This window comes from Cellvibrio sp. QJXJ (assembly GCF_024452345.1).
Taxonomy (GTDB): domain Bacteria; phylum Pseudomonadota; class Gammaproteobacteria; order Pseudomonadales; family Cellvibrionaceae; genus Cellvibrio.
The window spans coordinates 3,977,023-4,034,693 of sequence record NZ_CP101662.1 but is presented as its reverse complement, the minus strand read 5'-3'; the positions used below and the strand labels follow the sequence as shown (position 1 = coordinate 4,034,693).

Annotated in this window: 51 protein-coding genes and 1 tRNA gene (2 of these 52 only partly in view); 14 read left to right on the top strand and 38 right to left on the bottom strand. The window is 50.6% G+C overall.

Annotated elements, in window-relative coordinates; all coding sequences use genetic code 11:
* Positions 1-263, bottom strand: partial view of a DUF2807 domain-containing protein gene (locus tag NNX04_RS17455; RefSeq protein ID WP_261946617.1) — the 5' end (the start) only. It extends 529 nt beyond the left edge of the window; the window shows 263 of its 792 coding nt (coding positions 1-263); its start codon is at positions 261-263; its stop codon lies off the left edge, out of view.
* Positions 264-482: 219 nt separating this feature from the next.
* On the opposite strand from NNX04_RS17455, the gene NNX04_RS17450 reads away from it, so the two are divergent.
* Both NNX04_RS17450 and NNX04_RS17445 read left to right on the top strand, forming a co-directional pair.
* A complete protein-coding gene (locus tag NNX04_RS17450; RefSeq protein WP_261946616.1) occupies positions 483-2,828 on the top strand; it encodes a Tex family protein in 2,346 nt (781 codons plus the stop codon).
* A 113-nt stretch (positions 2,829-2,941) separates the two neighbouring features.
* Complete coding sequence (locus tag NNX04_RS17445) at positions 2,942-3,442, top strand: hypothetical protein (RefSeq protein ID WP_261946615.1); 501 nt, start codon at positions 2,942-2,944, stop codon at positions 3,440-3,442.
* Positions 3,443-3,564: 122 nt separating this feature from the next.
* On the opposite strand, the gene NNX04_RS17440 is transcribed toward NNX04_RS17445, so the two are convergent.
* The 4 genes from NNX04_RS17440 to NNX04_RS17425 form a co-directional block, all read right to left on the bottom strand.
* Positions 3,565-4,653, bottom strand: coding sequence for a porin family protein (locus tag NNX04_RS17440; RefSeq protein WP_261946614.1), 1,089 nt, complete (start codon positions 4,651-4,653; stop codon positions 3,565-3,567).
* Positions 4,654-4,755: 102 nt separating this feature from the next.
* Positions 4,756-5,520: a sulfite exporter TauE/SafE family protein gene (locus tag NNX04_RS17435; RefSeq protein ID WP_261946613.1), complete on the bottom strand. Its 765-nt coding sequence runs from the start codon at positions 5,518-5,520 to the stop codon at positions 4,756-4,758.
* A gap of 79 nt (positions 5,521-5,599) precedes the next feature.
* Positions 5,600-6,121 (bottom strand): hypothetical protein, encoded by a 522-nt coding sequence (locus tag NNX04_RS17430; protein WP_081489735.1) that lies wholly within the window; start codon positions 6,119-6,121, stop codon positions 5,600-5,602.
* Between the two features lie 73 nt (positions 6,122-6,194).
* Positions 6,195-6,500: a hypothetical protein gene (locus tag NNX04_RS17425; RefSeq protein WP_040393329.1), complete on the bottom strand. Its 306-nt coding sequence runs from the start codon at positions 6,498-6,500 to the stop codon at positions 6,195-6,197.
* Between the two features lie 258 nt (positions 6,501-6,758).
* On the opposite strand from NNX04_RS17425, the gene NNX04_RS17420 reads away from it, so the two are divergent.
* Positions 6,759-7,193, top strand: a complete 435-nt coding sequence (locus tag NNX04_RS17420; protein WP_007645166.1) for a nuclear transport factor 2 family protein — start codon at positions 6,759-6,761, stop codon at positions 7,191-7,193.
* 12 nt (positions 7,194-7,205) lie between these two features.
* The gene (locus NNX04_RS17415; protein ID WP_261946612.1) at positions 7,206-7,766 is read left to right on the top strand and encodes a glutathione S-transferase family protein; all 561 of its coding nucleotides are present in this window, start codon (positions 7,206-7,208) and stop codon (positions 7,764-7,766) included.
* Positions 7,767-7,931: 165 nt separating this feature from the next.
* Here the strand turns inward: NNX04_RS17415 and NNX04_RS17410 are convergent, their stop codons facing one another.
* The 9 genes from NNX04_RS17410 to NNX04_RS17370 all read right to left on the bottom strand — a co-directional run bounded on the left by NNX04_RS17410 (position 7,932) and on the right by NNX04_RS17370 (position 21,805).
* Positions 7,932-11,513, bottom strand: coding sequence for a hypothetical protein (locus tag NNX04_RS17410; RefSeq protein ID WP_261946611.1), 3,582 nt, complete (start codon positions 11,511-11,513; stop codon positions 7,932-7,934).
* Between the two features lie 131 nt (positions 11,514-11,644).
* Complete coding sequence (locus NNX04_RS17405) at positions 11,645-12,838, bottom strand: ABC transporter permease (RefSeq protein WP_261946610.1); 1,194 nt, start codon at positions 12,836-12,838, stop codon at positions 11,645-11,647.
* Positions 12,831-13,628, bottom strand: a complete 798-nt coding sequence (locus tag NNX04_RS17400) for an ABC transporter ATP-binding protein (protein ID WP_261946609.1) — start codon at positions 13,626-13,628, stop codon at positions 12,831-12,833. Before NNX04_RS17400 ends, NNX04_RS17405 begins: the two co-directional genes overlap by 8 nt.
* Complete coding sequence (locus NNX04_RS17395; RefSeq protein ID WP_261946608.1) at positions 13,625-15,217, bottom strand: alpha/beta hydrolase; 1,593 nt, start codon at positions 15,215-15,217, stop codon at positions 13,625-13,627. The genes NNX04_RS17400 and NNX04_RS17395 overlap by 4 nt, the downstream gene beginning before the upstream one ends.
* A gap of 31 nt (positions 15,218-15,248) precedes the next feature.
* Positions 15,249-15,623 (bottom strand): GntR family transcriptional regulator, encoded by a 375-nt coding sequence (locus NNX04_RS17390; RefSeq protein ID WP_007645177.1) that lies wholly within the window; start codon positions 15,621-15,623, stop codon positions 15,249-15,251.
* Positions 15,623-16,996 carry a hypothetical protein gene (locus NNX04_RS17385; RefSeq protein WP_261946607.1) on the bottom strand — a complete coding sequence of 458 codons (1,374 nt, stop codon included), beginning with the start codon at positions 16,994-16,996 and terminating at the stop codon, positions 15,623-15,625. Before NNX04_RS17385 ends, NNX04_RS17390 begins: the two co-directional genes overlap by 1 nt.
* Positions 16,993-17,868 carry an ABC transporter ATP-binding protein gene (locus tag NNX04_RS17380; protein WP_261946606.1) on the bottom strand — a complete coding sequence of 292 codons (876 nt, stop codon included), beginning with the start codon at positions 17,866-17,868 and terminating at the stop codon, positions 16,993-16,995. The genes NNX04_RS17385 and NNX04_RS17380 overlap by 4 nt, the downstream gene beginning before the upstream one ends.
* 19 nt (positions 17,869-17,887) lie before the next feature.
* A complete protein-coding gene (locus NNX04_RS17375; protein WP_261946605.1) occupies positions 17,888-18,784 on the bottom strand; it encodes a TraB/GumN family protein in 897 nt (298 codons plus the stop codon).
* A 183-nt stretch (positions 18,785-18,967) separates the two neighbouring features.
* On the bottom strand, positions 18,968-21,805 hold the full coding sequence (locus tag NNX04_RS17370; RefSeq protein WP_261946604.1) for a DUF4397 domain-containing protein: 2,838 nt from the start codon (positions 21,803-21,805) through the stop codon (positions 18,968-18,970).
* Between the two features lie 316 nt (positions 21,806-22,121).
* Between NNX04_RS17370 and NNX04_RS17365 the strand changes: the two genes are divergently transcribed.
* From NNX04_RS17365 to NNX04_RS17355, 3 genes are all read left to right on the top strand, one after another.
* Positions 22,122-22,700 (top strand): sigma-70 family RNA polymerase sigma factor, encoded by a 579-nt coding sequence (locus NNX04_RS17365; protein WP_007645193.1) that lies wholly within the window; start codon positions 22,122-22,124, stop codon positions 22,698-22,700.
* Positions 22,697-23,368, top strand: coding sequence for a ChrR family anti-sigma-E factor (locus NNX04_RS17360; RefSeq protein ID WP_261946603.1), 672 nt, complete (start codon positions 22,697-22,699; stop codon positions 23,366-23,368). The genes NNX04_RS17365 and NNX04_RS17360 overlap by 4 nt, the downstream gene beginning before the upstream one ends.
* 258 nt (positions 23,369-23,626) lie before the next feature.
* On the top strand, positions 23,627-24,334 hold the full coding sequence (locus NNX04_RS17355; protein WP_261946602.1) for a Crp/Fnr family transcriptional regulator: 708 nt from the start codon (positions 23,627-23,629) through the stop codon (positions 24,332-24,334).
* A gap of 309 nt (positions 24,335-24,643) precedes the next feature.
* Here NNX04_RS17355 and NNX04_RS17350 read toward each other — a convergent pair whose 3' ends face one another.
* The 16 genes from NNX04_RS17350 to bioB all read right to left on the bottom strand — a co-directional run bounded on the left by NNX04_RS17350 (position 24,644) and on the right by bioB (position 41,804).
* Positions 24,644-25,096 carry a hypothetical protein gene (locus tag NNX04_RS17350; protein ID WP_040393331.1) on the bottom strand — a complete coding sequence of 151 codons (453 nt, stop codon included), beginning with the start codon at positions 25,094-25,096 and terminating at the stop codon, positions 24,644-24,646.
* A 301-nt stretch (positions 25,097-25,397) separates the two neighbouring features.
* Positions 25,398-27,524, bottom strand: coding sequence for a polyribonucleotide nucleotidyltransferase (pnp, locus tag NNX04_RS17345; RefSeq protein ID WP_007645204.1), 2,127 nt, complete (start codon positions 27,522-27,524; stop codon positions 25,398-25,400).
* A 216-nt stretch (positions 27,525-27,740) separates the two neighbouring features.
* Positions 27,741-28,010 (bottom strand): 30S ribosomal protein S15, encoded by a 270-nt coding sequence (rpsO, locus tag NNX04_RS17340; RefSeq protein ID WP_007645205.1) that lies wholly within the window; start codon positions 28,008-28,010, stop codon positions 27,741-27,743.
* A gap of 177 nt (positions 28,011-28,187) precedes the next feature.
* Positions 28,188-29,177: a tRNA pseudouridine(55) synthase TruB gene (truB, locus tag NNX04_RS17335; protein WP_261946601.1), complete on the bottom strand. Its 990-nt coding sequence runs from the start codon at positions 29,175-29,177 to the stop codon at positions 28,188-28,190.
* Positions 29,178-29,183: 6 nt separating this feature from the next.
* Positions 29,184-29,606, bottom strand: a complete 423-nt coding sequence (gene rbfA / locus NNX04_RS17330) for a 30S ribosome-binding factor RbfA (protein ID WP_261946600.1) — start codon at positions 29,604-29,606, stop codon at positions 29,184-29,186.
* A gap of 73 nt (positions 29,607-29,679) precedes the next feature.
* A complete protein-coding gene (gene infB / locus NNX04_RS17325; RefSeq protein WP_007645218.1) occupies positions 29,680-32,457 on the bottom strand; it encodes a translation initiation factor IF-2 in 2,778 nt (925 codons plus the stop codon).
* 60 nt (positions 32,458-32,517) lie between these two features.
* The gene (gene nusA / locus NNX04_RS17320; RefSeq protein ID WP_007645220.1) at positions 32,518-33,999 is read right to left on the bottom strand and encodes a transcription termination factor NusA; all 1,482 of its coding nucleotides are present in this window, start codon (positions 33,997-33,999) and stop codon (positions 32,518-32,520) included.
* A 111-nt stretch (positions 34,000-34,110) separates the two neighbouring features.
* Positions 34,111-34,608: a ribosome maturation factor RimP gene (gene rimP / locus NNX04_RS17315; RefSeq protein ID WP_007645222.1), complete on the bottom strand. Its 498-nt coding sequence runs from the start codon at positions 34,606-34,608 to the stop codon at positions 34,111-34,113.
* 294 nt (positions 34,609-34,902) lie between these two features.
* A tRNA-Met gene (locus NNX04_RS17310) sits at positions 34,903-34,979 on the bottom strand.
* A 151-nt stretch (positions 34,980-35,130) separates the two neighbouring features.
* A complete protein-coding gene (locus NNX04_RS17305; RefSeq protein WP_261946599.1) occupies positions 35,131-36,063 on the bottom strand; it encodes a putative metalloprotease CJM1_0395 family protein in 933 nt (310 codons plus the stop codon).
* A gap of 44 nt (positions 36,064-36,107) precedes the next feature.
* Positions 36,108-36,365 carry a hypothetical protein gene (locus NNX04_RS17300; protein ID WP_151055988.1) on the bottom strand — a complete coding sequence of 86 codons (258 nt, stop codon included), beginning with the start codon at positions 36,363-36,365 and terminating at the stop codon, positions 36,108-36,110.
* Positions 36,366-36,535: 170 nt separating this feature from the next.
* On the bottom strand, positions 36,536-37,210 hold the full coding sequence (locus tag NNX04_RS17295) for a DUF2459 domain-containing protein (RefSeq protein ID WP_261948416.1): 675 nt from the start codon (positions 37,208-37,210) through the stop codon (positions 36,536-36,538).
* 46 nt (positions 37,211-37,256) lie between these two features.
* On the bottom strand, positions 37,257-37,952 hold the full coding sequence (bioD, locus tag NNX04_RS17290; protein ID WP_261946598.1) for a dethiobiotin synthase: 696 nt from the start codon (positions 37,950-37,952) through the stop codon (positions 37,257-37,259).
* The gene (bioC, locus tag NNX04_RS17285) at positions 37,945-39,495 is read right to left on the bottom strand and encodes a malonyl-ACP O-methyltransferase BioC (protein ID WP_261946597.1); all 1,551 of its coding nucleotides are present in this window, start codon (positions 39,493-39,495) and stop codon (positions 37,945-37,947) included. The genes bioD and bioC overlap by 8 nt, the downstream gene beginning before the upstream one ends.
* Complete coding sequence (gene bioF / locus NNX04_RS17280) at positions 39,488-40,681, bottom strand: 8-amino-7-oxononanoate synthase (RefSeq protein ID WP_261946596.1); 1,194 nt, start codon at positions 40,679-40,681, stop codon at positions 39,488-39,490. Before bioF ends, bioC begins: the two co-directional genes overlap by 8 nt.
* Positions 40,682-40,745: 64 nt before the next feature.
* Positions 40,746-41,804 (bottom strand): biotin synthase BioB, encoded by a 1,059-nt coding sequence (gene bioB / locus NNX04_RS17275; protein ID WP_261946595.1) that lies wholly within the window; start codon positions 41,802-41,804, stop codon positions 40,746-40,748.
* Positions 41,805-41,974: 170 nt separating this feature from the next.
* On the opposite strand from bioB, the gene NNX04_RS17270 reads away from it, so the two are divergent.
* The 6 genes from NNX04_RS17270 (at position 41,975) to gcvH (ending at position 47,608) form a co-directional block, all read left to right on the top strand.
* The gene (locus NNX04_RS17270) at positions 41,975-42,682 is read left to right on the top strand and encodes a ComF family protein (protein WP_261946594.1); all 708 of its coding nucleotides are present in this window, start codon (positions 41,975-41,977) and stop codon (positions 42,680-42,682) included.
* Positions 42,683-42,861: 179 nt separating this feature from the next.
* Positions 42,862-44,283, top strand: a complete 1,422-nt coding sequence (locus NNX04_RS17265; RefSeq protein ID WP_261946593.1) for a S1C family serine protease — start codon at positions 42,862-42,864, stop codon at positions 44,281-44,283.
* Entirely contained in the window at positions 44,280-45,329 is a 1,050-nt protein-coding gene (locus NNX04_RS17260) for an FHA domain-containing protein (protein ID WP_261946592.1), read from the top strand. Before NNX04_RS17265 ends, NNX04_RS17260 begins: the two co-directional genes overlap by 4 nt.
* Before the next feature lie 20 nt (positions 45,330-45,349).
* Complete coding sequence (locus NNX04_RS17255; RefSeq protein ID WP_315973056.1) at positions 45,350-45,913, top strand: YbhB/YbcL family Raf kinase inhibitor-like protein; 564 nt, start codon at positions 45,350-45,352, stop codon at positions 45,911-45,913.
* Positions 45,914-46,040: 127 nt separating this feature from the next.
* Positions 46,041-47,129 (top strand): glycine cleavage system aminomethyltransferase GcvT, encoded by a 1,089-nt coding sequence (gene gcvT, locus NNX04_RS17250; RefSeq protein ID WP_261946591.1) that lies wholly within the window; start codon positions 46,041-46,043, stop codon positions 47,127-47,129.
* Between the two features lie 86 nt (positions 47,130-47,215).
* Positions 47,216-47,608: a glycine cleavage system protein GcvH gene (gene gcvH / locus NNX04_RS17245; RefSeq protein ID WP_007645254.1), complete on the top strand. Its 393-nt coding sequence runs from the start codon at positions 47,216-47,218 to the stop codon at positions 47,606-47,608.
* 73 nt (positions 47,609-47,681) lie between these two features.
* On the opposite strand, the gene NNX04_RS17240 is transcribed toward gcvH, so the two are convergent.
* The 8 genes from NNX04_RS17240 to NNX04_RS17205 form a co-directional block, all read right to left on the bottom strand.
* Positions 47,682-49,394 carry an AAA family ATPase gene (locus NNX04_RS17240; RefSeq protein WP_261946590.1) on the bottom strand — a complete coding sequence of 571 codons (1,713 nt, stop codon included), beginning with the start codon at positions 49,392-49,394 and terminating at the stop codon, positions 47,682-47,684.
* Between the two features lie 21 nt (positions 49,395-49,415).
* The gene (aroB, locus tag NNX04_RS17235; protein WP_261946589.1) at positions 49,416-50,501 is read right to left on the bottom strand and encodes a 3-dehydroquinate synthase; all 1,086 of its coding nucleotides are present in this window, start codon (positions 50,499-50,501) and stop codon (positions 49,416-49,418) included.
* A 124-nt stretch (positions 50,502-50,625) separates the two neighbouring features.
* Positions 50,626-51,141: a shikimate kinase AroK gene (aroK, locus tag NNX04_RS17230; RefSeq protein ID WP_007645259.1), complete on the bottom strand. Its 516-nt coding sequence runs from the start codon at positions 51,139-51,141 to the stop codon at positions 50,626-50,628.
* Positions 51,141-53,285, bottom strand: coding sequence for a type IV pilus secretin PilQ family protein (pilQ, locus tag NNX04_RS17225; protein WP_261946588.1), 2,145 nt, complete (start codon positions 53,283-53,285; stop codon positions 51,141-51,143). The genes aroK and pilQ overlap by 1 nt, the downstream gene beginning before the upstream one ends.
* Positions 53,286-53,321: 36 nt before the next feature.
* Positions 53,322-53,846, bottom strand: coding sequence for a pilus assembly protein PilP (locus NNX04_RS17220; RefSeq protein ID WP_007645261.1), 525 nt, complete (start codon positions 53,844-53,846; stop codon positions 53,322-53,324).
* The gene (locus NNX04_RS17215) at positions 53,843-54,460 is read right to left on the bottom strand and encodes a type 4a pilus biogenesis protein PilO (protein ID WP_007645262.1); all 618 of its coding nucleotides are present in this window, start codon (positions 54,458-54,460) and stop codon (positions 53,843-53,845) included. Before NNX04_RS17215 ends, NNX04_RS17220 begins: the two co-directional genes overlap by 4 nt.
* Positions 54,460-55,047 (bottom strand): PilN domain-containing protein, encoded by a 588-nt coding sequence (locus NNX04_RS17210; RefSeq protein ID WP_007645263.1) that lies wholly within the window; start codon positions 55,045-55,047, stop codon positions 54,460-54,462. Before NNX04_RS17210 ends, NNX04_RS17215 begins: the two co-directional genes overlap by 1 nt.
* Positions 55,047-56,114, bottom strand: coding sequence for a pilus assembly protein PilM (locus NNX04_RS17205; protein ID WP_315973055.1), 1,068 nt, complete (start codon positions 56,112-56,114; stop codon positions 55,047-55,049). Before NNX04_RS17205 ends, NNX04_RS17210 begins: the two co-directional genes overlap by 1 nt.
* 103 nt (positions 56,115-56,217) lie before the next feature.
* On the opposite strand from NNX04_RS17205, the gene NNX04_RS17200 reads away from it, so the two are divergent.
* A protein-coding gene (locus NNX04_RS17200; protein ID WP_261946587.1) for a penicillin-binding protein 1A crosses the window boundary here: on the top strand, positions 56,218-57,671 show its 5' portion. Its footprint extends 1,012 nt past the window's final position; the window shows 1,454 of its 2,466 coding nt (coding positions 1-1,454); it begins with the start codon at positions 56,218-56,220; its stop codon lies beyond the right edge, outside the window.

Genomic DNA, 57,671 nt, shown 5'->3' with positions numbered 1-57,671 from the left:
TTGCCACTTTTTAACCATACACTCACGCGTTTGCCGGTCTGATCCACTTTTACCCGCTGCATCACTTCGGTATCCGCCTCTACCCGCAAGTACTCTTTGTCACTTTGGGTGATTTCAATATGAGTATTGCCACCGCTTACAAACTCACTGAAGTCTTTCACGGGGTAAACCTTGGCGACCATTTCTGCCAAGGCCAAGGGCGCGGCCAAACACAGTGCGCCGCCCAAGAACCATGCCCCCAGTAAACCGTTGCGAACTAACATAATTTTTCTCCAATAATCTGACAGTGAAACCCGTTTAATCAACATGCGCATAACCACTAAGACGCAACACCAACGCCGCTGGATTCACTGCAGGAAAAAAATATTGGCAGCCCATTTCCCGTTCACAAAGCCTTACCAAAAACAAGTCTGGCACACAGGGGGATTTTGGCGATAATGGTGCCCTTTCCGATTCAAGCCCGCTACACGAGCCTTTATGTTATGACCAGCTTACCGAGTATTGCCAAACGTATTGCCGACGAATTAAACGTTCAGGAACAACAAGTTAGCGCCGCCGTAGGGCTGCTGGATGAAGGTGCGACCGTACCCTTTATCTCCCGCTACCGTAAAGAAGTGACTGGCGGGCTGGACGATACGCAAATGCGTACCCTGGAAGAACGCCTGCGCTACCTACGCGAACTGGAAGAGCGCCGCGCGGCGATCCTCAAATCTATCGCCGAACAAGAGAAGCTCACGCCGGAATTGGAGCGCGAGATCCAGATCGCCGACACCAAAAACCGCCTGGAAGACTTGTACTTGCCCTACAAACCCAAGCGCCGCACCAAAGGTCAAATCGCCAAAGAGGCTGGATTGGAGCCTTTGGCAGACGCCTTGTTGGCCGACCCAACACTCGCGCCCGAAGTGGAAGCCGCTAAATATTTTAATGCCGAGCACAGCATTAATGATGTGAAATCCGCGCTCGACGGTGCCAAATACATCCTGATGGAAAAATTCAGTGAAGATGCCGAATTGCTCGGTCGCCTGCGCCATTTCCTGCAACAGGAAGCCACCTTTTCGGCGCGCGTCGCCACCGGCAAAGAAACAGATACTTCACAGGAAGTGCAAAAATTCCGCGATTATTTTGAGCACGACGAACCACTTAAATCGGTACCATCGCACCGCGCATTGGCGATGTTCCGCGGTCGCAACGAAGGCGTGCTCACCATCTCCATTAAAGTGGGCGATGAAGAAGCGCGCATCGGTCATCCCTGCGAGTCCATGATCGCCGAACACTGGCAGGTGCAAGATAAAGGCCGCTCGGCCGATGGTTGGTTAGCGGAAGTCGTGCGCTGGACCTGGCGAGTAAAATTGCTCACGCATTTGGAAACGGATTTGCTCGGCGAATTGCGCGAAAAAGCAGAAGAAGAAGCAATTAAAGTTTTCGCATCCAATTTAAAAGATTTATTGCTCGCTGCACCGGCCGGGCAAAAAGCCACTATTGGTCTCGACCCTGGCATGCGCACCGGCGTAAAAGTCGCGGTGGTTGATGCGACCGGTAAAGTGCTCGACCACTGTGTGATGTACCCGACTCCGCCGCTGAATAAAATCGCCGAATCCGAAGCGATTTTGGTTCACCTGTGCAACAAACATAATGTCGGTTTGATTGCGATTGGTAACGGTACTGCATCGCGCGAGACCGAAAAATTTGCTAAAGATGTATTGAAAAAGCACACCGATATTAAAGCCAGCACGGTGATTGTGAGTGAAGCCGGGGCATCGGTTTACTCTGCCTCTGAATTTGCAGCGAAAGAATTTCCGGATTTGGATGTAACGATTCGCGGTGCAATTTCTATCGCACGCCGTTTGCAAGATCCACTCGCTGAATTGGTAAAAATCGATCCAAAATCCATCGGCGTTGGCCAGTACCAACACGACGTTTCGCAATCGCAACTGGCGCGCTCGCTCGATGCGGTAGTTGAGGACTGTGTGAACGCAGTGGGTGTAGAAGTGAATACCGCATCGGCTGCGCTGCTGGCGCGAGTGTCAGGATTGAACACCACACTGGCGAATAATATCGTTGAATTCCGCAACCAGAACGGCGCGTTTAATTCGCGTGCAGCATTGAAAAAAGTACCGCGCTTTGGTGAAAAAACCTTTGAACAAGCCGCAGGATTTTTGCGTGTTGCCGGTGGTGACAACCCACTCGACGCCTCTGCGGTTCACCCTGAATCCTATTCGATTGTTGAAAAAATCGCGCAGAAAAACGCGCGCGAAATTAAAGGGCTGATTGGTGATTCATCCTTCCTGCGCGGCTTAAAAGCGGTGGACTACACCGATGAAAAATTCGGTGTTCCCACCGTAACCGACATCATCAAAGAATTGGATAAACCCGGCCGCGACCCGCGCCCTGAATTTAAAACCGCGCAATTCCAGGAAGGTGTAGAAGAAATTACCGACTTGGTTCCAGGAATGATTCTGGAAGGCACAGTTACTAACGTGACCAACTTCGGTGCCTTTGTGGATATTGGTGTGCATCAGGATGGTTTGGTACATATCTCCGCGCTCTCGCACAACTTTATTAAAGATCCACGCGAAGCGGTGAAAGCCGGTGATATCGTGAAAGCCAAAGTAATGGAAGTGGATGTACCGCGCAAACGTATCGCCCTGTCATTGCGTTTGGATGATACGCCTGGTGAAAAGATGGAAGGCAACTCTTCATCAAACAACCGGGGGGGCGGACGACCACAATCCCAAAACCAACAGCGCGCAGCGCAGAAAAACAACCCTGCCCCTGCGGCAATGGGCAGTATGGGTGCGTTGTTACAACAGGCGCTGAAAAAGAAATAGTTTTTTAGCCTGTGCCAATGCCTCCTGTCATTTCATCGCAAATGCAGGAGGCAACAAATTCAGTTACCAAGAATTTTGATCACCCCTCCCTCGATGCACACAAGGAGCATGCAATGGAAATCGGGACAAAAACAATTGCTATAGGCGCGGGCTTATTTTTACTCGGTGTCGGCTCCACCTATTGGTTAATGGCCGACAGCGGAAGCAATTCAATCGCTAAAAAAAGCGCAGCAGCACAACACCAGCCAGCGATGCAAGCAGCACTGACACAGCTCGGCACAGACACCAGTGAAGCTGCTAACAACACGTCAGAAACCGCGGAAAGCGAAACGCAAAACACAACAACCGAAACCGGCGATACACTCACCCACGAAAGTTTTCTAGCCGCCGCCGAAGCGCGCCGCGAACAGCAGCTTGCCGATAAAGCCGAAGCTGAGCGCCTGACTAAATTGCGTCAACTCAAAGCCGATAGTGTTGACTGCAAGTTCTGGCGGCAACAACAGCAAACCTCGAGCACAGCGGCAAAAATTGAAGAGAAAATTAAAACCCACTGTATGCTTGCACGTGACTTGGAAAGCAGTGCCAGTAGTAGCGCAGAGGCGGTTATACCCTAAGTGAAAGTTATCGTTACAAAATGCGAGGAAGAGTAAAAGAAGGGAGTCTTAATTTCAGGTTTTACGTGGAAATGGGATAAAAATAAACGAGAGATTCCTTTCTCTCGATCTGAACTTAAAAATCAGAAGCGATAATTTACATTCGCCGCCAACGCATTCAAATCACTCGAATAGCCATCGTCTTCATCACTTGCCAACAAACGATACTCAAGACCAACACTAAACTGCTCACCAATCAGCAGATTAACACCCGCGCCATAAGAAAAGCTTGAGATTGTATCGCTCTCTTTATCTACCTCACCCGTTTCTTCATCGGGTTCATCTTCAAACTTCGTATTGACCGATGTATAACCAAGCAAACCATAAAGCTGCACTTTGGATAGTTCAATACTGGGGCGATAATATAACGATGCGTAAGTGAAGCTCAGCAGTTCATCCTTATCACTCACCCCAAAGCGCGCTTCAACGGTCGCCAGCGAGTTATAACGATAACCGCCAATCAACTCTACCGCATTCCACTTCAGATCCGGCGCGCCGTCTTCGGCATCTTCATCGTCAAATTCTTCGTCCAGTTCATCATCAAACTCATCTTCTTCATAGACCTCATCTTCACTCAGCTCGATTTGAGCCACACCGAGACCCGCATAAAAACCAGCATCCACCGCAGGAGCAAAAGAAGCCTGACCTGCACTAGCGCCGCTACCAAAACCAGAGAAGCGATAATCCATATTGACTGCAAATGCACCCATATTCACGTCGGCATCGCTATCATCCACCAACATGCGGTATTCAAGGTTGAGGTTCAAATTGTGCCCGACGGGAAAACCAACACCCGCCCCATAGGAAATACCAGAGAGCGACAAATCATCACCGGCATTCCCCTCAATGCTTGCACCCGCAAATCCCAGCAGCAAATACGTTTTTGCGGTGTCATTTGCACTTTCCGTGCGATAGTAAACCCCACCGTAAAGCAGTTCCGGTGAACCGCCAAAACCGATACGCGATTCAACACCCACAAACGGGCTGTGTTTGTAGCCACCTGCCAATTCAAACGCTGTCCAATCCGGCTTTTTATCCAGCGCTGCTGGCAGCTTGCCCGAGTACTCAATCTGGCTAACACCAACGCCTGCATAAAACCCCGCAGGTTCAGTGTTCACTGCCCAACTGGTCATAGGTAAGGTTAATAATCCGGCCGTTAAAATTACGCGCATACTCCATCTTCCTTTTTAATTCAGTTTTCGTTTTTTATTTACCGTCCAAACACTCGCGCGCGAATCATATAGAATCCATCGATAAATACCAGCCCGCCCGCTTTAACCAAAGATTCCCCAAGCCCCTTCATAAGTTAATTTCACCCCCGCCAATAACAGGAAGCTGTAGCTCATCCAATAAAAGAAGCGATCAGATACGCGGCGGTGCAAATAAACGCCCAGCAGTACTCCCAAAGGGGCCAGTGGCAATAACAGGAGTGAGGTGTAAAAGGAGCCGCCCGATATTTGCCCAAGCAGCGCGTAGGGAATCAGTTTTACAAAATTAATAATCGCAAAAAATAAAATAGTGGTACCCGCGAGTACCGACTTGGATAAATGTTGTGGCAATAAATAAATGGCGATGGGTGGGCCACCGGCGTGGGCGATGTAGCTGACATAACCGGCAACAGCGCCCCAAAAACTACCGCTGATTTTATTCGGCGCGCGCTGCGCCATGCGCTCCAGAAAATGTTTGCCCCATAAATAATGCGCAACAAAATAAATCGATAACAAACCAATTAATAAGCGCACCCAATCCGCATTGGCCATTTCAAAGGTGAGTGCACCGGCAAGCGTCCCCAGCAGTGCACCGGGCAGCAGGATTTTTAAATTGAGTTTGTCCCAGGTGCCACGAAAGCTCCACAGCCCCACCGCATCCATAATGCATAAAATGGGCAACAAAATTGCAGCCGCCAAGCGCGGGTCAATTAACAGCGACAAAAGGGGAACTGCGAGCATGCCAAAGCTGCCACCAAAGCCACCTTTGGACATGCCAACTAAAATAACAACGGGAATAGCAAGACAATAAAACAGAGGGTCGGTGATCATGACAGCTGCCGCAAAAAAAGCGGCAGCATGAACCTATTGGATAAATTTATCCAGAGCCCCACCGGGGCTGGATAAAAGGTTACTCAAGCGTTACAGGATAATAATCGTATTCGCAGTAACCTGAGTTTCTGTCGCACACTTCTAACAATAAAAACACTCGTTGTGGCAGCTGGCTAATCAGCGGATAAATATCCACCTCGCGCGGTGAATTGTCACAAGACATAAAAAAGTCATTGGTATATTCACAGATCCAGTTGCCACCTTGATCGCACACACGACCGGCGCCGCATACCTGGGAGTTAATCAAGATACTTCCGGCGATAGAAGCGCGGTCATTAATACGCAGACTCACGGTGTAATCTTCCAGGCTGTCCACCGCCCAGAACACTTCGTACAAACCATCGTAAAAATAAGGGCTGAGCGCCAAGGGCGGGTGATTGGGAATTGCGGTGTCGGTGTCGTAACTGTCGATGATATCGAAGGCGCGCAGTTCTGGCCGATAGTCTTCACCTGGATCGGAGGCAGCACTGCCACTGCCGCCACAGGCGACCAGCACAGAAGACAAGATGACAAGTGCAAAGGAAGCGAGAATCTTGGACATAGCAGCAACTCCGGTGGTTTATGGAATTGATGCTAGGCGCGATGCACTGAATCGCGCCTGAATAATTTCACTGCTAATGACGCAAATGGATCTGCGGTTTTAAATTCACCGAACCATCCTCTTCCAACACCGCATGTTGGGTGGATTCACCATTAGCGACCACGACCAATGGCGGCATAAACATAGGGCGGCGCACAAACCAGAGGTTCCAGCCAAAACTTTCCAGACTGTGTAGCGCCAGCATCTGCGATTCATTGAGAAAACTACTCAAATTAATCGGCACCGCCTTGTTCACACCGCGCCGGTCATCCACCAGATGCTGCAAACGCTCGGCAAGGCTGGGTTTATTAGGGTTTTTAGCTGTTCTGAGCTCCGACATAAAAAACTCCCTTCTGCGATGATGAAAACCGGTTGCCACTCGCATCAATACGCGATGCATGTCTCAACAGTGTCGTGATAAACATCATGCTTGTCAAAAACCCGATTGGAATATCAACACATCTTGAAAGGCTGGATTCACATAACCTTTGCCCTTCTTTAACGCACAAATCCGCGCCCAGCCGCTACAATCCGGTAATCGGCAGCCACCCCACGGGCAATAACACTATTAACCGCCCACCATGACCGGAGAACGACCATGAAATCTTTAGTATTAGGCCTTCTGTGCGCGAGCCTTGCCTGCACCAGTTTTGCAAACAACGACCAACAGCAGTTGGAAGAAAAAGTCTCCGCCCTGCGCAGTGCCATGATTGAAGGCGACAGAAAAGCGTTGCTCGCACTCTCCGCACCGCAATTAAGTTACGGCCACTCCAGTGGCACCATGGAAGACCAGGCCGCGTTTGTGGAAAAAATTGCCAGTGGCAAATCCGATTTTGTGACGATGGATTTGCGCGAACAGACCATCACCATTAGCGGCGACACGGCACTGGTGCGGCACAATTTGAAAGCCGACATAAAAGATGGCGGTGTACCCAATACGATTGAACTGGGCATTTTGTTGGTGTGGCAAAAACAAGCGGGCGACTGGAAGTTACTCGCACGTCAGGCATTTAAATTTCCGCCCAAAAACTAAGCAGAGGTATTCATGAAACTTTACGGTAGCTACACCTCCCCCTTTGTGCGCCACGTGCGCATAGTGTTATTGGAAACGCAGCAGGCGTTTGAATTTATTGAGACCGATCAGGCAGGCAGCACCGCCAAGTCGCCCACCCAGCGGGTGCCGTTTCTGGAAGATGGCGATATTTTTTTAACCGACTCCGCTTCCATCACCAAATACCTGCGCGAAAAAGCCGGGCAGGAATTTTGCAAAACCGCGCAGGAGTTGGATGTGCTGTGTCTGGTAAGCACACTGATGGATGCAACAGTGAATTTGTTTTTCATCAAACGCGATGGTGTGGACATCAGCGCCGTGCCCTACTTGCAACGCCAGGCCGCGCGCATCCGGTCAACACTCGCGGAATTAAACCAGATGTCCTGGCCGACAAGCACACCTTATAACGATGCCCAAATCCGCCTTGCCTGTTTTATCGGCTGGGCAAAATTCCGCAACCAAATTGATTTTTCTATTTATGAAAATTTGGAAAAATTTTACGCGGGCGCGCTGAACTATGGGCATTTTATTGCGACACAACCACCGCAAGGTTAACCAGCGAGATCAATAGACTCACTGCCGCAGCCACCTGGATACGATTGCTATCGGTAGTACCGCACGCTAGCAATGATGCCAGGAAAGAGCGGCTAACGAAAAAAGGCGCCGGGGCGCCTTTTTTCGTATTGGACACAACAAACCATGCTGACTGGATCATCGCCGCTAGGCCGAGTAGCCCCGGATCAGCAGTCGGCGAACCTCCCGGCTTTGCGCGGAAACTGAAATCACGGTCACTACATAACGCTCCCGCCACGCACTCTGCGCCAAACCGTGAATCGCCATTTCGCGACTGAAAAAACGCAGATGTACGCCGCCATAAGTCTCCAAGGTAAAGCCCTCAAAGTCACCGAAGTGATCGAACAGCAGACCACTGACCTTACCTGACCAAATGCCGGGTTTGGCATCTGCCGGTGCAGGGAGCCCTTGAGTACCTGCCAGCCAATCGTCCACCGCAGGTTCAAAGTAGCCATCCGCTGTGTCGCCTGCCGCACCGCCTTGACCAGGGTTTGCGCCCCCGCCTGCAGGGTCATCATCCTTCACACCCAACTGCGGGATAATGCCATCCGGTGTTGCCGGTAGCGCAAAAGGGTCGCCGCCCAAGGCGCGCACTTTGTCAGTGAGTAACTCGACATAGCGCATAAAGGTTGCATACCAACGGCTTTTGCGGCTCAGCTTCGCGGCGCGCCAGGTCATAACCGACAATAGGCGCAGATGATGCAACAGCATGTCATCTTTCACCGATACCGGAATCCCCAGCTGGAAAGCACCGAGGGTTTCGCGCCACATACGCGCTTCGCGCCGCGCTGCTTCCATCGCCTTGGGATCGGGGTGCTCAATCAGTACGGCGTGGTCGCCTTGCGCATCCAATACTGACAGGTCAGTCACCAAACTAAGGTTGTTACCCAAGTCGAATACCCCACCCTTTTGTGCCAGTAGATCGCGGGTTTTGGTGCGGGTATCGCCGCTGCTTTTAAGCAATCCGGCAATCAGCTTTTCTGCCTCCTTCCGCGAAATCTCCCGCATTTTAGGTGACGGGAATTTTACGTTGCGCCCGCGATTGGTAATTTGCCGCACCGCCACATCAAAGCGCTGACCCTTTTTGATTCCCAAGGGCAGCTCCACACTGATCACTCCGGTTTGGCGTTTAAGGCTGCGCGGCAATGGAATATAACAGCTGCCGCCCGCCGGTAACTGGATAGTACGATCGTCCAGCGCACGAATGTTATGCAGCGGATAGTAGCGATCTGCCAGCATCACCACCTCCTGTGCGCGCCATCCGGGAATTTCGATATTCACGTAGGTGCCGTCCGGCAGGTTGCGCGACCACTCCAGCAACAGCTCATCTGGCAACAGCGAATCGCTAATGGGCTGTGGCCTTGCCTCTATCTCAAAGGTGTGAACAGCGAGGCGCGAAGCAGCCAAGCCGGGGTTCGCGACTTCACTTAACGCTATATTGCGCTGCGACAACTTGTCGGAGGTGCTGGGGTTGGCACCATTGGGGATGGGTGTTCCGGCAAATTCGATTTGCGCCACCAGACATTGGTGCTCACCCATCAACAGATCAGGCAGTGGCTCCGCAATGCCACCGGCAGGTGTAGGCGGCAGGTAATTCCCGCTGAGGTTGGTATCCAGCAGCACACCAAAAAATTTATTGCTTTCGCTGGTGCTGATGGTCTTCACATTGTTGCCATCCACTTGACTGGCTGGCGTTGCGGCACGCCCTTCAGCAAAACAGGGGAATGACAACCATTCACCGCCGGCCTGGCCCGGCAAAGCAATCGGGTTAGCACCTGCGGTTCTCAGGTATCCTTCCAAAGGGGCGCCCATCGCCTCGCGGTAGGTGAGTGCGGCGGTGGTTTGCGACGTGAAGATACGGAAAAACAAGCGCACATCATTCGCCGCCAACATAGTGCCATTCCGTCTCACCCGCGCGATGGCAAAGTTGTACACATTGCGGCCGCTGGTAGTGGTAGGAAAAGGGCTCAGTGCAGACGCCGACTGGTTGCCAGTAAGTGCCTCAAACTGGGCAGGTGTGATGCTGCCGCTAAGGGTATTAATGAACTGCAGCGCCTGGGCACGGGTGGCGCCATTCGGCAGGCTGATGCCATGCACTGACTCACCGGCAACCACGCGAAATACCTTCAAGTCGGAACTTAGCCATGAAGTAGTATTGCCACCCTCTAGATCGAGCATAAAGGGGTTGGCCGATTTCACCAGCTGAATCCAGGCGGTATCGGACAATGCTCCCTCAGTGCTGTTCAGGGCGGCATTCACTTCCACGGTTCGATTGGGTTCCGCAAAACCAAAGGCATTGCCGACAAAGCGCACCCGATAAGTGAAGGTAAACCGCTGCAAACGCGCCGCGAGGGTCGGATCATCACTGGCTACCCCGGTGGGGATAACTTCAATCGCCGGCGCTCCCGACAAACTGATGGCGGGCGCCCAACTAGCCAACTGCGCCGCCGATGGCATGAGGGTAGTGATGCCGCTGCCAGGGAATTGCCCCGGTTTCAATCCATCCACCGTCACCAAAAAGGCACCGGCAAATTCCGGATTGACTGTCACTTCGTCCTGCCCGAAGGTACTTCGCTCCAGCACCAAACGGATGGCTGGCCTTGGTCGCGCCAGCCAGCGGGTGATATTAATAAAGACTGTCTTAATATCATCAAAGGTCGATTCAGCTCCCGGATGGGCGAAGCCGTGACCCTTGGCCGCATCGGCACCCGCACGCGTTTGCGGTAAGCCGGGGGTGATGCCGGAATCACCGGTCAGGTTGATGTCCACGTAATGGTGAAACGTCGCCCCGGTTACTACCCGACCAACACCTGCGCGACGGCCGTCATAGACACTGATTGTGTTCACTGTTTTGCTGGAGGCAATTGCCAAATCAGCATTGCCACCCGTAGCAAAGCGCGAGGCATTTTCCAGCACCTGCCCGGTAGCGATGACCTCGGGCTTGGGGTGTTCGCCAGCCAGTGCGGGAAACTCCACAAAGTTCTGGCCATCGAGCATCAGGGTTTGGTTGTAGTTATAACCGGGCACCTCTCCCAGAGTATTGCCCTCGTGCATATGATCCGGGTAAAGCACTATATCCCTGTCCCCTTTGCGCAGAATGGGGTGCGCGGGCGAGGTGATGGGCGCGATTACCTGAGGCACAGAGTCCGACTGGTTTTCAAACCACACAAAGGGGGCAGAAAATTCGCTGTAGTCACCCGCTGGATTAGGCCGCGTGGTGTCGGCGCGCGCCGCACTAAAAGGTGGGAAATTTTTGGGAAAGTCGTCTGGCATGGGGGAGTGATCGTCGGCGAGGGTCGTGCCATCACCTGCGCCATACCAACAGCGCGCGGCACGCACACGCGGAATGCGGCCACACATATCCGCACCAAGGCTGTCGTGGTCACCCGTGGCAAATACACCACCACCGGCATCCATAAAGCGAGTAATTGCCGCCAGCTCTGCCTCACTCAAATCAAAACTACCGCTGGCACCAAAGGAGAGGTTGCGCCCGCGCAAACCAATCAGCCAGATAACATCATATTGCAACAGGTTGGCGCCCGGCGCCGCAAAATCGAAGGACTGCAGTACACCGGGTGTCGCATCCGATTCCCGATGCGCGCGGGTAACCTGGAATCCGGCGCTGGACAGCGTATTCACCAGTGTGGTGTAGGTGAAATCCGGTGCGCCCGTAGGGTCAAAGTCAAAGCGATATCCACTTTCGAGAACAATCAAAACCTTGCTAGTCATGATGAACCTCCTTGATAGGTAGAAAAATATCTACACTATTCAGCATCCTCCCTGTGACTGGATTGCTCTATGACTTTTCACACAAGACCCCGGTGATTTTTTTCCATTTACCCCGTGATACCGCAGGGCATTTACACCCCATACACAATTTTCGGTTTACGCAATTGCTGCGCAGTAAAACGCAAAAATATTGCCGCTAATACCACCGCCACTAACCATGCCTGGGCAAATGCGAGCAGTGGTACATCGCCACCCAGCAATAAATCTTTCACCACTAATTGCTGCGCTAATACCGGCACCCAGCGAAACCAATCGGCATAGGCGCTGGGGTTAAGGAGCGTGTAAAACAATGGCACCATGGGGATAAAAATCATTAGCCCCATGTAGGTTTGTGCATCTTTAAAACTGCGCGCAAACATGGAAATTAAAAACTGCAGCGCCGTCGCGACTATCGCCAACGACATTAACGCCACCAACACCACCAATAAATCCAGCGGCGTAACATGCACTCGTAAACCCAACTCTTTAAATGGCACATACGCAAAAGCGATAGCGAGCAGCGTTAATTCAACCACCAGCACCAAAAAGGTTAATGACAAACTGTTAAGCCATTTCCCCAACAGCAAAGCGCCAGAAGGCGCGGGTGTAATGAGCAGCGATTCCAATGAACGTCGCTCGCGCTCGCCCGCTGTCATATCCGCACTGAAACCCACGGTTGCCATAAATACCGTAAGAATTAATAACATGGGCAAGCTGGCCATCACAAAAAATCCCATTTTTTGATCGCTTGCCACATTTAAATCGCGCACCATTACCGGGTTGACGATGGCAGGCGATATGCCGCGCGACAGCAAACGTAAACTGCCAACACGCGCGTTCCAACTCCAAATTTGTTGCCGCACAAAATGAATCGCGCCCTGCAATTTATTATTGGTGGCATCAAACACCAGCGCTAACTCAATGGATTCTCCGGTGGCGAATTTTTCGCGCGCATCCTCCGGCACAATTAAGGCGTAACCCAACTGCCCGCTTTGCACTTGTTGATAAGCTTGTTCATCTGCCGCCTGCACCTGAATACCGCGCTCCTGTAACCAATCCACCAAAGCAGGCAATTGCTCGGCGCCAACAACCGATAATTTAATCGGCTCACTGGTAGTCGCGCGCGATTGCTGGCTCATATGAATAATAAATAAGGACGAAGCAACAAATACGGCAACAAAATAAACCGGCATTAAAAATGCCATGCGTAAACTTTTTTTATCGCGCAGGGCATCGCGCCATTCTTTGCGCCACACAATTAACAAGGTTTGCAAAAATTTATTCATAAATAGATTCCTTGTTGGCCGCCTGCACCAAATTGACAAAGGCGTCCTCCAAATTGGTGGCCTGCCCTATTTCCATAATTGCCTCAAGATTGCCATCGGCCAGAATGCGACCGTGATGAATCACCAAAATGCGATCACACAGGCCACTGACTTCGTGCATCAAATGGCTGGAAAAAATCACGCAGCGGTTTTGCGCTTTTAATTCGTGCAATAAACGGCGCACCGAGCGCGTGGTAATTACATCCAGCCCGTTGGTGGGTTCGTCTAATAAAATATGTTGCGGTTGATGTACTATGGCGCGCGCCAGTGCCGTTTTCATGCGTTCGCCGAGCGAGAAGCCTTCCGCGCGACGATCGGCAATTGCCTCCATGCCCAACCAGTTAATTAATTGATTAATGGATTCTTCCAGCTGCATGCCGGTTAAACCTTGCAGCTCGCCAAAGTAGCGAATATTTTCACGCGCACTTAACCGCTTGTACAAACCTGTGTCATCCGGCAGCACACCCAATTGTTGCCGCGCGGCATTGGCTGCGACACTGAGCTGATGTTCGTTCACCCACACATCGCCCGCCGTCGGCTGCAACAAGCCATAAATTAAACGCATCAGGGTAGATTTACCCGCACCGTTTAACCCTAACAAACCGGTGATTTCGCCATCTTTCAGCGTAAAACTCACATCATTCAAGGCCGTAATAACATTTGCCTCCGGCACCTTTTTACCGTCAGGCAAAGCGCTATTTTTTTGTTTTTTTGGATAAAACACTTTACTTAAATGTTCAACGCGAATCATGGTTGCGCTCCTTCCATTACTGTTGCGCTGGATGATGCCTGTGCTGAACTCGATGAAACATTTTCCGCATCAGATGAAACATTGGCCGCTTGATTGGCACCCAGCACCAGCGGCAAGGTTTTAATTTGCGCAACACAATCTCTATTCACGCCCTCCATACTCGCCCGCTCAATAAATTGCGCAATAATTTGTGGCATACAACCTTCGGTGGATACACCGTGATTACCACCCTCCGCCACCAAGGCGGTCGCATTTGGCAAAGTATTCGCAACAGAGTTAGCCCAGACTTGTGGCGTGACCGGATCATATTTTCCTGACAGTAATAACGCTGGGACTGTGCTGCGAATGGGTTCCCAATAGTCCGCCGGTAATTCGGCAGCAGGCCACATAGCACAAATAGCGGCTTTATCCTCAATGGGATTAAAACCAAAAAAAGGCGGCGTGGTGGCTCTATCACTCGCCGAAATAAGCGGCCAGTCTTCATTGCAAATCACACTGAAATGCATCGCCTCGGCGATATTCATTTTGTAAGCCTGATCACTGGCGAGAGAAAGTAATGCAGCCAATAGCTGATAATTTTCTTGCTCGGCATGGCTAATCATTTCCGGCAACAGCACGGTCATGTCGCGGGTGTAAAGCGCCATAAACATCAACAGCGAAAATGCGCGCGGCGTTAACCGCTGGGTCGCCTCTTGTTGATGACGCGGATGTCGGTAAGTCACCTGTATTGGTTCACCTGCTTCTTCCGCCGCACGCAAACGCGAATACACAATTTCTGCTTTTTCCAGCGGGTTGCCATACTGCGCGGCGCACTCCGTTTGTGCCATACATTCATTGCTAACGGCGGTCAGCGCCGCGAGCATATCCCGTGCAGAATATTTTCCGAGTGCAATTTCAGTAGGAGCAACACCATCTAAAATAATACTGCGCGTGTTATCGCCAAATTGCCGCGAATATTCGAGCGCAACACGGGTGCCATAAGAGACACCCCACAGATTAATTTTCTGGTAGCCCAAAGCAGTGCGCACCGCATCTATATCTTGTACGGCGTGCCAGGTGGTATAAAACGGCAGGGAATTTTTATATTTTTCTACACAGGCGCGCATAATGTCCAACTGTTTTTCCAGCTGGGCAGCATCAGGCAGGTTAGCATCCAGCGGCGACATTTTTTCGCAATGCAGAGGGTTGGATTTTCCCGTGCCGCGCTGGTCAATAAAAATTAAATCGCGGTTTTTACGTATATCCGCAAAAAAACCATGCAACTGATTCGCCATTTCAATAGATGAACCACCCGGTCCACCCTGAATTAAAAACAGGGGATCAGCTTGCGCCACGGGGCTAATTGCTGGCAACCGCAAAATCGCAATTTTAATTTCTGCACTTTGTGCATCCTGCGGATTTTCTTTAACCCCCAGCTCGCCACACTGAGCACCATAGACCACCGGTGGTTTTCCCGTTTCTTCAAAGCCGGGACAAGGTTTAAGCAGCGACGCTGCGGTTGATAGTTCATTGGTTTTTTCATCGCATCCCGACACGATGCCGAGCGATAAAAAACACAACACTGTATAAACAGACCAGGTTATTTTCATCCGTTGGTTCCTTATGGATACCCAATTAATATTATTTTTCCGCAAGTAATTCACGCAAACTGCTAAGCAGCAACTTATCGGGGATTTCCAATTGCCGCGCCGCCAGCACCAATTGTTCAAGCTGTGGATGCAAATGTGCCAAGCGCTGCTGCTCGTTATGCACCGATTTTTTTTGCGCCGCCACCTGCATGGGTTTACCGCGCTGCCGCGCCAGCACACCCTCCAGTTCTAACAAACTATAAGCTTTGGAAATGGTCATGGGGTTTACCGCATGCTCCAACGCCACTTCGCGCACCGAGGGCAATTCATCACCCTCTTTTAATTGACCACCCGCCACCATACGCCGAATTTGTTCGGCGAGTTGACGATAAATAGGAATGCCGGATTGGGGATTGAGAGTGAACATTAGTTTTTCACCCTGAAAAAGTTAATCTTGTGCCAATGGGATTTAACCCATGTGCGCCCCGCTAAAACCAGTATTAATAACCCGGTAGAAAATGTCAGATAATCCCTGTGTTCAACACTCGAGTCAGGTCCAAACAGGATATTAAAGTAAACCATCACGCCAATCAGACAGAGGTTTACTATTGGGCTAACCCAATTCAACCAGAGGAAACTGGCAGCGCTTTTCAGGTAGATAAACAAACCCAGGTAAAACGACAAGCCGCACATCAACAAACCAATCAGCAATAAATAAACGACGTTAAACAGGCTTAATAATTCATCCAATAGATAATGGTTAATCACGCCAAGCACAAAGATGACGGGTATCAAGGAAGCAGCCAATAACAGGAAATAACGTGTTTCAATGTAAGTGAGAATTTCTGTTCTGGAAAAGGAGCTATTCATCCACAAGCGATGCAGATTGCGGAAAATGTGCTGGAAGATAACGCTGCCGCGAATGCAGATGAAAATAAACAGGTAAATGCCAACCATAACCCCCGCCGCATTTTGCGGGATTTGTTTTATCCAATAAAACATCAACCCAAGCATAAGCAGAAAAAACACCAACTGCCCCAGCTCACGTTTGCACCAAGCTTGAATACCATCTGAGGCGTTCACTAACAAACTTCCCGCCAGGGTTTTAGGCACAGAGGAAAATGCAGCAGCCATCGTCTGGGTATTAGTCATTTGCAGCCGCTGCATTTCTGCTGCGGGCAGGGTCATAAAATTCACCAGATATTTTTGTGGCTGCCAACGAAACCACCAGATAAACATTACCGACCATAAACCTATAGTGATGAACCAATAAGTAGTTATGTGTGCGGAAGAAAATAAATTGGTACTTTTTGCGGAGAAGAAGAGCACCCACACAAATAATGGAACGAAACCCTGTGCGGTTTGCATATAAGAGCCAACCACCGCAAAGAGCACAGCAACACCACTCAACCCCATAGTTGCTACAGCTAAGGTAATAGGAAAACTGAACCCTTTTGGATCTAATGTAGTCAGGGCGGCAGATAAGGCCAAGGATGCCAAGCACCAAAATGCCAGCGCCAGGAAAAATAATTTATACCGCAGATCGGCCATATACTGGAATTGTTTGCTGCTTCTAAGTGCGAGCATTTGCCCCGGCACCAACATGCCTATCATCATCAGTAGCAGGAGGCTAAATGCTGTGCCTATATACAAGACTAGCGAGTGACCAAAAAAACGTAGTAGCGCACCGGACATTAACACCGTGAATGTAAATACAGCTAACCATTTTACATAGCGCGCCGGCAACAGCATCACCAGAATCAAGCGCCAATATTGATTGAGTGTTGCCTGGATATTCATGGATTCATCTCCAGAAAAATATCTTCCAGTCCTAAAAACTCTACCCTCACCTGCGCTGAAAATTCCTGTGCAAGTTGCTGCTCCATATGGGGTTGCCAGCGTTCAATCGTGAGCTGGGTTTGATTGCCGCTATTTTTTTGTTTGATTACATCCGGCCAGCTAATTTTTTGGGTAAATGGATGATCAAAGGTTAAAGTGACGCGCACAAAACTTTCTTTAAGTTCATCCAAGCCACCCTGATAAACCAAATCGCCATCGCGCAGCATCCACACCTGATTGGCAACTCGTTCCACGTCGCTCACGATATGGGTAGAAAAAATTACTGCGCGATTTTCATCGGCGGCAATATCCACCAGCTGTTGCAAAAACTGGCGGCGGGCGATGGGATCAAGACTGGCAACAGGCTCGTCCAGAATCAATAATTCCGGCTCATGGGCCAGCGCCAGCAGAATGGATAATTTTTGTCGCTGCCCCACCGACATTTTTCCCGTGTGCATATCCATGGGAATTAACCATTCCGCAATTAATTTATCAACCAGCGGTTGGTTCCAGTGGGTGCGGAAACTTTTAAATAATTTCAGGTGATCCCCACCGGTTAAACTGGGCAGCAACTCATCCTGTTGCGGTACAAAACCAATACGCTGTTTAGTTTCACCGCCGATTTGTGTGGCATCAAGCTGCCAAAGCTTCGCCTCGCCTGCCGAGGGAAAACCAAAACCCAAAATCGTTTCTAATAACGTGGTTTTACCCGCGCCGTTTTTGCCCAAGAGGGCAATGACTTGCCCCGGCAATACCTCGGCATTGATTCCCTTTAGAACGGTGACGCGTGAATATTGGCGTTGCAGATTTTTTAGCGATACACAGGCAGACATAAAAACTCCTTTTATCCCATTAGGGTTGTTTGGCGAGATAAGGTTTTACCTGATAACCGCGCTGTTTAAGTTGCGCGAGCAGGCCATCTTTACTGGAGAGATGCAAACTACCCACCAACACCAGTTCCACATCGGTCGTTGCAAACAGTTTTTCTATTTTGGGTAGCCACGCCTGATTGCGTGCGATTAATAAATGCTGATAGACCTCGGGCGCTTCGCGGCGCATATCGGCCGACATTTCGCGATCCAATTTTTCCAATTCACCACGACGCCAATAACCCAATGCTTTTTCCAACACCGCATCCATTTTGTGTAAATCGCGCAGGGTCGCTTTGATCACCATATTGGCATCCATATCAGCCAGCAATGCGAGCTGTGTTAATACTTCATCGCCGGATTCCAATTCCAATACGGGCTTGCTATCGGTTTTGGCTTTTTGGAAAAAAACCATATCCACTCCCTCGGCCACACCAAACCCTAAACGCTGCATTTCAACTACCGAGAGCGACAGACTGACAAACATCGCTTTAAAGGCACTCATTTGGGCGATGGGATATTGGCGTGCGGCTGAAAAAGTCTGCAGCTCTTGCCAGAGTGCGGGTTGCAAATCCTCGGCCAGTGTTTTTCCGCCGCTGTACATAAACGCTTTCGCCATTTTTTGACCAAACTCAGGCGATGCCGCATTGTCCAGATTGGTTTCCAGTACCAGCACATCGGCCTGTTGATAGGCGTGATCATATTCGGCGGGCAAGGGGTAGTCGCTGCTGCGCAGCAAATGAATAGTGCCGCCCAAATAAATTTTCTGATTGCCCTTGCTGATCTCGTACAGGCTGGTTTGTGCATGAGCGGATGCACCTGCCAACAGGCAGAGCAGGATTAAAAAACGGCTTATTGATAAATGGCGATGAATACTCATCGAACTCTCCTTGCGGCTTTATTGTTGTGTGGTGGTGTACGACCCAAAACACCATGTGTATCACTACACTAATACACAATAAGTAATCCCACAAGTCGCCGATGGAAAAATAGTGTTGTTCTGGGCAAAAAAAACGCCCGGACGAATCCGGGCGCTTTTAGGATAAATAACCTGAAAAAGCAGTTATTGCGGCGCTAATGCATCCAAACCAATCACACCCAGCGGTGTGGTCAACCCAACACCATCGCGTGCTACGGCGGTGTAAACCATGCCAGTGGCAAAGGTCAGGGTGGCTTTGATGGCTTCGGTTTTGGTGCCGGTTGGAGTGATAATTACATCGTAGTCACCTGCAGCCAGCGATACATAACCGGTATCCGCCTTGAAGGGCACCGCCGTAAACGCGGGCATAGCTTCTGCGATGGATGCACCGGCAGCAACTACGTAGATATCCACCTCACCCGCCAACGAAGAACCGTGCACCAACCGCACTTTGGCTTCGGTCGCCACTTTGCGGTTGTTGTCAGTTAATAACAGCGGCTCGATGTTCGCCAACGCGCCCACTGCCAGCAGCGTGTACTCGGTGCTGTTGGCCAGTGGCACGTCGGCGTTGATAACAACGGGGGTAGTTACACCGGTAGGCACAACTTTGAAGTTGTAAGTCGCGGCAGGTAGGTTCAGGTAGTTGGTGAATGCAGGGAATGCCAGGTTGCTGACGGCTGGAGCCACGCCGTCATTCGCGATTACATCCACTGCGGGCGCATCGGCCGAGGCGTGCACCACACGGATATTGGCCCCCGCCATAGCATCACCCAGTACTGCTACGTCGGCACCATCCACCACAATCAGCTGGATAGGCGATGTACCGGTACCCACGTTTGGCACAGCGCCGATTAGCAGGTCTTTACCACTAGTGAGAGCAACTGAGCCTGAGTCAAATACCACGGTGTTATCGGGTAGGGTGACGCGAATGCGATAAGTACCAGCGGGAACTTCGACGGGGCCTAAGGTTTCTTTAAATTCGAAACTGCCGAGTGAAGTCGCGTCAGAAATGGCATCGCCGGGTGCAGTCACATGCACTTTCACTTCCGGTGCAGCGGCTGCCAAGTGCGCCACACGCACACGCACGTTGTTGCCATTGGCCAGCTTGCCCATATCGGTCAGTAACAAGGGTTCGATGTTAGCCACCGAATTCACGGCCAGTACGTCGTAACGCATGTTGGCATCAAAGGTTAAGTCGACGGGGCCTATCACGGTCGCGTTGCCGCCGGGAATTACACCTTCAACCGCGATATTGTAGGTGCCGCCATCCAGCTCAAGGAAACCAGTCGTTTTCTGATAATCCAAGCCTGATGCAGCTACAGCGCCATCTACCCACAGATTCACTTTAGGTGCATCCGCAGACGCATGGATAACACGCACTTGGGTTTTGTTAGGTGCCAAACCATCCAAACCAATCACCCCCAAGGCTGCGGTCAAACCAGCGCCGTCGCGTGCGATCGCGGTATAAACACCACCATTTTCAAGGGCAACAGAGGCTTTGATGGCTTCTGTTTTGGTGCCGGTTGGCGCAATGATTACGTCGTATTCACCGGCAGCTAGGCTGACATAACCGGTTTCGGCTTTAAAAGGGATATTGGCGAATGCGGGGGATGCAGTCGCGATATCCGCACCCGCAGCAACGACATAGATATCGACATTACCAGCCAGGGTTGAACCGTGCACCAAACGCACTTTGGCTTCGGTTGCCACCGAACGGTTGTTGTCGGTCAGCACCAAAGCCTCAATATTGGCCAGCGCACCTACCGCCAAAACGCTGTAGGCACTGCCGTTCGCCAGAGCTAAGGCGGCATCGATCACAACAGGAGTAGTCGCTGCGTTGGGAGTCACTTTGAAGTTGTAGGTCGCCGCAGGCAGGTTCAGGTAGCCAGTCGCTTCGGGGAATGCGAGGTTGGCGATGGCAGGCGTATCAGCGTCATTCGCGGTGACATCGACAGCCGGTGCATCTGCCGAGGCGTGTACCACACGGATGTCAGCACCGGCATTTTTGTCGTTCAGGATTGCGACCGCGTCACCATCCAATACCGCAAGGCTGATGGGCGATGAACCAGTGCCAACATTGGCTACCGCGCCCACCAACAGATCCTTGCCGGCCATCAGTGCTACGGCGCCTGAATCATAAACGACGGTATTGTCAGCCAGGGTTACGCGGATCTGGTAGGTGCCAGCATCCACTTCAACGGGGCCGAGAGTGTCTTTAAATTCGAAAGTGCCGAGCGGAGTGGCGCTGGCGAGGTCAGTGTCGGGCGCGGTGACAAACACTTTTACTTCGGGCGCGGCAGCGGCAAGGTGGGCTACACGCACCCGCACTTTGGTGGCATCGCTCAGGCTGCCAGTGTCCGCAATCACTAAAGGCTCTATATCGGCCACTGGACCGACGGCAATTACGTCATAGGCGGTGTTGCCCGCCAATTGCAAATCAACCGGGCCAATCACTACCGCATTGCCGCTGGGGATAACACCCTCTACAGCGATGTTGTAAGTGCCTTCATCCAGCTCCAATACGCCGGTCGATTGCAAATAATCCAGATCAGAAACTGCCTCCGCATTGTTTACCCACAGGTTCACTTTGGGCGCGTCGGCTGAACCATGGAATACACGCACGGTGGTTTTATCCAGTGGTACAACCGTTACGGTCGCCGAGGACTTTTTGGTGTTATCCGCAACACTGGTGGCTGTCACATGGTAAGTGCCTGGGGTGGCTGGTGCCGTATACACACCAGCGCCAGTGATAGTGCCGCCATTGGCTTCATCGACTGCCCAGCTAACACTCGCATTTTTAGTACCGAAAACACTCGCCGTGAAATTTTGAGTCATGCCCACCTTTACCGTTACAGCAGCGGGACTGACAGCTACACGCACATCTTGCTTTTTGCTATCGCTACCGCAGGCAACAAGAACGACGCTAAGTAATGCAAGCACCGCTCCTTTCGCGAGGGTAGTAAAACCTCTGAATGATTTCATTTTTCCTTACCTCTGGTATTGATCGTATTAGCTGTTATTGGTGATTAGATTGGATCGGTAACACAGGGCGAAACCCATTACATCGGTGGGTATCAGCGGGGATGGTTTACGCCCTGTTTTTTGGGAGGGATCAAACCGGCGTAAAAAAAATGAAAAATAATTTGCAAAAATTGCCCCATTACACAAATGCACGAAAACACGGGTGTATGGGTGATCGCTAGCAATAAAGGTGGCGTATTAGGTGTGTTACGGACTATCTAAAACTACCCGGTGAGCGATAATGAGACATCAAATGACGACGACAAAGGCCCGGTCGATGAATGACTCAAGTGCAGCAAACGATACCCCGGACTGGGGCGCCCTGCTTGCCCGCGTGGCCGAACACGATGACAAAGCAGCGTTCAGAGAGATCTACAAACACTTTGCACCACGTATAAAAGCCTATGCGATCAACCAAGGCTTTAGTCAGCATGCCGAAGTGTTGGTACAAGAGGTGATGACCAGTGTGTGGCGCAACGCCGGTAAATATTCCGAGGCGCTGGCCTCGGTGTCCACCTGGATTTTCACCATCACGCGCAACCAGCGCATCGATATGCTGCGCAAACTGAATCGCACCCGCGCGGAAGTGGTGATAGAAACTGAAGACTTGTGGCAGATCCCGACTGAGGACACCACCATTTGTTCGATTCAAAATTTATCGACGGAAAAGTTTGTAAAAAACGCCATCGATAAATTACCGGAAGAACAAATGATTGCACTGCGCAAAGTCTACTATGAAGGCAAAACCCACGAGGAAGTGGCAGAGGAATTGAAAATTCCTTTGGGGACAGTGAAAGGCCGCTTGCGCCTGTCGCTGCAGAAATTACGAGTAATGTTTGAGGCAAAAGAACTATGAGTGCTTATCATCCCGATGATATGACGTTAATGAATTACGCAGCGGGCAGCTTGAGTATTCCGCAAGCGCTGGCGGTGTCTATGCACCTCTGCTTTTGCCACGAATGTCGCGACTTGGTGAAAAATTTTAATCACTTGGGTGGCGCCCTGCTGGAAACCATCAAGCCCGCCAGCACCGAGGACGAGGCGTTTGACTCATTGATGGCATCGCTGGAACCGCACGATCACAGCGACACACCAAAAGTGAAAGTGGACATGGGCAATGCCGAAAAAATTACCCAGCATTTCAACAACCCTTTGCTGCGTTACCTGCCGACATCCTTCGCGGATTTACCCTGGCAACGCCAAACCAAGGAAATTAGCAAGTTTGATTTAACCTCGCTGCTGAATGTAAAAGGTTTCCAAGTCGCCCTGCAAAAAATTAATGCAGGCGCCAAGGTTCCCACCCATACCCACAAGGGTTTTGAATACACAGTGATATTAAGTGGCGGCTTCTCCGATGAACTTGGTGTTTATCACGAAGGGGATTTTATTGCGCGCGACACCAGCCATAAACACAGCCCTACAGCGCTACAAAATGAAGATTGCATCTGCTTGACCGTATTAAATGCACCGCTGAAATTTACGGGTTGGCAACGCATATTTAATCCGTTTATGGCGTGGCATTAATCAACTTGCGCCACGTTTATGCCTGAGAAAAACTGACCGAGTTATCCCCGCTGCTGCGGGGATTTTTTTACCAGCAATTCGAGACAACGGCCGCAACGCGCAGTGCCATCTATCAACAAAATCGCAACTACCCCCGGCGCAACAAATATTTCCCTATGCCCTGTAGCGGACAGACAGCAAAAAAACCATCCAGTAGACTCCAAAGCAAGACTTGTGGCATATCACTGGCCACGAGCCGCTTTCGCTACAGGACGCTCGATGCTAGCCCCCAATACTATCCCTCCGGTCAATCGCCTGATTGCAGGCTTATTGCCCGCCGCGCGTGAACAAATATTACAAAGCTGCGAACTGGTGGAATTAACCGCTGGCACCATATTGTGCGAGCCAGATCAACCCTTTCGCTATGTGTATTTTCCGCTTACCAGTTTTATTAATCTGGTAACCACACTGCGCGATCACCAGCCACTGGAAATGGGATTAATTGGCTACGAAGGAATGCTCGGCGCCACCGTCGCACTCGGCATTAACAGCGCCCCCATGCGCGCCATGGTGCAAGGTTCAGGCACTGCACTGCGCATGACGGCAGAAAAATTACAGCAACATTTGCAAGGCAACGCCGCTCTCGCCAGCACCTTTAATCGTTATTTATACGTGCTTATGGCACAGCTCGCACAAACCGCCGCCTGCGCCCACTTTCACGCCATCGAACCCCGCTTAGCCCGCTGGCTACTCATGACCCACGACCGCGCCCACGCCGATTATTTTCACCTTACCCAGGAATTTCTCGCCAACATGCTCGGCGTGCGCCGCAGCGGAATTACTGTCGCCGCCGGTGCATTACAAGAGCGAAAATTAATTCAATACACGCGCGGAAAAATCAGTATTTTGGATAGAGCAGGATTAGAAGCCGTTGCGTGTGAATGTTATGAAGCGGTAACTAAAGATTACGCGCGATTGTTTGAGTGATTTTTTAGCATTGGTTTTTAAACAAATTTCTTCTGTGAGTTTGATAACAAACTTAGCGATCACTTCTGCATCGCTCTCGGTTGCGAGAATAAATTGAATGCTCATCAATTATTCCTTTTTAGTATTCATCGTTGCGCTGGGTATCGTTGCACTCCACCCACTCTACGATTCTAATACCCACTCAATAAAAACGCCCGCCTCTTTCGAGGCGGGCGTTATTTAGCTGAAAGCAATTGCATTTAAGCAGCTTCAGTCGCAGCATCGGCGACCAACTTCCAACAACTCTTTGCCCGAGCAGAACGCAGTAACTTATTTTGAGGCAGCCTCTAAATGCTTATTGTATAGCCGCTCCGCTTGAGCGCGCAATGTAGATTGTATCGTTGAAGCAGCAGATGAAGGCGCCGTCATCAATGTGAGTGATGCATAGCTATACCCGACTTTCATAAAACAAAGCCCCATCTCACCAGCATTCGGCTGTCGAAAATCTGTCCACTGGCAAACAGGTTTAAGTACTAAATTATCGGTAGCAAGTTCTACACTCACTTTAAGAGATGGTATTGGGGCATTTGGGGCCGCGAAGGTGCATTGATCAACCTTCGGAGTATCAGTTCCTTGGGGTGCCATTTGGCGTACGGCATTGTGTAGCCCAAGTGCGGCCAGCGCTTCGTTATCCACCCAGCCACAGGCGGAGTCAGCTGGTGCCGCGAAGGCTTTTGCCGCAAAAACCAACGGAAGAGAAAAAGCGATAAGTTTGTTACGCATACTCTGTTATCTCCATATAGATATTTGGAAACAGTTGCCCTCCAGAAAGCCAACCATTCAGCCAACCCCGTGTTAGCGCAAAAACTCCGCTCAATTATTTAAATTCACGTGGCAATAGCAGAAATTATCACGCGATATTTATTGAGCTATAACAGAAAATCGGCTTTTTATTGTAGTAGCCGGATTTTGTTAATAATTTTTAAAATTCTGTATGCAAAATTCGTTGAAGCATTTTTATTGTTAAAAAAACGCCCGCGTCTTTCGAGGCGGGCGTTTTTGTTTAGCTCAGAGCAGAGAAAAATTACTCTTCAGTAACTTCTACTGGTGCTGCTGCGCCAGACTCTTCGGCTAAAGCTTCTTTGATCGAAAGTTTGATGCGGCCGCGTTGATCAACGTCCAAACATTTCACTTTCACGATTTGGCCTTCTTTCAAATAATCGCTCACGCTGTTTACGCGCTCGTCGGCGATTTGAGAGATGTGGACCAAACCGTCTTTGCCCGGCAAGAAGTTTACGAATGCGCCGAAATCTACGATGCGCACTACAGTGCCTTCGTAAATTGCACCGATTTCTGCTTCAGCAACAATACCCATTACACGCAGAATTGCCGCTTGTAATGCGTCGTTGTTGTCGGCGTAAATCTTAACGGTACCGTCATCGTCGATATCAATTGAAGAACCAGTTTCTTCGGTGATTGCACGAATAGTCGCGCCGCCTTTACCGATGATGTCGCGGATTTTATCCGGATGAATTTTGATGGTTTCAAAACGTGGTGCATTTTCGCTAACGACTGAACGCGAGCTTGGCAGCACTTTGTTCATTTCACCGAGAATGTGTAAACGCGCGGCCAGAGCTTGCTCCAGTGCGATTTCCATAATCTCTTCGGTGATACCTTCGATTTTGATATCCATTTGCAGTGCAGTTACACCGCTGGTGGTACCGGCCACTTTAAAGTCCATATCGCCCAAATGATCTTCGTCGCCGAGGATGTCGGTCAATACCGCAAAGCCGTTAGCTTCTTTTACGAGGCCCATGGCAATACCGGCTACTGGTGCTTTGAGTGGAACACCGGCATCCATCAACGCCAGGCTCGCACCACATACAGAAGCCATTGAGCTTGAACCGTTAGATTCAGTAATTTCACTCACTACACGCAGGGTGTAAGGGAAATCAGATTCTTTTGGCAGTACCGAAGTAACACCGCGACGCGCCAAACGGCCGTGACCGATTTCGCGACGGCCAGTGGCGCCCATACGACCACACTCACCTACCGAGAAGGGTGGGAAGTTGTAGTGCAGCATGAATGCGTCTTTTTTGGAGCCTTCGAGGAAGTCGATAATTTGTGCATCACGCGCGTTACCCAAGGTCGCTACTACGAGCGCTTGCGTCTCACCACGAGTGAACAATGCAGAACCGTGCGCTTTGCCCAACACGCCAACTTCAACTTGAATGGGGCGAACGGTTTTGTTGTCGCGACCATCGATACGTGGCTCACCCGCTACGATGCGTGAACGCACCAAACGGTATTCAACCATGCCGAATTCGGCTTTCACTTCATCGGCAGTAAAACCAGTCGCTTCAGTCGCCAATTCAGCAACTGCTTGATTGCGCAGCTCGCCCAGACGGTCGTAACGTTTTGCTTTATCGGTAATGCGGTAAGCCATACCGATTGAATCGCCAAAACCTTTGAGCAACGCGTCAGTCAAACCCGCTTTAACGGCAACTGGTTGCCACTCCCAACGCGGTTTGCCCGCATCGCGCGCCAATTCCACACAAGCTTGTACTACAGCTTGCATTTCCTGGTGAGCGTAAAGAACGGCGCCGAGCATAATATCTTCCGGCAATTCTTTTGCTTCAGATTCCACCATCAACACGGCGTCTTTAGTACCGGCAACCACCATGTCCAACTCGGAAGTTTCGAGTTGCTTGAAGCTTGGGTTGAGGATGTAACCCTCTTCCTGGGTGTAACCAACACGCGCGCCACCGATTGGGCCGTTGAATGGAATACCGGAGATAGCCAATGCGGCTGAGGTACCAATCATCGCCACGATATCGGGATCGTATTGCTTGTCAGTTGATACCACGGTGCAAACTACTTGCACTTCGTTGAGGAAACCTTCGGGGAACAATGGGCGAATAGGACGATCGATCAAACGCGAAGTCAGGGTTTCTTTTTCAGAAGGACGGCCTTCACGCTTCAAATAACCGCCGGGGATACGGCCAGCGGCGTAGCTTTTTTCCTGGTAATGCACAGACAGTGGGAAGAAATCCTGGCCTGGTGATGCTTGTTTTGCACCAACAACGGTACAAAGTACAGATACTTCACCCATAGTTGCCATCACTGCACCGGTTGCTTGACGTGCAATACGGCCAGTTTCGAGGGTTACGGTTTGGTTGCCGTATTGGAACTTTTTAATAATCGGATTCACTCTTTTATCCTTTGTTTTCACTAAAAATCATTTGCGTTAATTGTTACGCGTCTTAAGTTTGTTCTTTTCATTCAGCTTAATAAAAAATCATTAATCATGTGCATCCTGCCCGGGCGCTAATTTTTACTCTCACCAGCGCAATTCCCTAATCACTTTCTATTTTCAGAAACTAAAACTACAAAATAAAAGTGCCCGCAAAGCGGGCACTGGACAAACTTAACGGCGCAGACCTAATTTTTGAATCAGAGCAACGTAACGAGAAGAGTCCTTACCTTTCAGGTAGTCCAACAATTTACGACGGGCGTTTACCATACGGATCAGGCCGCGACGTGAATGGTGGTCAGCCTTATGGCTAGCGAAGTGACCTTGCAGTTTGTTGATGTTGATAGTCAACAAAGCTACTTGAACTTCGGGCGAACCAGTATCGCCTTCTGCTTGTTGGTACTCTTTAACGATTGCAGCTTTTTCAGAAGCACTCAGTGCCATGATGTTTTCCTCAATTAATATGCAATTTAATTACAGCCCGCCCGTGCATATTTACAGGTGGGTTGTTGCGGTGATTATCCGGCGCTTATAAAGCGATGGATGTCAGTCGCGGCTTTTTATCGATTGGCAAATTGCCGTCTCGATAAATTCTTTTACCCCGCTCAATCCGTTTCCAACCTACGTTTCGTTGGATGAGCGGTTGGCCAAAATTCGTTTAGGGGCTACACCACCTTCATCGGTGATACTGCCTAAACCGAGAAACGCGCGCGGCGATTGTTCGGTTTCTGCACAAAAGACGCGCACAATAGCACCTTGCTCGCCAAATCGATAGACCTTGGACACCATGACCGGGTTGCCCATACGGAAGTAATGGGCGCTATTGGCGGGCAAGTCTACGGCGGGCAAGCTGGCGACGGGTGCATCGGCGCTGAGCAAGTAGCTATCAAGCGCGGCATAAGCAGCTTCATCACCACGTGCTGCCTGCTCTTCATCGAAGCGGGCCTGCAGTTCTTCCAATGTTACACACTGATCTTCATTAAATAGACCTGCTGCCGAGCGATGCAGGGTTTTGACATGGCCACCGCAGCACAAAGCTTCACCGAGATCCACCGCAATGGAGCGAATATAGGTGCCCTTGGTACAGCGGATATCCAGCTCAACTTCGGCCTCTTCACCCGCGCGAAAAGCAAGAATATCAATGCTGTGAATCGTGACCGGACGCGGGGCACGCTCCACTTCAACCCCCTGACGCGCCATCTTATAAAGCGGCTGGCCATTGAGCTTCAATGCGGAATACATGGGTGGGACTTGCAAGATATCGCCAATCAGCGGTTTGAGCGCCGCTTCAACTTGCGCACGCGTAATCCTTGCTGTGGATTTTTGTTCGAGGATTTCACCGTCGGCATCGCAGGTATCGGTAGTCGCGCCCAGGCGAATACAGGTGCGATAGCCTTTATCAGCATCGAGCAAAAATTGCGAAAACTTGGTCGCCTCACCAAAACACAGGGGCAAAACACCGGTAGCAAGCGGGTCGAGCGCACCGGTATGACCGGCTTTCTCTACGAAAAACAAACGCTTGGCGCGCTGCAAGGCATGGTTGGAAGTCATGCCTGCCGGTTTGTGCAACAACAATACGCCATCGACTGGACGGCCTTTTCTACGTGCCATGAATAATTACTCGCCCTTGGTATCGTCGGGCGCTGCATCGCTGGCAGGCTCTTCATCGTGCTGGTGCAGACTGTCTTCTTTTAATGCCCGCTCGATTAAGGTGGACAGCGCCTGGCCTTTAACGGAGGTTTTGTCGTAAATAAATTGCAACTTGGGCACGGTCCGCATGCTCAATTCCCTGGCGATAAAGGTGCGCAAAAAACCGCTCGCCTTATTCAGAATCGAGGCTGCTGTGATGCTGTCTTTTTCGTCATCAACACCGACAAAGGTTACATAGACCTTGGCGTAAGCCATATCGCGGGTGACGGTGACTTCATTGATATTCACCATCCCGATACGCGGGTCGCGAATTTCGCTGTGAATTACCTGGGCCAGTATGCGCTGGATGGCATCGGAAACTCGGTCTGAACGGGTAAATTCTCTTGGCATGCGCCATTAACCTCTTAAAAATAACAAAGCCCCACTCCCATGACAGGAGTGGGGCGCGGGCCTTGCGCCGGGCTTAGAGCTGGCGCGCCACCTCTTTCACTTCGTATACTTCGATCTGATCGCCGACTTTTACGTCGTAGTTCTTCACGCCGATACCACACTCAAAACCATTGCGCACTTCGGCAACATCGTCTTTGAAACGACGCAAGGATTCGAGTTCGCCGGTGAAGATCACCACGTTGTCGCGCAGTACACGGATCGGCTTGTTACGCGATACGGTACCCTCAATCACCATGCAACCAGCAACCTGGCCGAATTTCGGCGAATTGAACACTTCACGTACATTGGCGATACCAACTATGGTCTCAACACGCTCTGGATCAAGCATACCGCTGAGCGCTGCTTTCACTTCGTCCAGCAATTGGTAAATGATGCTGTAGTAGCGAATATCAACACCTTCAGACTCCGCCATGCGACGGGTAGTGCTGTCGGCGCGCACGTTAAAGCCAACAATGATGGCACCGGAGGTAATCGCCAGGTTCACATCATTTTCGGTAATGCCGCCGATACCGGAAGAGATAATGTTCACTTGTACTTCATCGTTACCAATGTCGTTGAGTGACGCCATGATCGCTTCGAGTGAACCGCGCACATCCGCTTTAACCACAACTGTCAGATTTTTCTTCTGACCCGCTTCCATATTGGAGAACATGTTCTCCAGCTTGGATGCCTGGAAGCGTGCAAGCTTCTCTTTACGCTCTTTCTCGGCACGGAATTGGGCAACTTCACGGGCTTTACGCTCGTCAGTCAGCACCACAAAATCATCGCCAGCGCTTGGTGCGGTATCCAGACCCAGAATTTCAACCGGGGTAGATGGACCGGCTTCAGTCACTTGCTGACCGCGCTCGTTGCTCATCGCACGCACACGACCATAACTTTGACCGGCAAGGATCAAATCGCCCTGCTTCAAAGTACCTTGTTGCACAAGGATGGTGGCAACAGTACCGCGGCCTTTATCGACACGCGCTTCAATCACCACACCTTTAGCCGCGGCACTTGGTACCGCATGCAATTCCAGCACTTCGGCTTGCAACGAGATAGCTTCAAGCAGCTCATCAATACCCTGGCCTGTGTGCGCCGACACTTGGATAAACTGGGTATCACCGCCGTAGTTTTCAGGGATAACACCCTTCACTACCAATTCATTAGTTACACGGTCCGGATCAGCAGAAGGCTTATCACACTTGTTGATTGCAACAACGATAGGCACACCGGCGGCGCGGGCGTGAAGAATCGCTTCTTCAGTCTGCGGCATAACACCGTCGTCCGCAGCCACTACCAGAATCACCACGTCAGTTGCCTTGGCACCACGGGCGCGCATTGCGGTAAACGCGGCGTGACCGGGAGTGTCGAGGAAGGTGATTTCGCCGCGTGAAGTCGATACACGGTAAGCACCGATATGCTGGGTGATGCCACCGGCTTCGCCCGCTGCCACTTTGGCTTCGCGGATGTAGTCGAGCAGCGAGGTTTTACCATGGTCAACGTGACCCATTACGGTAACTACCGGCGCGCGCTGTACCAGATCACCTTCGGTTTCGAGGGATTTTTCCAGTGCGTGTTCAATGTCGTTTTCGCTGACCAGAACCGCCTGATGCCCCATCTCTTCAACCAGCAGCACCGCAGTGTCCTGATCGATCGATTCGTTCATCGAGGCCATCACGCCCATCTTCATCAGGCGCTTGATCACTTCACCCACTTTAACCGTGAGGCGCTGTGCCAGTTCTGAGACCGCAATCGTTTCCGGCACATTCACTTCGTGCACAATTTTAGTGGTCGGCTTTTTAAAGGCGTGTTTGTTGTGCTTTTTATGGCTGGCGCGCAAATGACTGCGACGGGCTAAAACATCGCTGTCTTCACCATCATCAGCAACAAAATCAAGCAATTCCAATTTGGGGTTCTTTTTGGACGGCGCGCCCTTTTTAACAGCCTTGCCAGCACCACGTTTACTGCGCTCTGAATCATCATCGATATCATCCGCTTTGTGATGACTCTTTTTGTGACCATGGCCGTGACCGTGTTTGGTATCTTCTTTGTCGGCCGGTGGAGCAATAATCGCAACCGCTGGCTTGCCTTTGGCTGGGCCGCGCGCATCGGGACGAGCGGTTTTAGCAGGTGCTTGACCCGCTGATTTCTCCGCAGGCTTCTCGGTGCGAACCGGATTGCGCTTGGCTTCTTCGGCGGCGCGTTTTGCATCTTCTTTTGCTTTCAGCTCAGCTTGGCGTGCAGCTTCTTCCGCCTGGCGACGCTCAATAGCAGCGCGGCGTTTTTCTTCGATGCCATCGGTAAATGAAATGCGATGGGAAGGTGCCTCCACTGCAACAGAGGCATCAGCCACTTCAGCGACAGCCGCTGGCTCAGGTTCGGGCACCACTACTGGCTCAGGCTCGGGCACAACTTCTGCCTGAACCACTACCGGCTCGGGAATAGCTTCAATTACTGCCGGCTCTTGCTCAGCTTCAGGGGTATCAAACGTTGCCGATTCAGCCACTTCATCCTCGCGCTTGATGTAAGTGCGCTTTTTACGCACTTCAACATTCACGGTTTTCTTTGCATTACCCGTACCGGTTTTAATGGTAGTGGTGATTTTGCGCTGCAAAGTGATTTTGGTTGGCTCACTGGCGGCCTCGCCATGACTGGTCTTCAAAAAAGTCAGCAAACGCTGCTTCTCATCGTCCGAAACTTTTGCGTCCGCATTCTTGTGATGCAAACCCGCTTCTTGCATTTGCTTGAGCAAACGCTCTACCGGTGCACCTATCGATTTGGCGAGTTCGTTAACGGTTACTTCTGCCATTGTTTTTCCTCAGGGATTGTTCGTTGCCTACAGGGTTTTGCTCACAGGAGTGGCTCACTCTTAGGCAAACCAGGGCTCGCGCGCTTTCATAATCAGTGCGGCGGCACGAGTCGCATCAACACCTTCTATATCCAATAAATCATCAATGGATTGCTCAGCCAAATCTTCCATAGTGACTATGCCGCGACTAGCCAAACTAATTGCCAGCGCCTCATCCATACCTTCCATACCCAACAGATCTTCTGCCGGTGCAACACCTTCGATACGCTCTTCCGATGCCAAGGCTTGTGTCAGCAAGGCATCTTTGGCGCGCGCACGCAATTCTTCGGCGATAGTTTCATCAAAACCGTCAATGGCGAGCATTTCTTCCAGCGGCACATAGGCAACTTCTTCGAGCGTAGTAAAACCTTCTTCGACCAATACACCAGCGATATCTTCATCCACATCCAACGCATTCATAAACATGCTGATGTAACTACCCGATTCCGCTTCTTGCTTGGACTGCCATTCAGCAACGCTCATGACATTGATATTCCAGCCGGTCAATTCGCAGGCAAGACGCACATTTTGACCACCGCGACCAATTGCCATTGCGAGGTTATCTTCATTGACAGCGAGATCCATTGAGCCAGCATCTTCATCAACCACAATGGATTCAATTTCGGCAGGTGACATAGCGTTGATAACAAATTGCGCCGGGTTATCGTCCCACAACACAATATCAACACGCTCGCCACCCAACTCGTTAGATACTGCTTGTACGCGCGAACCGCGCATACCGACACAAGCACCCACGGGATCAATACGACCGTCGTTGGTTTTTACCGCAATTTTTGCGCGCAAACCGGGGTCGCGTGCCGCGCCTTTAATTTCAATCACCTCTTCAGCAATCTCAGGCACTTCGATTTTAAACAGCTCCACCAACATTTGCGGATTGGAGCGGCTCAACAACAATTGTGGCCCACGCGCTTCAGTGCGAACTTCCAGCAACAAGGCGCGGATACGATCGCCCATGCGGAAAATTTCACGACCAATCAATTGATCGCGCGGCAAAATACCTTCGGCGTTATTGCCCAAATCGACAATAATGCTGTCGCGCGTAACTTTTTTCACAGTACCGCTAATCAACTCACCCATACGGTCGCGATATTCATCAACCATTTGCGCGCGCTCGGCTTCGCGAACTTTTTGCACAATAACTTGTTTGGCAGTTTGCGCTGCAATGCGACCAAATTCCGCATTTTCAATTTTTTCGCGATAGATATCGCCCACTTTAAGGCCGGCATCTTTATCGCGTGCTTCATCCAGATACAACTGGGTACCCAGTTCCGCCATTGCATCATCAGCAACAACTTCCCAAATGCGATAAGTGTCGTAATCACCGGTAGTGCGATTAATAGCAACTTCGATAGTTGAGTCTTCATCAAAGCGTTTTTTGGTGGCAGTAGCGAGTGCAATTTCAATCGCCTGGAAAATTAATTCCTTATCAACACCCTTCTCATTTGATACCGCATCAGCGACCAGCAAAATTTCTTTGTTCATTGGTTTGCCTCTGTTAACTCCTCAAGCCAGTGAAGTGCGCACACCCACCAGATAAATGACGTTTTCCATCTCAATTCGCGGCAAAATGATTCTTGCAGCGATTTATTACAATTACTCTTTATCGTCGAGCAAATTATGCTGGCGCATTAGATCGTCGTAGCGCGGCTCAACATTCGCCTTATCGATGGTATCGATAGACAATTGCACCTCTTTATTGTCGACCAATAAAAACACATCACCATTTTCCACTTTGGTCACAACACCTTTAAAGCGGCGACGCCCATCGCGGGCAATACGCATACGCACACTGATGGTTTCACCCACATAACGTACATACTGCGACTCTTTATAAAGTGGGCGATCCATTCCCGGCGATGAAACCTCCAGGGTGTACTCGCCATCAATGGGATCTTCAACATCAAACACACTGCTAATCTGGCGACTCACACGCTCGCAATCTTCCAGCGATACACCGTTAGGGCCATCAATGAAGATGCGCACAGTGGTGTAACGCCCCTGCGTCAAATACTCCAATCCCCACAGTTCACAGCCCAACGCCGTAGTAACCGGGGTAATCATTTGTTCTAACAATTCTTGCTTGGATGCCATGCTTTAATCCGCAATAAACCAGGCCTGCAAAAGTAGCAGCCCAAAAAACAAAAATGGGCACAAGGCCCATTCGAACGATTACTTCATTCATCACCCAGGCCTGCGTGATGGGGCTTAGCCCAGAGACGACAAACACAAAAACAATAAATACAAAAAAGCCCCATAAAGGGGCTTCTCGACTTGAATCTGCTTTATAACAAAGCAAATTCAATACTTCTTGTTATTGGCGAGAAACGGGAGTCCCTTATCTCAACCTGTTTCTTGTCAAACAATCTAACAAGAAGCAAAGAATTTTGGTTGCGGGGGCAGGATTTGAACCTACGACCTTCGGGTTATGAGCCCGACGAGCTACCAAGCTGCTCCACCCCGCGACTGAAACTCACAATTGCTAACTGCTCAAGTGAGGCCGCGAATTATAGGGAGACACCCATGTGCGGTCAAGAGATATTATAGCTAAATGTAAATAAAACCCGTATGCGCCGCTTTGTTGTGCGATCTGTTTAAAAAGCTAACAAAAACGCGTTAAACAGTTTTATTTAACAAACTTCCCACGGTAGGGCCAGCCTCAAACACACCAATTTCTAACAGGCGGCGGTTGATATCGATATTGCGCCGGGCAGTTTCGTTAAACAACTCCGCGCGCGCCTGGCGCTGATCCAACTGACGCTGCTCAGCCTCAAAGCGCTGCTGGTCAGCCTGTAGGCGCTGCTCTTCTTCGGCCAAGCGCTCTTTTCTGGCCTCAGCTTCTTTTTCTGCCTCGGCGCGCTGAGCCTCAGTCTGCCGGGTATCCGTTTGACTGGATTCATCGACCGACGCAGCTTGGGTATCACCCCGTGCTTCCGCTGTTTGCTGCTCGGATTCAATCGCCTGCTGCTGGCGCAATTCGACACGAGCCTGCTGCTCCATTTGTGCAGCTTGTGCGGCGACGCGTGCATCCTGTGAGGAAGGCTCAGCCGGTGCATTGGCAGCACGGCGAATTTGCTGTGCTTTGCGCAGTGTCGCTTCAGGATCGCCGGGAATAGGACTGGTATCAATTTGCACTTCACCGCCGATGGCATAACTTACGCCATCGGGGCCGCGCTGATAGGTATAACTGGTACCGCGCGCATATTGACCGGCCACCGATGCATGAGCCTGCTCATGAGCGCGAACTTCGCGGTCACGCGCGGCCAATTCCTGAATCTGTTCACGCTCAGCTTTTAACTGTTCATCGCTGCTGGCGTTTCTTGATTGTGCTTCCTGAGCACCGCGTTCAACGCGGTCGCGCTCGACATCATCGTTAGGGCGCTCATCGGGAAAGCGACGATTGAGAGTACGCCCCGACTCCGCCAGCTGCTCTGCCGGGCGGAAACTGGACGATTTAAGATCTGTACTTTCCTGACTAACAGGTGCACGCCCCACCGGCGCAAAGGGCGCTATGGTATTGGCGAAGCTAGAAGGAATACTACTGATCACTCAGATCACCTCACTCAGCATCTTTCCGGCACAAGCCTTCAGCACTAGGCCCTCACATCCAGCAATGTGCCAATCATTTCATCAGCCGCCTTAACCACTTTGGCCGAGCTATCAAATACCTGACTTTGCACTTTGAGATTCACCAGTGACGACGCGAGGTCTTGCGACTGGGAGTTAGCGGCGGGGGCATCCGCACGCTGGGTAGTACCCGCCTGCGCAATCTGCTGCGCCGACTGCAACATGGATGACTGGCTTTTTTGCATGCCAATCAACCCTTGGTTGACTACAGAACCTACGTCCATCCGCTTACCCTCTTAAATAATGGATGACAAGGAAGCCGCCTTGGACGCACCTTCCCCACTATTGAAGGTAAGTCTACGCCAAGAATGAATAAAAAACAGCCAGAATTGCCGCCTGAATTGGCATTTTTAAGATGAGTTGGATGTAAAAAACGAAACAATATAACCGTCAATTATTCTGCTGTTGCCAAAGAACCCTGCTCAATTAAACCGAGTGATTGCTGATAGTTGGAGATAAAACGAGCCTGCTCAAATACACTTTGTGCGGTGAGCTGCAAGCCGCTGCGCACCGGCAATTTTGCCGCTTGTAGTGCGCGACCACTCCAGGTATTGCAGTTGCTAAATAGTCCGTAGTCGCCGCTGGACTGATAAAAATGGCCGGTATCTGCTGCATAGGAAGGCAGGGGAATTATGTTGCCGGAGGCATCCAGCGCAAAGGACTTATCGAGGTAGCGAATCAACCGGCGCATCCCTTTATCGCTAATAGCGATCGCTACGCGGGTATCAGGTGGAATTTGTCCAAAGGGCGATTGCGTGTAGGTGAGAACCTGCAGCGCGGAATAATCCGAAGCCAGCAGCGCCTTGGTCGCCGCACCGAAGGATTTGCTTTTGCCGGTGAAATAATCGCCATCACCCCAGCCGATGCGCACAAACTGCTGGCCGGCAGCCTCCGCCTGCAAATGTTGGCTGTAACGGGAAACGGTGGCGGCCTCCAGCATAATGCTGGTGTGCCATTCGCGATAAATAAAATAGAGTGTGTGCTCAGTATTGGCGATAGGAATTTTTTGTTTGTTGGGCATACTGCTGCAGGCCGATAAAACCGGCAGCAACAATAAACAAAACAACATTCGCACTGAGTGACTCATCATTATCCAGTTAGCGTTTGAGCGACAATTAATTGCTAAATAAATGCGCGACAGATTCAGTGTGCAATGCCGCCGCCACTGCCTTGGGCTGTGCCGCATCCAACCAGGGTACAACTCCCAAACAGGGGGCGGGAATACGCGCGGCCAAACTTTGGATATTTTCCTGCAGTACCGGCATGTCCGCATCAACACAATTGGCGACCCAACCGGCGAGGGTTAAACCGTCGTTGCGAATGGCCTCCACGGTGAGCAACGCGTGATTGATACAGCCCAAACGCACCCCCACCACCAAAATAACCGGCAGACGCAAAATGCGCGCAAGGTCAGCCATGGTTTCGCTTGGATTTAAGGGTACACGCCAGCCGCCTGCACCCTCAATAAGCGTGACATTAGCCTGATGTAAACTGCCACGACAAAAGCCCGCCAAACGATCCGCCGAGAGCACACGCTTCTCCTGCTGCGCCGCGATATGGGGCGCGATAGCGGCCTCCAACGCAATCGGATTAATTTGTTCGTAGACCATGGTTTCGGTGATAACGGATTGCAGCAAGAGTGCATCTGCATTGCGCAAACCGCTGTCAGTTTTTTCACAGCCCGCCGCAACCGGTTTTAACGCGGCAGTGGTCAGCCCGAGATTTTTTGCCGCAACTAATAAACCAGCCGCGACCAATGTTTTACCCACATTGGTATCAGTACCGGCGATAAAAAATGCTTTTTTAGCCATGGGATTTGTCTGCGCTCGATTGGGTAGCGGATAAATAAATAACATCGTAACTGGCAGGCAAACCCTGCGCAGTACGAAACTGTTCGTAAGCATTTTTAAAAGCCAATAAGCGCGCACGACTGGTAAGCCCTTCTGGTTTACCGCTATTAATATTGTGCGCGCCGAGCGCTTTTAGCTCGCGGGTTAAATCTGCCACGCGCGCAAAATAAAGTACCCGCTCTTGTGCCTGCAACTGTTCCAATTGCAAGCCGCCCTGCGCTAGCGCAGCGATTAATTCACCAACCGGCTGAAAGCGATTAACGTGCACATAATTATCCACTGTTTGCCACGCTGCTTTTAATTCATGCAGCGTAGCGGGGCCAAGTGTAGCGATATGGACGCGACCACCCGGCTTTAATACACGCTGCAATTCCGCCATTAACTGCGACAGATTATTGCACCACTGGATCACCAGGCTGGAAAAAATGACATCGACACTGTGATCGGCCAGCGGCAAATTTTCCGCATCGCCACACAGCCACTGAATCGCATCGGGCAGAGTGTTGCGCGCAAAGTGCAACATGCCCTCCGCCAGATCCAAACCAATCACTTGCGCCTGTGGGTAGCGCTGGGCGAGCCGGGCGGTAAAAAAACCGGTACCGGAACCTACATCCAGAATGCGGGCATTCGCAGGCAAATTCTCTGGCAACTGCAGAAAAAGTTCAGCGCCCACATCGCGCTGTAATTGTGCGACTGAATCATAAGTTGCAGCGGCGCGACCGAAGGATTGGGCGATCTTTTTTTTATCTAACAGCGTCGGTGTTTTTACTTGCGAAAATTGCGGCGATAAAAAATCAGTCACCGCACCAATCACCGCTTGCGGGCGACTCCAATGCAGTGCGTGGGCGGTATTTTCTAGCACCACAATCTGCTGCTGCGAATTCAATTCCACCATCGCTTCTGCGGCAGACACTGGAACTAACGCATCGTTTTCGGCGAGCAGATGCAACCCCGGCACGGTTAATTGCGCAAATGCAGCGCGATTATCCAGCTGCGCTAATAGCTCCAGCGCTTCTAGCCAATTCGGATTTATTTCGCCGGTTTCAGTGCGGCGCAATTGTTTGAGTAATGCGCGTTCGTGCTCATCGCCCTGCGCTAACAAACCACCAAATACTTTTAAACTTGCCTGCGGATCTTGCGCAAAGCTGTTATTGAAATTGTTATTTATCGCAGGCGGCATCGCTGATCGGTAATCGGCCGTCGCGACAAATTTAAGATTGGCCGCGAGCGAAATAACGCCGCTTATTTTTTGCGGGTAACGCACCGCCAATTGCACCGCTAGCATTCCGCCCAACGACCAACCCATAACAACTGAATTTTGTGGTAGTTGTGCAGCAATTTTATCGAGCACTGCATCCAACGAAAATTCCGGCAATACCGGACTTGCGCCGAAACCGGGCAAATCAATCAAGGTAACAGTGGCGATATTTTGCAGTGCGGGCATTAGCGGCTGCCAGGTGCGGCTGTCGCAGCCCCAGCCGTGAATTAATACCAGGTTACTCATGCGCCGCCTCGCCCCCAATTCCCCGCATGATTTCTGCCAGCGCTGTCAATAGTTGATCCACCTGCGCAATACTGTGCTCCGCCGAAAAAGTAATACGCAAGCGCGAGCTACCAACAGCCACTGTCGGCGGGCGAATCGCAATAATTAAAATGCCGCGCTCCGCGAGTTTTTGCGATATCAATAACGCATTTGCTTCATCACCGATAACAATTGGCTGAATGGGCGAGAAGGAATCCATTAATTGCAAATTCAGTGCTTGCGCGCCCGCACGAAAATGCGCAATTAATTTATTAAGATGCTCACGGCGCCAGTGCTCGGTTTGAATTAAACGCAAACTCGCACGCGTGGCGGCAGCAACTGCTGGCGGCATAGCCGTGGTGTAAATATAGGGGCGCGCAAATTGGATCAGGCTTTCAACTAGCGTTTCGCTGCCTGCGATAAAAGCGCCAAAACTGCCTGCCGCTTTGCCGAGTGTACCCATTAAAATCGGCACATCATTTTGGGTTAAACCAAAATGTTCACAGCTGCCCGCACCGGTTTTTCCCAGGCAACCAAAACCGTGCGCATCATCCACCATCAACCAGGCATTATTTTTTTGTGCGAGGGCGGCAAGTTCAGGCAGCGGCGCGCAGTCGCCATCCATACTGAATACGCCGTCGACCACAATTAATTTTCGTTGCACATCAGTTTTATCCAAACGATTTTGCAAATTTTGCAGATCATTGTGCAAAAATCGCTGGAAGCGCGCACCGCTTAATAAACCCGCGTCCAATAAACTGGCGTGATTTAAGCGATCCTCAAATACTGCATCGCCCTGCCCGACCAACGCGGTAATAGCGCCCATATTGGCCATGTAGCCGGTGGAAAATAACAGTGCGCGTTCACGGCCGGTAAATGCCGCCAATTCTTCTTCCAGCGCGTGATGCTCACTTGAATGCCCCGCCACTAAATGCGATGCACCACTTCCAACACCAAATTTTGCTGCCGATGTTTGCAGTGCAGAAATCACCTCCGGGTGATTGGCCAGCCCTAAATAATCGTTACTGCAAAACGCGAGGTAATTTTTTCCGTCAACAACAACTTGTGGCGCTTGCGGTGACTGCAATAGTTTGCGCGTGCGATACAAATGTGCAGCGCGGCGTTCAGCAAGGGCAGGAGCGAGAGTTTGATCGAGATGAGAAGACATGAATGCAGTACATGTAGGGCGGCTTAGCGCAGCAAGCCGCCATTGAGAGAAGACAAAATGCGAACTATTTTGCGGCGTTGTAAAACATCGAATCCAGTGCGGCTTCTTGCAGTTTATTGACTATCACCGCTTCCTGTTCGCTTTCATCTTCATGCACTTCGTAAGCTTCGGGTTTGATGCCGAGCTTTTTAAACAGCTGCATGTCTTTGTTGGCTTCGGGGTTGGGTGTAGTCAGCAATTTTTCGCCGTAGAAAATCGAGTTGGCGCCCGCAAGGAATGCCATGGCCTGCGTCTGCTCGTTCATTTGTTCGCGACCGGCGGACAGGCGCACATGGGATTGCGGCATAAGAATACGCGCGACGGCGATGGTGCGAATGAAATCGAGCGGGTCGAGATCGGCTTCGTTTTCCAGCGGGGTGCCGCCTACTTTTACCAGCATATTGATGGGCACAGATTCAGGGTGATCGGCCATATTCGCCAGCTGTTGCAACAAACCTGCACGGTCGCTTTCCTCTTCGCCCATACCGACAATACCGCCACAGCAGACTTTCATGCCCGCCTTGCGCACATTGGCGAGGGTTTCCAAGCGGTCTTGATAGGTGCGAGTGGTGATAATTTCGCCGTAGTATTCAGGCGAGGTATCGAGGTTGTGGTTGTAGTAGTCAAGACCAGCATCGGCCAGTTCCTGCGCCTGATCCTGATCGAGCATACCCAAGGTCATGCAAGTTTCCAGACCCAGTTCTTTAACGCCTTTGACCATAGTGGTCACGTAGGGCATGTCTTTGTTCTTGGGCGAGCGCCAGGCCGCGCCCATGCAGAAACGGGTTGCGCCGGAAGCTTTGGCGGCCTTGGCTTCTTCGATAACCTTTTCAACTGCCATCAATTTTTCGCGCTCAAGGCCGGTGTCGTAACGGGCCGATTGCGGGCAATAGGCGCAATCTTCGGGGCAGGCGCCGGTTTTGATCGAACAGAGCGTACTGACTTGCACCTCATTGGGGTTGAAGTAGGCGCGATGTACACTTTGCGCCTGAAACATCAGGTCGCTAAAGGGCAGTTCAAACAGGGCGAGAATTTCGGCGCGTGTCCAGTCGTGGCGAATGGTGGGGGCAAAGCTGGCGTTCATAAAAAGGCGTCCATAGGTTCCGGAAACAGATAACCGCATCTTAACGGAGAGGTAAAAGCTGTCAACCAAAAAAACTTTTTTGGTTGACTAATCACTTTTGACAAAGACTAAACCACTATCGACAATGAACAGCTCGGGCGCTCGACTCACACACAATACAAGGACTCTGTATGTGGCACTTGCTTAAAAATGGCTTCCAACGATTATTTCCCCAGCCGTGCCTGCTCTGCGGCCAAACCAATAAACACAGTATCTGCAGCGAATGTGAGCGGTCACTACCACGTTTAGATCAAAACCGCTGGCGCTGCGCACAGTGCAGTATTCCACTGGCTAGCGATGCCCCCTTGTGCGGCCACTGCATGCGCCAACCGCCGGCGTTTAGCCAATGCTGTATTCCTTACAAATACAGCCATCCACTCGACTTTTTGATCCATCAATTCAAATACCGGCGCCAGCTGAGTAGCGGCAAACAACTCGCCCAACTCTTGCTGCAACACTGCCAGCAAGTAACACGACCGGATTTTGTGGTGCCGGTGCCCATGCATTGGCGCAAGCGCTGGCAGCGCGGATTTAATCAAAGTGAACTACTGGCCTACCCTGTCGCTCACGGATTAAAACTGCCAGTGGTGAATGCATTACAGCGCCGACAACACGGCCACTCGCAAAAAGGTCTTAGCCGACGCGAGCGGCAGGGCAATTTACGCCGCGCCTTTGAGATCACCCCCAAATATCGACCGCTGTTAAAAGGTGCACATGTGGCGCTAATCGATGACGTGGTAACCACCACGGCAACGGCGCGCTGTTTAAGCGAGCTGCTGATCAAAGCGGGCGCGGCGCGGGTGGATGTCTGGGCGCTGGCGCGCACGCCCGATCACTAAACAGATGAACCCTGCAGCGCGGGGTTACGTAAATCACCGCGAATACGTAAAGCAGGGATAAATCCTGCGCTATACACCTACCGGGGGTGATAGATTGTCGCTACTATTCGTCATAGCTTCATTTTCACCTAATGCCCTCCATGAGTGCATTATCACCAGCCGATAACCTAAGGACATTCATGACTACTTCGCACCGCCTGCTGGCCTGCGCGCTCTCCTTGGCGAGCTGCCTTAGTATTCCCGTGTTGGCGCAGCTCAACCCGCCCACCAGTGCCGCAGCCCCAGCCACAATAGCTTCCACTCCGGCACAACCTTCATCAACTGCGCAGCAACTGTATGCCGCGGCGCAGCAGGATCTGTTGCAACTGCGCGTTTTACTGAAGAACGGCAATAGCCAATCCTCCGTGGGGTCGGGCTTTTTGATTGGTACTTCTAATTTGGTGGTAACCAACTTTCATGTCATCTCGCAAATCGCGCTGGAACCAGATACCTACTTTGGCGAATACAAAGACACCCAGGGAAAAAGTGGTGCCATTGAACTGCTGGCGGTGGATGTACTGCATGATTTGGCGATAGTGCGCATTGCCCGGAATGGTACTGGCTTTTTTAACGTTCCCCACGCAGCAGGCGACAGCCAACAGCCGCCGCTTGAGCGCTTGAGCCAGGGTGAAAAACTTTACTCCCTCGGCAACCCGCTGGACTTGGGTTTTACCATTTCTGAAGGTACTTACAACGGCATCAGCGCGCGCGGGTTTTCCGATCAGCTGATGTTTACCGGCCCGGTTAACCCAGGCATGAGTGGCGGCCCCAATGTAACCGCCGACGGTCAGGTAGCCGGGGTAAACGTGGCTCATCGCCGCGATGGTGAATTGGTGAGTTTTTTGGTGCCCGCAATCTACGTGCAGCAATTACTGGCGCGCGTCACCAGTGAGATGACAGCGCCCACCGATTTCAAACCCATCATTGGTGAGCAGTTATTACAGCATCAGTCAGCAATGGTAGACACCCTGCTCGACAAACCTTTCAGCATCAAACAACTCGGGCCCTATTCGGTACCGGTGCGCGAATCCGATCAAGTGCGCTGCTGGGGCAACTCCGACAGCTCAGCCAAAAAAGCCTATACCGTTGCAAGTATCAACTGCTCCATGGAATCGGCCATTTTTGTCTCCGGTGATTTGCAGACCGGCCATGTGACCATGCGTCACCAATATGCGCGTAATCGCAAACTCAACAGCCTGCAATTTTCCCAATTGGCCAGCCAAATGTTCGCCGATCAGGTCTATAGCACCGCCAAAAGTGACACCATTACACCCGCCGCCTGCACCGAGAGTTTTGTGACCCACAACGCTATTTCGCTGCGCGCCTTGGTGTGCACCGAGGCCTATCACAAATTCAAAGACCTTTATGACTTTACCCTGATTACCGCCAGTACTGACGATAGCCAAATGAGCCTGCAAAGCCTGATCAATATCCAAGGCGTGTCCTATGCCAATGGCACGCGTTTAATCGAACAATTTATTCAGGGCATTGATCGCCGCCGCTCAGAACCGGACGCCACCACCACGATTACACCGACTGACAAAACGGAGGTGTCGCAATGAACCGCCTTTTGTTTGTTGAGCAGCTGACCGCGGATGGCGAGGTACTTCATCGCCACAAATTGACCCAATTACCCATTCGCATAGGCCGCGCCTATGACAACGATATTATTCTCGATGACCCGCACACCGCAGCGCATCACGCCCAGATTGAACTCAATCAATTAGATGAACTGATCATCAATGATCTGGACAGTTTTAACGGCATCACCCGCGCCAATCATCGCGAACGCTTTTTTGTAGTAGATGGGGATGCGGTGTACCGCTTGGGCCATACTCGTCTGCGCATTCGCACGCCGGATTACCAGGTCGCGGCCGAGCAAACCGACTTTACCAATCACCGCTGGGAAGGTTTGTTACCAGCGTTTGCCGGTTTGGTATTGCTCGTGGCAACCGGCCTGCTGACCACCTGGCTGAGCGATTTGAATCAGGGCACACTCAGCAAATACCTGCTCGAACTGGTCAGCGTGATCGGTTTTGCGCTGGGCTGGAGCGGCATCTGGGCCATCTTTAGCAAACTTCTCAACGGTCAAGCGCGCTTTGGTCGCCACTTGTTTATTGTGAGTTTGGGGCTTGCAGGGCTGGAACTGTGGGACTACCTGAGTAGCATGATCGCCTATGCCTTTAGCTGGGAGACCTTGGCGCATTTCACAGTGCACCCGCTGATTTTTATCTGCGCGATAACCCTCTACTTCCACATGCGCACCGCGGGCAACAAACGGCCCGGACGTCTGAAACTTTATTTGCTGGCACTGGCGCTGGCTGGCTCGGGCATCTCCATGACCAAGCAATATCAGGCCAGCAATCACTTGGGCGATGCGCTTTACCTGAGTCAACTTTATCCGCCTGCTTTGCGTATCAGTCGCGATGTGAGTTTGGCGGAATTTATGACCGACATTGACTCACTCAAAGCCACAGTGGATAGCAATCGCAAAGACAGCAGTGATGAAGATGGCCCGAAAAAAGAGGAAGGCGCCACTCAAAGCAGCAGTGCTGCATCCGGTAATAGCAGCAGTGCCGCTATAACCAGCACGCCAAGCCAACCATAATTGTTTACAGGAGATCACCGATGATCAACAGAAATTTATTCAGCGTCGTAGTGGGATTAGTGGGCAGCCTGTTTATTAACGTCGCTATGGCTGCGGATTTTGCACTCTCCAGCCCCAGCATCAAACCCGGCGCAACACTCACCGCCGATCAGGTATTTAATGGTTTTGGCTGTACCGGCAACAATATTTCGCCCGAATTGTTATGGACCAATGCACCGCAAGGCACCAAAAGCTATGCACTCACCGTTTATGACCCTGACGCACCAACCGGTTCAGGCTGGTGGCATTGGGTGGTCTATAACATTCCGGCCAGCGCCAATAAAATCGCCGCTGGTGCCGGTACAGTGGATGGCAAAAACCTTCCAGCAGGCAGCGCCCAGGGACGCACCGATTTTGGCAGCACTGGTTTCGGTGGCGCCTGCCCACCGGTGGGCGATAAACCCCATCGCTACATTTTTACGTTGCATGCGCTCAGCACCGAAAAACTGGAGATCCCCGAAGGCGCAACTGCCGCACTTATCGGTTATATGATCAACGCCAACCGCATCGACCAAACCAGCTTCACCGCCTACTACGGCCGTTAATTCCGCGTTTATTTCAGCTTAATGCCGGCGCTTTAACCAGCACCGGCATTAAGTCGTTGGACAGCGTGGCAGCGGGCGCCTAAAATGCGCGCCTTTCTTAACCCCCCCTCCTCTGCAGGTAAAACCCATGGGCAATAAAACCGCTCTCTACGCCACCCATCAAGCCATGGGCGGAAAACTGGTGGATTTCGGCGGCTGGGACATGCCACTGCACTACGGCTCGCAAATTGAAGAGCACCACAAGGTGCGTCAGACCGCGGGCATGTTTGATGTGTCACACATGACGGTAGTGGATGTCACCGGCAGCCAAGCCAAAGCCTATCTGCAATATTTGCTCGCCAATGATGTCGCCAAGCTCGATGGCAACCTGGGTAAAGCTCTCTACAGCGGCATGCTCAACCACGAGGGTGGTGTGATTGATGACCTGATCGTGTACAACCTGGGCGATTGGTATCGTGTGGTAGTGAACTGCAGCACGCGCGAAAAAGATTTGGTCTGGATGAACAACATCGCCGCCGATTTTACCGTCACTCTTACCGAACGCCCGGAGTTGGCGATGATTGCCGTGCAGGGCCCGAACGCCATTCGTATTGCGTCATCAGTAGTCACTGCCGAGCGTGCCGCGATTATTGCCGATCTGAAAGTATTCCAGGGATTACCTGCTGACGGCTGGTTTATTGGCCGTACAGGTTATACCGGTGAAGACGGTCTGGAAATTATGCTACCCAATGAACAGGCTCCCGCTTTTTGGCAGGCATTGGCGGATGCAGGTATCGCTCCTTGCGGTTTAGGCGCACGCGACACCTTGCGCCTTGAAGCAGGGATGAATCTCTATGGCCACGAAATGGATGAGACCGTATCACCCTTAGCCGCCAATATGGGCTGGACCATCGCCTGGCAACCACTGGAGCGCAACTTTATTGGCCGCCCGATATTGGAGGCCCAAAAAGCAGCAGGTAACAGCCACAAACTGGTGGGATTGGTACTGCGCGAACGCGGTGTATTGCGCGCCGAGCAAGTGGTCAGCATAGAGGGCTGCGAGGAAAAAGGCGTAATCACCAGCGGCACATTTTCACCCAGCTTGGGCTATTCTATTGCTCTGGCGCGTGTACCCCGCAGCATCGGCAGTCACTGTCAGGTAGAGATGCGCGGCAAGCAAGTTACCGTTGAGGTAGTTGCCCCGAATTTCGTGCGCCACGGCAAAGCGCTCATCTAATACCGTTATTTACGCTGCTGATTTGAAATGAAGCAGCATCGACACTAAGATCGTACAACGTTAAAAATTTTCACAGGAAAACAATCATGAGCGATATTCGCAAAGAACTGAAATACCTTAGCAGCCACGAATGGGCGCGTGTTGAAGAAGACGGCACTGTGACCATCGGGATTACCGATCACGCTCAGGACGCCTTGGGCGATGTTGTTTATGTGGAAACACCGGAAGTGGGTTCGCGCGTAGCCATCGGTGAAGAAGCGGGCGTAGTGGAATCGGTAAAAGCCGCCTCCGACATCTACTCACTGGTATCCGGTGAAGTTGTTGCGGTGAACGAAGCGCTGCAAGATGCTCCCGAAACCGTCAATAGCTCACCCTATGATGACGGCTGGTTTTTCCGCGTAAAACCTGATGATTTGGCAGAGCTGGACGAAGCCATGGATGCTGCGGAGTACCGCGAACTGATCGAAAGCGAAGATTAATCGCGAGCACATACAACCGATAAAAAACGCGGCTAACGAGCCGCGTTTTTTTATGCTGTCGCCACAATAATTATCACAGTGCGGCTTTGATTTCTGCCTGAATAGTTTTTACATCCCGTGGCCAGGGGCCTGCATCACGCTGTGCCGCTGGCAAACGACCAATCGCCTGACGAGCCTCAGCGGAGCTGGCAAAACGACCCGTAATCACGACAAACCAATCATTGCCCTGACGTTTGCTTTTAAACATCAACAACTCGCTTTTATTGGGCTGGGCAGCCATATAATCCAGCGCTGCTTTACGGTTGCTCACACCCAAAAGTTGCACTGTGTACTCGGAAGCACCCCACGCCAGAATATTTCGCTCTTGCTGGCTTGCAGTGGTTGCCAAGGGTTTTTTCTCCACCGGTTTGGATACAGGCTCGACTGCAACAGGCTGGGGTTCCGGCTTAACCGGTGCGGGCGCCACAACAGTTGGCGCTGCCTCAACAACAGGTTGTTGGGGTACGGTTGCCGTGGGAGCGCTGGACGTGACCTCTGGCTTTTTCACCGAGGTGGTTGGTAATTGCGCCAAAGGTACAACCTCTTCGCGCGCAAATTCATTGCTAGCCTGGGTTGCCGAACCTGTCGATTGTGCTTGGGCATTCTGGGCTTGAGCCTGTTGGGCAGCCATTTGATTGGGTTGGTGTGGCTGAGGCAGACTCTGCAGCAAAGGCTGTACCGGGGTGTTCGTTGACGTCAACTCAAGTGCACTACTGCTCACAGCCTGACTGGTACTTGGAGCCAATGCGGGCGCAACCACCACAGGAGCGACTGGTTTATCCTCATCCCCCATGTAAAGGAAAGCCACCCCCACCACAGCAATCAACAATGCAATCGCAATAATATGGGCAACTGGTAAAGAGCGTTTATCAAATGTCAATTTTGGCGTAACTGATTCCAGCAGACGCTCCTGCGCACACTCGTGCAGAATACCCAAGTGCCCTTGCGCCTGGCGCCACCAAGGGTCCACCATTGACTCACTAAATATTTCTGGCCCGAGATAATCCGCCATCTCCATTCGGAAATTTAGATAGTCGACCGATTCTGCAAGGCTGAATGGTTGCAGGTAAAAATCATTAATGAGTAAAGTTTCCGGGCTTGCTCGTTCCAGACGACTCATTAATGATGGTTCGGCAAATAAGGCGAGGTGCAAGCGATTTTGCTGGGGGAAATTGTTAAGCAGCGCCGTAAGCACGGCGAGGGTCTGGTCATCGAGCAGCTGGGCGTTATCAACCACCACTACCGCCAAACCTTCCTCCTCAACCATAGCCTCTTCGGCAATAAATGCTTCAATCGCCGACAACAAGTTTTCCACCGAAGGTAATGGACCAGCATTAATGCCAAATGTCTGAGCAATAACGGCCAATACCTGCTCAAGATTCTGCGCTGATTGCAGACTCAGAAAACAGATCTGATCCTGATCTGACAAGGAATCCATGAACGCGTGTGCAGTGCGGGTTTTACCCACGCCCGCTTCACCAGATACCACCAATACACTGTTGCTAAATTGGCAGAGGTGCAACAACTGATCAAGTAATTGGCGCCGACCCGCTCCGGTGAATAGAGGAAAAGAATAATCCTGTGCAAAAGGATCTTCAGACAAACCATAACGTTGACGATAATCAGCCAATAACTGCTCATCACTCGACGTATCGGGCAAATCAAACAAGTAGCCTTGCTGACCGGCAGGCCGATCAAGAATGCGACTATCGGGTTGGGCGCGCAAAGGTGAGTCTCCTGTCATCATCAATTCTCTCTCTGCCCCCAATTACGAATCTGCTCTGCAGGCATCGAAAGTCTGCAGTAACATCGCCAGATCTATATCACTGGTAGTGATGGCTTTACCCATTGACTCAAGTAATACCAAACGCAGGCGACCATCCAACACTTTTTTATCCACCCCCATCAATTCCATAAACTGTTCAGGGCTCATGTCTGCCGGCGCTTTGGTAGGAAGATTGGCGCGAGTTAATAAATCGATAATCCGCGTTAGCTCAGCAGCACTAATTGCACCACGTCGCCAGGAGAGATCTGCCGCCATCGCCATACCAGCAGCGACAGCCTCACCGTGTAACCAATTGCCATAACCCTGAGCAGTTTCAATGGCATGGCCAAAGGTATGCCCCAAATTCAGAATTGCGCGCAATCCACCTTCGCGCTCATCCTGGGCAACAACAGCCGCTTTATTTTCGCACGAGCGCTGTACTGCATAACTCAAGGCCGACACATCACCGCGCATCAACGCATCGATATTATTTTCCAGCCACACAAAAAAATCATAATCAGAAATTAAACCGTATTTGATAATTTCGGCGATACCCGCCGAGAGTTCGCGCGCCGGCAACGTGGACAGCAGCGAGATATCGGCAAGCACACATTGCGGCTGGTAAAAAGCGCCGATCATATTTTTGCCCAACGGATGGTTCACGCCGGTTTTACCACCAACCGATGAATCGACCATAGACAATAGGGTTGTTGGTATCTGAATAAAATCCACACCGCGCTGGTAACAGGCCGCAGCAAAACCAGTCATATCACCAACCACACCACCCCCCAATGCAATCAGTGTAGTAGTACGATTGTGTCGCTCTTCCAATAAAGTATCAAAAATACCAGCCCATACCTCTAATGTTTTATGGCTCTCACCATCAGGCAATATCACCTGACTAACCTGATAAGTTGCAAGCGCTGCACAGAGGTTATCCAGATACAGGGGCGCGACCCGATCATTAGTCACCACACAAACCTGACGCCCACGAATATGTTTAGTGAGCAATTCAGATTGCGACAATAACGCTTCGCCAATATAAATCGGGTAACTGCGATCATCCAAATTAACGGTTAAAACCTGCATAACACTTGCCCTGCACAGCAAAATAAATAAAACAGCACTTTATCATAAAGTGCTGTTCGAGATAAAAAGGGAACGAAAAGTAAAACCGAACAATCCTGAAGAAGGCATCAAAAGAAAAGGGGCCCTAGGCCCCTTGTACGAGTGATGCAATTTCTTGAGCGACCGTTTTCGGTGAGCGCCGATCTGTATTCACCACAAAATCGGCGGCATCACGGTACATGGGGTCACGCAATGCCAGCAGGTCGATAATTTTTTGGCGAGGATTTTCAACCTGTAACAGAGGGCGCTTTTTATCACGCGCTGTACGCTCAACCAACTGATCGATAGAGGCCGTCAAATAACAAACGAAACCAGATTGCTTCATTAACAAACGATTTTGATCGCGCAACACAATTCCGCCACCAGTTGCAATCACCGCATCCTGCTCACCGGCAAGCTCTTGTAGCACGGCTGTTTCTCGCTCACGAAAACCCTCCTCGCCTTCCATATCAAATATCCATGGAATATCGGCACCAGTGCGCTCTTCAATGACGCGATCACTATCACGGAAACTTAAATTGAGTTCGGCCGCCAAGAGGCGGCCGATTGTAGATTTACCGGCCCCCATGGGGCCGATCAGAAACACATTAGTTTTTTGCATCAGTTTGACAGAGTATCCGACATCAGTTTGGGGGTAACAAAAATCAACAGCTCAGTTTTGAATTGATTATCAATGGTCTTCTTAAACAGACGCCCCAAGTAGGGTATATCACCTAACACCGGAACCTTGTTCTCACCTTTGGTTCCCTCTAAGGAGAATACCCCGCCCAGCACGACCGTTTGACCATTGTTAACCAAAACCTTAGTCTCCAAACGAGTGATATCAACCGTAGGCACACCAGATGGAGTATTCGCTCCTATAGAATCTTTCCACACAATCAAATCCATAATTATGCGATTGTCAGGTGTAATCTGCGGTGTAACTTCTAACTTCAATACTGCTTCACGGAACCCAGTTGTAGTACCACCACTAGGGGCAGTTTCTTGGTATCCAATTTCCTTACCTGACTTAATAATCGCTAATTGTTTATCACTGGTGATAACTTTTGGCTGCGACACAATTTCTGCGTAGCCCGAATTTTCCAAGGCACTCAACTCTAAATCAAGATAGGTGTTATCAGTCAGTACACCAATTGCAGCAGAGGCATAGGGATTAGCAACTGCAAGATCGACAACATCAGCTTCATTTAAATCGAATGAATTGCCATCAGCAGGATCAGAAACGAACCAGTCACGTGGGCTGGTACCATCAGTATCATCTAGTCCCTCTCTTGATCCGGCAAAGTCAATAATTCTGCTGCCAGGTTTTTCATTGTATCCAATGCCGCCCCAACGAACGCCAAGTTCGCGCTGAAAATCAGTGTTAGCGATAACAATTCTTGCCTCAATCATTACCTGGCGAATTGGAATATCAATTTGATCCACCAAACGCTTAAATGCTTCAATACGCTCTGCGGTGTCAGTAATGATAATTGAGTTGGTTCGCTCATCAACAACACCTTGGCCACGCTCTGAAAGTACGCTGCCCGTTGCCCGGCTACCACCACTGCCGCCACCAGAACCACCGCCACCGCCTTCCCCGCGAAATAGTTCAAACATCTCCTTCGCATTGGCATAGCGCACACGAATGTATTCCGTGCGGAGTGGTGCAAGCTCTTCCAGTTGCTTCTTGGTAGTAATTTCCTGACGCTCACGCTCTGCAATTTCTGCGGCAGGTGCAACCATTAGCACATTACCAACCTGGCGTTTATCGAGGCCTTTGTTTTTAAGAACCATCTCCAAGGCTTGATCCCAAGGTACATTTTGTAAGCGCAAAGTAATTCGCCCTTGCACGGTATCGCTAGCAACCAAGTTCAAATCAGTAAAGTCAGCAATAATCTGCAATACAGCACGAACTTCAATATCTTGAAAATCCAAAGATAATTTTTCGCCCGTGTATTCAAAATCTTTCTTCTTCTCAAGCTTTTCTTGCTCGGTTAACGGTTTAATACTAACTACATATTCGTTATCCGTCTGATAAGCCAAATAATCGAAATCTCCGCCTGCCGCAATATTTAAAACAGCACTCTCGCCTTCTTGGCCAGCACTCACCAAAGACACTGGAGTAGCAAAATCCACCACATCCAGACGACGTCGCAGCTCTGGAGGAAGCCATGCATCCTTGAATGTCAAACGCACTCCCGCTCCAGTTCCAACCATATCAGCGGCCACTTTAGGGTTAGAGAGTGAAATAATTATTCGCCCTTCGCCTGCAGTACCACGACGGAAATCAACATTGGTAATCCGGTTTTGGTTAGCTACGGGATCTGCCTCTTTGAACCCATTTTTCTGCGCTATCTCAACAGATGGACGAATGGATTTTTGTGCGTCAGCAGCCTTTGCAGCGCCAACTTCGACGATAAAACTATTGCCATCTGTGCGGGTGGTATAGGGAGCCAGCGCATTGAGATTTAAAATCAAGCGCGTACGCCCATCGCTGGTCAGCACCATAGCACTTTGGCCATTATCGACCGCCAAGGGATAACGGCGCTCCTTTAATGCACTAATGGCATCAGGAAAATCGAGCACGATACGTGCAGGCTTTTCAATGGTGTAGCCCTGTGGCATTTGAGGCGGAGAATCAAATGCCATGCGCACTTCAAAACGCTCACCTGGTAACTGAAAAAAATCTATGTCAGTTAAGGTGTTAGCCATAGAAAATGGCGCAGCAGCAAAACCAACCAAGACCAATAGAAACTTACGCATATTCAACCCCGGAGTGAATAGAGCACACATGTCCGCTTATTCCTTCTCTTCTAATTTAATAATTCTGGGACGTTCAACCCAACCATTTGATCCATCACCAACGATTTCCATAATTTCAATCTGCGATGGACTAGTTGTAATAATTTTGCCGTGATTCAATCCGAGATAATTACCGATGGTTACGGGTACAACGTCACGCTCACCGTTATCAATTAATGCCCACAATTTACCTGCTTTTTCTACAGTACCTACCATCTTGAGTGCAGTAACGTTGAAACGCTCAAGAAATTCTTTTTCCCTGGTTAAATCAGGCACCACTGTACGCCCACCTTTAGCCGCTGTCTCATCAACAGGAATCGGTTTTTCAAATGGGCTACGAAGTGTCATAGCACTATATGCAAATGGCTGATAGGGGCTAAAAGTTGGCAATGGTTCAATTTGCCCTTTTGGACGCCGTTTGGCCTCCTCCATAAAGTCAATTAAATCCTGATGAGATGACTGACCACAGCCGACCAGCAAAAAAGCACCCAGTAAGGGAAGGACACACAGAGGCTTTTTCATTTGGCAGCCTCCTGGGATTTATAGCGATAAGTTTTAGCTACGATTTTCATGTTCAAGGTTTTATTCTCTTTAGATGAGCTTATAGAGAAGTCATGTAAAGTTACTATCCTTGGCATACCCGCAACACCGCTAACAAAACCGCCCATGTCGTGGTAACCACCATCGACCGTAATATCAATAGGCACTTCGATGTAATATTCAGCAACAACATCAGGCTGGAAGTTAATATTGACATTAGTCAGACCGCTCTCACCTGCACGAGTCCCTACATCCTCGAGCAATCCGGGCACTTCTGTTTTTGCTGGCAGCCGGGACAAGAGCGAATCAAACGTAACCTTCATCTCCTCCATTTGAGCTTTATAAGCATCAAGGTTTGCGGCCTCAAAGCTACGCTTCTCAAATGTGGATCTGAGTGTTGTTTCCTGTGCAATGACAGATTGCAACTGCATATTAAGATCACTGATTTTTAAGTAATAAGTTCCCGCAAATATTATGCACAGCAGCAAAATACAAACGAAAACCTTGGCTGGCCAAGGCCATACACCCGCCTTATCAAAATCTATGTTATTGACATCAAACTCTTTGAGCTGATCAAGTGTTTCCTGAAATGACATTACTGGGCACCTCCTGCGGTTTGAGCAGCTTCAGCCAGCGGATCGACTGGCGCGGAGGTCTCCACTGTCATCTTAAATATACTTGCATCGTCACCTTCGCTGGGAGCCGCATCGACCGATATCAAATTATGGGACGCATACCAATCGGATGCCTCAAGATTCCTCAAAAAACTGGCAATACGATTATATGATTCAGCCACACCCTCTATGGTTACCAACTTGTCTTTACGCTCAATTTTGGTCAACCACACGCCGTCGGGGATTGCTCGCGCCATCTCATCAAAATAACGAACGATAACCGGACGCGTACCTTCTAGATCAGTAATCACTTTTATGCGAGCCAAAAGATCATCGCGCACTTTTTTGATTTCACTGATTTCTTTGACCTGTGCATCCAGTTTGGCAATTTCTTTATTCAATAATTGATTGCGTGCGTTTTGATTTTCTATTGCGGACTGAACACTGGACACCCAGAAATAGGCCCCCAATAAGCCAACCACTACTACAGCAACTACGATACCAATGAATTCACGCTTCTTTTCTTCGCGATAGGCCTGACGCCATGGTAATAAATTAATCTTTGCCATTAGTCAAAACTCCTCATCGCCAGCCCGGTAACTATCATCAGAGCAGGCGCATCATTAGCCAAAGACACTGCATTGACTCTGGAGGACACTGACATTCTGGCAAAAGGATTAGCAACCACAGTTTGTGTTCCCAGCTTTTCTTCTATCAACCCGACCAACCCTTCCAGGGAAGCAACACCTCCCGCAAGAATGATGTAATCGACATCGTTGTATTGGCTGGCAGAGAAAAAGAATTGAAGTGAGCGAGTAACTTGTTGCACAACGGCATCTTTGAAGGGAGCCAAAACTTCCATTTCATAATCATCAGGCAATCCGCCCTGTTTTTTAGCGAGACCAGCCTCTTCGCGGGACAAACCATAGCGACGCTGTATCTCTTCAGTAAGCTGGCGGCCACCAAAAAGCTGTTCACGGGTGTAAACCGTTTTTCCATCAACCAGCACGCTCAAGGTGGTCATGGTGGCGCCTATATCGATAATCGCCACAACCTGCCCTTCCTGATCCTCAAGCTGTTCGGCGATCAACTCAAAAGCACGCTCCATGCAGTAGGCTTCAATGTCGATTTTTTCAGCAACCAAATCTGCATCATTCAAAACCTGCTGGCGCACATCGACATTTTCACGACGGCAAGCAGCCAACAAAACTTCTACTTGATCCGGGTTGCGCGGAGATATGCCCTGAACCTCAAAGTCGAGCATCACTTCTTCAAGGGGGAAAGGAATATATTGATCTGCCTCAGCCGCAATTTGGCTCTCCATGGCGTCATCACTCAAGTCCATCGGCATATCGATCATTTTGGTGATCACCGCCGAGCCTGCTACCGCAACGGCGGCGTGCTTCAACTTGGTTTTGGACTGTTTGACCATAGAGCGAATGACCTCTGCAACTGCGGCAGGGTCGGCGATGTTTTTCTCAACCACCGCATTTGGAGGAAGTGCTTTTACGGTATAGGACTCAACGTGGTAGCGATCGCCGATGCGATTGAGTTCAAGCAATTTAACCGAGGTTGAACTGATGTCCAACCCGATTACCGGTTTTGCCTTCTTTTCTAGGAAACTTAAAATGCCCATTTTTCTATCTATATCCGTAACTTAGACGTTGTTTATGTTATAGCACTTTAACTTAAGCCTGCAACAAACCGATGAATATGTAAACAGGCAAAAAGCCCGTATAATGCCCGCCACCCACAGCGACTTCGCTAACTCATTAATTCACATAGAAAAAATGTTCAGTAAAAAATCCCTCTTTGGCATTATTTTTTGGCTGTTACTGGCCGGTACCAGCGTTACCTTGGTGACACTTACCGGACTCTATCTCTATCTGAGCCCCAAGCTACCCTCAGTAGAGACCCTGCGCGAAATCAAATTACAGACGCCATTGCGTGTTTATTCAAGTGACGGCAAGCTTATTGGTGAGTTTGGTGAGCAACGCCGCACTCCACTGACCTACGATCAGATCCCTCCTCTTTATATAAAAGCACTCCTCTCCGCAGAAGATGCAGAGTTCTTCGAGCATCATGGAGTTTCTCTAAAAGGCATGTTGCGCGCCGCTTCACAAATTCTGAAATCAGGCGCCATCCAATCTGGCGGAAGCACAATTACTCAACAGTTGGCGCGTGATTTCTTTCTCACTCGCAAACAAGTCTTCTCACGCAAGTTTAACGAAATCCTCTTATCCCTTGAAATTGAAAGGAAATTTACCAAGGAGGAAATCCTTGAGCTGTTCAACAATAAAATGTTCTTCGGCAACCGCGCTTACGGCTTGCAGTCGGTTGCGCAGATCTATTACGGCAAGGACGTCCACCAGCTAAGTGTCGCCCAATACGCCATGATCGTAGGGGTTTTGAAAGCGCCGTCAGCCTACAACCCTCTGGCTAACCTCAAACGAGCCATGATTCGCCGCGACTGGATTATCGGACGCATGTATGAATTGGGACATATCGACCAGCAGACCTATGAAGCGGCAATCAACGAACCCAATACCGCCAGTTACCATGGCACCACACTGGATGTACAAGCACCCTATATATCGGAGATGGCCCGTCAGGAAGTGCTGGATCGCTTCGGCGATAAAGCCTACAGCGAGGGTTACAGGGTATATACCAGCGTAGATAGCGCCATGCAGGCCACTGCGCAGGCGGCCGTACTCAAAGGCTTGCTGGGTTACGATCAGCGCCACGGCTACCGCGGGCCAGAGCGCCGCCTTAAACCATCGACAGAAACAGATTTGGCCGATTGGCAGGATGAACTACAAACCATTCCCAGTTTGGGCGGCCAAGAGCCCGCAGCCGTATTACAAGTGAATGAAAAAGCGATACGCGTACTGATAAGCAATGGCGAAATGGTTGATATTGATTGGGAGCAGGGGCTCGCCAATATCCGACCTTACATCACCGAAGATAGCCGTGGTCCAGCCTATACCAAAGCGACTGACTTCCTCAAAACCGGAGATGTGGTACGCATTACCAAAAATGATGATGATCAATGGCAATTCAGCCAAGTACCTGCGATTCAGGCTGCGCTGGTGTCGCTCGACCCCATGGACGGCGCTATTCGTTCCCTGGTTGGCGGCTTTGATTTTAATCAGAGCCATTATAATCGCGCCACCCAAGGGATGCGTCAGCCGGG

Bases quoted from the DNA above. Each gene is read 5' to 3' on its own strand.
- gcvH (WP_007645254.1), top strand. From the start codon at position 47,216: ATGAGCGATATTCGCAAAGAACTGAAATACCTTAGCAGCCACGAATGG.
- NNX04_RS17425 (WP_040393329.1), bottom strand. From the start codon at position 6,500: ATGTCGGAGCTCAGAACAGCTAAAAACCCTAATAAACCCAGCCTTGCC.
- NNX04_RS17450 (WP_261946616.1), top strand. From the start codon at position 483: ATGACCAGCTTACCGAGTATTGCCAAACGTATTGCCGACGAATTAAAC.
- NNX04_RS17370 (WP_261946604.1), bottom strand. From the start codon at position 21,805: ATGAAATCATTCAGAGGTTTTACTACCCTCGCGAAAGGAGCGGTGCTT.
- NNX04_RS17240 (WP_261946590.1), bottom strand. From the start codon at position 49,394: ATGATGACAGGAGACTCACCTTTGCGCGCCCAACCCGATAGTCGCATT.
- NNX04_RS17390 (WP_007645177.1), bottom strand. From the start codon at position 15,623: ATGTTCACTCTCAATCCCCAATCCGGCATTCCTATTTATCGTCAACTC.
- NNX04_RS17400 (WP_261946609.1), bottom strand. From the start codon at position 13,628: ATGATTCGCGTTGAACATTTAAGTAAAGTGTTTTATCCAAAAAAACAA.
- NNX04_RS17380 (WP_261946606.1), bottom strand. From the start codon at position 17,868: ATGTCTGCCTGTGTATCGCTAAAAAATCTGCAACGCCAATATTCACGC.
- NNX04_RS17405 (WP_261946610.1), bottom strand. From the start codon at position 12,838: ATGAATAAATTTTTGCAAACCTTGTTAATTGTGTGGCGCAAAGAATGG.
- rpsO (WP_007645205.1), bottom strand. From the start codon at position 28,010: ATGGCACTGAGTGCTTCTGAAAAAGCTGCAATCGTTAAAGAGTACCAA.
- infB (WP_007645218.1), bottom strand. From the start codon at position 32,457: ATGGCAGAAGTAACCGTTAACGAACTCGCCAAATCGATAGGTGCACCG.
- bioD (WP_261946598.1), bottom strand. From the start codon at position 37,952: ATGGCTAAAAAAGCATTTTTTATCGCCGGTACTGATACCAATGTGGGT.
- NNX04_RS17445 (WP_261946615.1), top strand. From the start codon at position 2,942: ATGGAAATCGGGACAAAAACAATTGCTATAGGCGCGGGCTTATTTTTA.
- NNX04_RS17300 (WP_151055988.1), bottom strand. From the start codon at position 36,365: ATGGACGTAGGTTCTGTAGTCAACCAAGGGTTGATTGGCATGCAAAAA.
- NNX04_RS17255 (WP_315973056.1), top strand. From the start codon at position 45,350: ATGATCAACAGAAATTTATTCAGCGTCGTAGTGGGATTAGTGGGCAGC.
- aroK (WP_007645259.1), bottom strand. From the start codon at position 51,141: ATGCAAAAAACTAATGTGTTTCTGATCGGCCCCATGGGGGCCGGTAAA.
- bioB (WP_261946595.1), bottom strand. From the start codon at position 41,804: ATGAACGCCAGCTTTGCCCCCACCATTCGCCACGACTGGACACGCGCC.
- NNX04_RS17265 (WP_261946593.1), top strand. From the start codon at position 42,862: ATGACTACTTCGCACCGCCTGCTGGCCTGCGCGCTCTCCTTGGCGAGC.
- bioF (WP_261946596.1), bottom strand. From the start codon at position 40,681: ATGTCTTCTCATCTCGATCAAACTCTCGCTCCTGCCCTTGCTGAACGC.
- NNX04_RS17420 (WP_007645166.1), top strand. From the start codon at position 6,759: ATGAAATCTTTAGTATTAGGCCTTCTGTGCGCGAGCCTTGCCTGCACC.
- NNX04_RS17365 (WP_007645193.1), top strand. From the start codon at position 22,122: ATGAATGACTCAAGTGCAGCAAACGATACCCCGGACTGGGGCGCCCTG.
- NNX04_RS17375 (WP_261946605.1), bottom strand. From the start codon at position 18,784: ATGAGTATTCATCGCCATTTATCAATAAGCCGTTTTTTAATCCTGCTC.
- NNX04_RS17295 (WP_261948416.1), bottom strand. From the start codon at position 37,210: ATGTTGTTTTGTTTATTGTTGCTGCCGGTTTTATCGGCCTGCAGCAGT.
- NNX04_RS17415 (WP_261946612.1), top strand. From the start codon at position 7,206: ATGAAACTTTACGGTAGCTACACCTCCCCCTTTGTGCGCCACGTGCGC.
- NNX04_RS17355 (WP_261946602.1), top strand. From the start codon at position 23,627: ATGCTAGCCCCCAATACTATCCCTCCGGTCAATCGCCTGATTGCAGGC.
- pilQ (WP_261946588.1), bottom strand. From the start codon at position 53,285: ATGCGTAAGTTTCTATTGGTCTTGGTTGGTTTTGCTGCTGCGCCATTT.
- NNX04_RS17360 (WP_261946603.1), top strand. From the start codon at position 22,697: ATGAGTGCTTATCATCCCGATGATATGACGTTAATGAATTACGCAGCG.
- NNX04_RS17395 (WP_261946608.1), bottom strand. From the start codon at position 15,217: ATGAAAATAACCTGGTCTGTTTATACAGTGTTGTGTTTTTTATCGCTC.
- rbfA (WP_261946600.1), bottom strand. From the start codon at position 29,606: ATGCCAAGAGAATTTACCCGTTCAGACCGAGTTTCCGATGCCATCCAG.
- NNX04_RS17215 (WP_007645262.1), bottom strand. From the start codon at position 54,460: ATGTCATTTCAGGAAACACTTGATCAGCTCAAAGAGTTTGATGTCAAT.
- NNX04_RS17410 (WP_261946611.1), bottom strand. From the start codon at position 11,513: ATGACTAGCAAGGTTTTGATTGTTCTCGAAAGTGGATATCGCTTTGAC.
- NNX04_RS17435 (WP_261946613.1), bottom strand. From the start codon at position 5,520: ATGATCACCGACCCTCTGTTTTATTGTCTTGCTATTCCCGTTGTTATT.
- NNX04_RS17205 (WP_315973055.1), bottom strand. From the start codon at position 56,114: ATGGGCATTTTAAGTTTCCTAGAAAAGAAGGCAAAACCGGTAATCGGG.
- NNX04_RS17220 (WP_007645261.1), bottom strand. From the start codon at position 53,846: ATGAAAAAGCCTCTGTGTGTCCTTCCCTTACTGGGTGCTTTTTTGCTG.
- truB (WP_261946601.1), bottom strand. From the start codon at position 29,177: ATGGCACGTAGAAAAGGCCGTCCAGTCGATGGCGTATTGTTGTTGCAC.
- aroB (WP_261946589.1), bottom strand. From the start codon at position 50,501: ATGCAGGTTTTAACCGTTAATTTGGATGATCGCAGTTACCCGATTTAT.
- NNX04_RS17350 (WP_040393331.1), bottom strand. From the start codon at position 25,096: ATGCGTAACAAACTTATCGCTTTTTCTCTTCCGTTGGTTTTTGCGGCA.
- nusA (WP_007645220.1), bottom strand. From the start codon at position 33,999: ATGAACAAAGAAATTTTGCTGGTCGCTGATGCGGTATCAAATGAGAAG.
- gcvT (WP_261946591.1), top strand. From the start codon at position 46,041: ATGGGCAATAAAACCGCTCTCTACGCCACCCATCAAGCCATGGGCGGA.
- NNX04_RS17270 (WP_261946594.1), top strand. From the start codon at position 41,975: ATGTGGCACTTGCTTAAAAATGGCTTCCAACGATTATTTCCCCAGCCG.
- NNX04_RS17210 (WP_007645263.1), bottom strand. From the start codon at position 55,047: ATGGCAAAGATTAATTTATTACCATGGCGTCAGGCCTATCGCGAAGAA.
- NNX04_RS17440 (WP_261946614.1), bottom strand. From the start codon at position 4,653: ATGCGCGTAATTTTAACGGCCGGATTATTAACCTTACCTATGACCAGT.
- bioC (WP_261946597.1), bottom strand. From the start codon at position 39,495: ATGAGTAACCTGGTATTAATTCACGGCTGGGGCTGCGACAGCCGCACC.
- NNX04_RS17430 (WP_081489735.1), bottom strand. From the start codon at position 6,121: ATGTCCAAGATTCTCGCTTCCTTTGCACTTGTCATCTTGTCTTCTGTG.
- NNX04_RS17260 (WP_261946592.1), top strand. From the start codon at position 44,280: ATGAACCGCCTTTTGTTTGTTGAGCAGCTGACCGCGGATGGCGAGGTA.
- rimP (WP_007645222.1), bottom strand. From the start codon at position 34,608: ATGGCATCCAAGCAAGAATTGTTAGAACAAATGATTACCCCGGTTACT.
- NNX04_RS17385 (WP_261946607.1), bottom strand. From the start codon at position 16,996: ATGAATATCCAGGCAACACTCAATCAATATTGGCGCTTGATTCTGGTG.